This window comes from Phytobacter massiliensis JC163 (assembly GCF_000321045.1).
Lineage (GTDB): Bacteria > Pseudomonadota > Gammaproteobacteria > Enterobacterales > Enterobacteriaceae > Phytobacter_A > Phytobacter_A massiliensis.
In genome coordinates this window covers 57332-102238 of the sequence record NZ_HE578947.1, presented here as the reverse complement: position 1 = coordinate 102238, position 44907 = coordinate 57332, and the positions used below count along the sequence as shown (strand labels likewise).

Genomic DNA, 44907 nt, shown 5'->3' with positions numbered 1-44907 from the left:
CTCCCAGCAGGGAGAGGGAATAAAAAATAACCCTACCTTACCTCTGGAGACTGCTGTGATGAATGACCAACTTTGTCAGCAGATAGAAAATAGTGCGCACTACAGGGAGTTAGTTGAAAAACGGCAACGGTTTGCCTTTGTGTTATCCATCATCATGCTGATTATCTACGTCGGCTTTATTTTGCTTATCGCCTTCGCCCCCGGCTGGCTTGGCACCCCGCTCCATGCGGGCACCAGCGTGACGCGCGGCATTCCTATTGGTATTGGCGTGATTGTGATTTCGTTTGTGCTGACCGGCGTCTACGTCTGGCGGGCAAACGGCGAGTTCGATCGTCTCAACAACGCGGTTCTGCACGAGGTGAAAGCATCATGAAGCGAGTCCTGACGGCGCTTGCCGCCACCCTGCCCATCGCCGCGAATGCCGCTGACGCCATTACCGGCGCGGTAGAACGCCAGCCGACCAACTGGCAGGCGATTATTATGTTCCTGATTTTCGTCGCCCTGACGCTCTATATCACTTACTGGGCGTCGAAACGCGTGCGCTCCCGCAGTGACTATTACACCGCGGGCGGCAATATTACCGGCTTCCAGAACGGGCTGGCGATTGCCGGTGACTTTATGTCGGCGGCCTCCTTCTTAGGGATTTCGGCGCTGGTCTATACCTCCGGCTATGACGGGCTGATCTATTCGCTCGGCTTCCTCGTCGGCTGGCCAATCATTCTGTTCCTGATTGCTGAACGTCTGCGTAACCTTGGCCGTTTTACTTTCGCCGACGTCGCCTCGTACCGCCTGAAACAGGGGCCGATTCGTATCCTCTCCGCCTGCGGTTCGCTGGTGGTGGTGGCGCTCTACCTGATTGCCCAGATGGTGGGCGCGGGTAAACTCATCGAGTTGCTGTTCGGCCTGAACTACCATATTGCGGTGGTGCTGGTGGGCGTGCTGATGGTGCTCTACGTCCTGTTCGGCGGGATGCTCGCCACCACGTGGGTACAGATTATCAAAGCCGTGCTGCTGCTGTTCGGCGCCAGCTTTATGGCCTTTATGGTGATGAAGCACGTCGGGTTTAGCTTCAACAACCTGTTCACCGAAGCGATGGCGGTACACCCGAAAGGCAACGCCATTATGAGCCCGGGCGGGCTGGTGAAAGATCCGATCTCCGCCCTCTCGCTGGGGCTTGGGTTGATGTTCGGTACGGCAGGGCTGCCGCATATCCTGATGCGCTTCTTCACGGTCAGCGATGCCCGCGAAGCGCGTAAAAGCGTCTTCTACGCCACCGGTTTTATGGGCTACTTCTACATCCTGACCTTTATTATCGGTTTTGGCGCCATCATGCTGGTAGGCGCGAACCCGGCGTTTAAAGACGCGGCGGGCGCGCTTATTGGCGGCAACAACATGGCGGCGGTACACCTGGCGGATGCGGTGGGCGGCAACCTGTTCCTTGGCTTTATCTCTGCTGTCGCCTTCGCCACCATTCTGGCGGTGGTGGCGGGCCTGACGCTGGCGGGCGCGTCGGCGGTCTCTCATGACCTCTACGCTAACGTCTTCCGCAAAGGCGCGACCGAGCGCGATGAGCTGAGAGTATCGAAAATCACCGTGCTGGTGCTGGGGGTGGTGGCTATCCTGCTGGGTATCCTGTTTGAAAACCAGAACATCGCCTTTATGGTGGGGCTGGCCTTCTCCATTGCCGCCAGCTGTAACTTCCCCATTATTCTGCTGTCGATGTACTGGTCGAAGCTGACTACCCGCGGCGCAATGATTGGCGGCTGGCTGGGCCTGCTGACCGCCGTGGTGCTGATGATCCTCGGCCCGACTATCTGGGTTCAGATCCTCGGCCACGCCGCCCCGGTGTTCCCGTATGAATACCCGGCGCTGTTCTCTATCGCCGTGGCCTTTATCGGGATTTGGGTTTTCTCCGCTACCGATAACTCAGCGGAAGGCAACCGCGAGCGCGAGCTGTTCCGCGCGCAGTTTATCCGCTCGCAGACCGGTCTGGGTATTGAAGAAGGCCGCGCGCACTAAGCTCTTCTCCCCGGCCATTCTGGCCGGGGAGATATCTTTCTCGCGCTATTCAGCCGACGGTGAAAGAACTCACCAGACGCAATTTTCCCTCTATCAGCTTAAAGTTGAACAGCGAAGCGCCATCACACATTTCGGACAGGCCCGGTAACGTGTTGTTGGCAGAAGTCCCCTGATAAACGGTCAGCGTCTCTTCATTAAACTCACCGCTGGCCACCTCATCGCAGGTGCCCACCACGGCATGGCGCTGACCGTTTTCTTCATAAAAAAACGTGCCATCCTCATCGCCAGGAAAATAACGCCGCTGCTGTTCTTTTGCCGATAATGCGTTTATCCGCCGCTCTTTAATTTCCAGCGTATCCGGGTTGACCTCCACTTCACTGAGCAGACGCAGGTTGGCGATGATCTGGTGGCCATAGCGATCAAAGGCCTCTGCGGTCAGCTTGCTGTACGGTTGAGATTCCGTATCAGGCTCAAAGCCGTACGTGTCGCCATTGAGTGGGAAAAGAAACCAGGACTTTACCGCGGCGACATCATTGCTACGCAGCGCCTGCTGGAACTGTTGGAACTGTGCCAGCATGCTTTTCTTCAACTCGGGCGTTAACGCCATGGCGACGGGTTTAACTTCATCCACCAGCAGCAGAACAGGGGTATAATGGCGTCCTGCATGGGCGTACATTGTCTTGCCCGTAGCCACAATCATGTGTTTCTGGTTCGGGGAAAGTTGAGCGGCAGAAGCCTGTGATTTACCCACAAAAACGAGCTGCACTTCCGCCACGCTTTCATTCTCTTGCGTCAGATCACATTCAAGGGGTTCATCCAGCTGAATGAACTCATTGGTCACCGCCTCGTCGCCGTTTTCGATGCTCTCATAATTGGGTGGGCCGGGGTAAGTGTGCTCCGCTAGTGCACCCTGCAAAGTAATAACCTGCCCCTCATCGGGGCACCAGGCAAACACCATCCGGCTGCACAGGAGAATAAGAAGGACTAAATATTTCACGCTTTGTATCCTGACTTAGTGACCCACTGACGTAAAATATTAAGCTATTTCACCCTGTTCATCCGCCCCGGCAGGCGAATGACGTCCGGGCGCGACCAGCAGTATCAAAAGCAGCACCAGGCTAAGCGCGCCGAGCGCTGGCGAGAGGGTGTATGAATACGCAACTGAGAGCCCCCAGTGCGCCAGGGAAAATATCACCGGATAGCTGGTCAGCTCCCGATAACGTTTAATCATGACCAGCAGGCCGCAGTAATAATTGAGCACGGTGGTCAATACGAAGAAGAAGAACGCGGGAAGGCTGTACAAATTATTCAGGAAAACATAGATACCCGAAACCGACAACGCCAGCAAAATAACGACGTAAATACCCAGCCGCACCCGCCCCAGCGTGCCCGCTCTCCAGCCGACAAACATATCCATAAAAAAAGTACGCATCACGAATCCATTCACGATAATTATAAATAAAACAGTCCATTAGACATTGATTCTATCGGCGTTTTCTCCTCTGGCAAGCGGCATTCGCGCTGCTTCGCAAAACCAACCACAAAGCCGCCGCTGCGCATTGAAATGCAGTAAACTCATCGCAGGCATTGTTTGAAGGAATCGTCATGGATATCAAAACGCTGCGTTATTTTGTGGAAGTGGTGCGCCAGCAAAGCTTCACCCGCGCAGCGGAGCGGCTATTCGTCACGCAGCCCACTATTAGCAAGATGCTTAAAAACCTTGAGGATGAGCTTAACTGCACCCTGCTTATCCGTGATGGCCGCCGGTTATTGCTCACCGATACCGGGCGGGTGGTGTTCGAACGCGGCCTGGCTATTCTCGACGAATTTCGCCAGCTGGAAGCGGAGCTGGAGGATATCAACCACCTCAACAAAGGGCTTTTGCGGCTCGGTATCCCGCCGATGGTGGGAATGATGATGGCCGGCCCGGTCAGCCTGTTTCGCCAGCGCTACCCTGGGGTGGAGTTGAAGATTGCGGAATTTGGCGGACTTACTGCGCAACAGGCGGTAATAAACGGCGAACTGGATATGGCGATGACCGCCCTGCCCATTGAAGAAGAGAGCGGCCTGACGACGCTGCCGCTGTTCAGCCATTCGCTATGCGTCCTGGTGCCGCGCTCGGGCGATTGGCTCACGGTAGAGTCAATCACTCCGCAGCAGTTGGCGAGCCAGTCACTGCTGATTTATAACGAAGATTTCGCCTTAAGCCGCCAGCTGACTCAGCTTTTTAGCCAGCATGGCGTGAAGCCGCGCATCGCCGTACGCAGCGGGCAGTGGGATTTTCTGGCCGCCATGGTGCAGGCAGGCGTAGGGATTGCCATTCTACCCGAGCCGATTTGCCAGCGGCTGGATAAACAGACGCTGCGCTGGGTGCCGCTGGAGAGCGATTTACGCTGGCACCTGGGGATGATTTGGCGTGAAGGGGTGTATCTGTCCCGCGGCGCGCAGGCGTGGCTTACATGCTGCGAGGGGTTCTGGCTGGAGTGATTTCCCGGATGCGGCTACGAAACCCGTAGCCCGGGTAAGCGCATGCGCACCCGGGATTCCCGGATGCGGCTACGCCTTATCCGGGCTACCCTTTCTCTCCAAAGGGGCTGCGGGTTACTTATGCTCCAGCAGCAGCGCTTCCAGCAGATCGAGGTCGTGCAGCATCTTCTGCAGCGTCTCGTTACTGATCTCCCGGGTGGCGCGCAGGTGGTACAGCTCTGCACGCTCTGAACGCAGGGCGGCCAGGCGGAAGCGGCGTTCAAGGTTCTCTTCCTGCAGCGAACTTTCAGCATTGTTGCGCCCGTCAGCGCGACGGCGCAGGTTACCAATTACCCTGGAGCTCACCTCCGTCAGCAGCTGGTTATCGATGTTCTCTTCAGTATCCGCCGCCAGCCGCTCCTCCATTTTCTGGATGGCGACAATCGCCACATCGGCCGCCACCGCACGGGCTATACGCTCCTCTTTTTGCTGCTGAGCGTGGTCACGCACTTCGATTTTCTGCAGCAGCATTGGCAGAGTGATAACGCCGACAAACAGTGAGAAGAGGATAACGCCCGCCGCCAGGAACACCAGCTCATAGCGGGCCGGGAAGCCCGTACCGTCGGGCAGGAACAGCGGGATAGAGAGCACACCCGCGAGGGTAATCGCCCCGCGCACGCCGGCGAAAGAGGCGATCAGCAGCTCTCGCGTGCTCCAGGAGCCAAACTCCATCGGTTTCTTGCGCAAAAAGCGACGGCTGAATTTTTTCATCGTCCACAGCCAGCCGAAACGCACCAGCATCAGCGCGCCATAAATCAGCACGATATCGGTGAACAGCATCCAGGTATCGACGTTGGGATCGGCCTCCGCCGCCGCCAGCGAGGACTCCAGAATACCTGGAAGTTGCAGCCCCAACAGCAGGAAGACCATGCCGTTAAAGACAAACTCCAGCATCGCCCAGGTGCTGTTGGCGCGAAGGCGCATCGCCAGCGGCGCCCGGCGCATAACGCCGGAACGGGTGATGGTCATCCCCGCCGCGACCGCCGCCAGGATACCGGAAAAGCCAATATGTTCGGCAATCAGATAGGAAGCGAACGGCAGCAGAAACAGCAGCACGATTTGTGTTGCCGGCTCGTCACCGCCCCAGCGGCTCAGAAAACGCAGCGACCGGCCATACAGCCAGCTCACCACGAAACCGGCCAGGATGCCGCCGATTGCGACTTTAAGGAACTCCATCGTCGCGCCGCCGATGGTAAACACCATCGTGCCTATCGCCACCGATACGGCGAATTTCAGCGATACCAGACCGGAGGCGTCGTTCATCAGCGCCTCACCCTGCAGGATGCCCATAATTTTTTTCGGGATGCGCCCTTCTCCCACAATGCCGGAGAGCGCCACCGCATCGGTCGGCGAAAGCACCGCGGCCAGCGCGAACGCGGGCACCAGCGGGATACCCGGCACGATCCAGTAAATCAAAAAGCCGATACCGACGACGGTCACCACCACCAGCGCCAGCGCCAGGCCGAAGATTTCCCGTCCGTGCTCAAGGAATTCACGCGTCGGCGTTTTCCAGCCATCAGCGAAGAGCAGCGGCGGAATAAACAGTACCAGAAACAGCTCCGGGTCGAATTCGACATGCAGCCCGAACGTGGGAAATGCCAGCAGCGCGCCAATGGCAATCTGCATAAGAGGAAGGGGGAGCTGAAAGGGTAATACTCGGGTAATCACCCCTGATAACGAGACCACGAGGGTCATAATAAGAATGGTAAAAAAGATTTCCATGCGTTCCCTGTTTGCGATGTTTTATAGCGTCTTTCCTTGATAATAGAACATTCAGCTTAACGCAAAGGCAACGGTACGTGCTTAAAAAATGAAAACGGGCGGCCTCAGCCACCCATTTTCAGAACGTTCACCCTGGATCAGATAGCCCAGCCGCCCGCATAGAAGGCGACCAGCGCGGCAGCAATCACCACGGTGCCAATATTCAGCTTGCGCCACTCACCAGACACCACGCGGCCAATGACCAGCGAGGCGAAGCCGATCATAATGCCGGTAACGATGTTACAGGTCAGCACGATAAATACCGCCGTAATCAGCCCCGCCATGGCGTCTACGAAATCGGCAAAATCGATTTTCGCCACGTTGCTCAGCATCAGCAGGCCAACATACATCAGCGCCGGTGCGGTAGCGTAGGCCGGAACCAGGTAAGAGAGCGGAGAGAGGAACAGAATCAGCAGGAACAGCACGCCGACGGTAATCGCCGTCAGGCCGGTTTTACCGCCTGCCGCCGTGCCCGCCGCCGATTCGATGTAAACCGCCGCCGGAGCCGCCCCTACCAGGCCAGAGAAGACGCTGCTCAGGGAGTCGGTGGTCAGCGCTTTGCCGCCGTCGATAATCTGCCCGTCTTTATCCAACAGGTTAGCCTGCCCGGCAACCGCGCGGATGGTACCGGTCGCATCAAACACCGCCGTCATAACCAGCGCCAGCACGCTTGGCAGAACAAGCGGATTGAGCGCGCCCATAATGTCCAGGCTGCCGATCAGCGATTTACCGCTCTCGTCGCTCAGTGAAGGCATAGCGAAAATGCCGGAAAAGTGGACGTTCGGATCGAAAATGAGGCCAACAACCGAAATGCCGATAATGGTCAGCAGGATACCGCCCGGCACTTTCAATTTTTCCAGACCGATAATAACCGCCAGGCCAATCAGCGACATGATGACCGGGAAGCTGTCGAAGTTGCCCAGCGCTACCGGCAGGCCGTCCAGCGGGTTCTTAATCACCAGACCAACGCCGTTGGCGGCAATCAGCAGCAAAAACAGGCCGATACCAATGCCGGTGCCGTGCGCAACGCCCTGCGGCAGGTTGCGCAGGATCCAGCTACGAATACCGGTGGCGGAAATAATCGTAAACAGCACACCCATCAGGAACACCGCGCCCAGCGCGACCGGCACGCTGATTTGCTGCCCCAGCACCAGGCTGAAGGCGGTAAAGGCGGTCAAAGAAATAGCGCAGCCAATGGCCAGCGGCAGGTTAGCCCACAGCCCCATCGCAATAGAGCCGACGCCCGCAACCAGACAGGTGGCGACAAACACAGCGGCTGGCGGGAAGCCCGCTTTGCCCAGCATGCCCGGCACAACGATGACGGAGTAGACCATCGCCAGAAAAGTGGTTAAACCCGCAACGATTTCCTGACGAACAGTACTGCCGCGAGCAGAAATTTTAAATAAAGCGTCAAGCGAACCGCCGGTACGCGCAGATGGCGTAGACATAGAAAACATCCCCTGAGAGTTTTTATCGTTCGTTGGTATGGGCGGCGGACAGTCCACTGCCTGTTAAACGTCGTCTTCCTGAGCCGCGTTGTGACGAAGGGGTGTCACCAAAGCAAACGTTTAACTCCGCGCATACAAAACGGATGGTCAAAAAAAGGCAAACGATTATCCAGCGATCGGAGGCCGCTTTTCAACTGAACTTTACCGCTTTTCGCTAAATTTTACTTATGACGATGAAGAAATGACCGACAGGTGCGCAAACGTTATCGTCGCTGCGCAACTTTGCAACATTTCACGATCATTTTTCGCTGCCGGGGAGTTCGAACGGGCCGCCTTTTTCCACCGCACGCTGCCATGCCGGGCGCGCTTCAACCTGCGCTTTCCAGGCCTGCAGGTGAGGAAGATGATCAATGCCGCCTCTGGCCAGCAGCGCAAAGACCGGAAAACTCATCTGGATATCGGCCATAGTGAGCGTGTTCCCCGCAAACCACGGGCGCGCCGCCAGCTCTGCCTCCATAAAGCGCGCATGAGTAGCGAGCTGTTTGTTGAGCCAGGCTTTTTGGATGCCGCCGCCCAGCGCCTTGCCAATGGTACGAAAGCCGAACGGCACAGGCGGTTTGCCGAGGCTGGAAAAGACCAGCTTCATCAGCAAAAGCGGCATTAATGACCCTTCTGCATAGTGCAGCCAGAAACGGTACTGCTGGCGGGCCGCCTTCTCCTGCGGCTTGAATTGACCGTGCAGGTCATAAGTTTCCTGCAGGTATTCGAGAATCGCCCCGGACTCGGCGATGACCAGCCCGTTATCTTCCAGCACCGGCGATTTACCCAACGGGTGAACTTTCTTCAGGGATTCCGGCGCCATCATGGTTTTTTCCCGCTGATAGCGAACAATGTCATAAGGCTGTTCTAATTCCTCCAGCGCCCAAAGCACACGCTGCGATCGCGACTGGTTGAGGTGGTGTACTTTGAGCATGGCCGACTCCCGATAGTTTATTCATATTAACTATAGGAAAGCCTGCTGGTTGGATGAAAAATTTATTAAAAAGACGCGCCCTGAATTTGGTTATTTTTTAAGCAAAGACTAGAATAAAAGTGTCAGCACAATCCGGAACCTCCCACATGCAAAGGGGTGCTGATGTCGGGGGAAACCCTCCCATACGAGTGGGATAGAGAGAAAGACAAAGACCGGACGACTAAAGCGCCCCAGGTGGGCGCTTTTAGTTTTTTTGGCGGCGGTTTGACTAATCATCCTCCAGCAACCGTGCGCCGGTTCCCTGCTCGCCGAGGCGGTCGCCGGGGTTACGCAGCGGGCAATCGCTGCGCGACAGACAGCCGCAGCCGATGCAGCCATCCAGCTCGTCCCGTAGCGCCACCAGGGTATGGATACGGCGATCTAACTCTTCACGCCACTGGGAAGAGAGCTGCTTCCACTCCTTCGGGCTCAGCGTGTGCCCCTCCGGCAGGACGCCCAGGGCATCGCCAATGGTCGCCAGCGGGATACCGATACGCTGAGCAATTTTGATAATCGCCACATAACGCAGCACATCCCGTCGGTAACGGCGCTGATTGCCCGCGTTACGGGTGCTTTTTATCAGCCCTTTACTCTCGTAAAAATGCAGCGCGGAAACCGCCACCCCGCTACGCTTCGCCACCTCGCCGGGGGTAAGCAGCGTCTTTATACGCGGCGTTTTCTTTTCCATAAAACCTCTTTACCTCAAGTTAACTTGAGGAATTATACTCGCCAGCAGGTTAAAAAATGAATCGAAAAAGGCAGATCTATGTCCCATCAGCAAATCATTCACACCCTGACGGAATGGATTGATGAACATATCGACCAACCGTTGAATATTGATGCCGTTGCCCGGAAGTCAGGTTATTCGAAGTGGTATCTGCAGCGGATGTTCCGCACCGTGATGCACCAGACGCTCGGGGAGTACATTCGTCAACGTCGTTTATTGCTGGCGGCGGAAGCGCTGCGCACTACACAGCGTCCCATCTTTGATATTGCAATGGATCTGGGATATGTATCGCAGCAGACCTTTTCCCGGGTGTTTCGCCGTGAGTTTGACCGGACACCCAGCGACTATCGTCATCATGCGTGACGGTCGCCGGGAGGGTTACTTTAGCGCGGGCGGCTGCGAAACCCAGGCTTTGAAATCCTGAGACGGCAGCGCCTTCGCAAAGTGCCAGCCCTGACAATACTGTACGCCGCGCTTGAGCAGCCACGTTACCTGCTCTGCGGTCTCCACACCTTCCGCAATGATTTTCAGACGCAGGCTGTGGGCCATTTCAATGATATGTTCGGCGATAAGGTGGCTGGTGCTGTTGGTGGTCAGGGTGTCGATAAATGATTTATCAATCTTAAGAATGTCGACATTCAGAGAGTAAAGATTGTGCAGGTTAGAATAGCCGGTGCCAAAATCATCAATCGCCACTTCATACCCCGCCTGGCGAAACGCCTGAATAACCGGCGTGGTTTTTGGCACATCTATAAAGCCGCGTTCAGTAACTTCGATTTTAATTTGTTCAGCACGAACGGAATGCTGCCGGGTTTTATTGGTGATAAGCGCAATCAGCCGTGAGGAATGGAAATCAGCTGCTGATAAATTGATCGAAATATAAAGTTGGGGCCACGCCGCAAGAAACTCACCTAAATCTTCAAACAGTTCATCAACGACATAATCGGTAATTCTTTCAATCATTCCCTCTTTTTCCGCCAGGGGAATAAATTCTGCCGGGCTCATCACCTGACCATTAAAACCAGGCCAGCGTAATAACGCCTCGGCACCGACGCACTGTCCATTTTTTATATCAATTATCGGCTGGTAGTGGAGTTCTAACTGGTGTTTAGTGAGCGCGCGGTGTAGCAGACGGCGTGGAGAATTAAACTCCCGCCGCGTTCGTGACCATAGCAGAAGAATAATGATGCTGCTGATCATTCCCAGCGGCAGCGTGAGCGCCGCCTGGTGGTACAGATTCTGAAAATAGTTGTCGCTGGAAGTGGAAACAATAATGGCAACGGGCCGCTTGCCGGAGTGGGCTACCGTATAAAAGCGCTGACCCTGCTGGAAAGTAAGGTCGTTATTCTGAATAAGCTTTTCCAGCGCGTGGTGGTCTGCCTGTTGGCTGACGGAAAAAAAGCGCCCGGTCACCGTGTCATAGAGCCCGTACTCCAGCGAGGCATCGTCCGACATGACTTCGCTATAAGAGAGGGGATTGACTACCGCGACATAATTTCCCCGCTGCACATAGACCATTTTATACCCCGCGTAGAACGGCGTATCCCGGTAGTAATAAACCGCAATATCTGGATGAGGTTTATACTCCGCAGGCGAAATAGCATACGATTGCGCTGGGGCAAAAGAAGTGGAACAGAGAAAATGGTCGCCGTGAGCATAGATTAAATCAGCCACATACAAACTGCTGCGAATGATATTGAGCATATACTCGCGGTGCGCGGGTGAACAAACCTGTCCATGATATTTATCTGCCGCGCTACGCACGGTTTCAACCTGGCCAATTACCCGTTCTGTTTTATCTAATGCCAGTTGCGCAAATGAACGAAGGTGGGTGCTGGTTTCTTTTACTGCACGGACGTGAGCAAACCATAGCGACAGCATCACCGGCAGCAGCACTACCAGGACGATCCCGACGACCCTTAGCACCTTGCGATGCACGCTACGATTCATTTCCGCCTATATCCCTGCATTTAGTGTGCCTGTAATGTAAGGCAGGATGCTTTGATAAACAGGTGATTACGTTGCATGAATCACAAGACATTAGCAACTGACTTTTTTCATTAAAAACCTAATATTTGGTTATGACGATATTATCCGTCCGTAAGGCAAACTGAAAGTGTGCGTCGCGTTTATATTAAGGAAAATATTTATCCAGCTTTCCACAGGTGCTTTACGTTAACGCAACAGAGAATAATTGATTAACTCAAACTTCCGGCACGATACAAAAAGAAGAGGCCCGTTGCCTATTTTTTCATCTCGATGGTGGCGGCGTGAAAAGTTAGCGAATTAATGGCTGGTGAGCATAAAACGCACAGATGAAAGGCATAGCGCCGTGACCACGTCGTTGCTGTTGAGCCCATTAAGACGTAAGCAAAATTGAAGTATCGTCCGCCGGGCGTCCGGGCTGGTTCGGCCATAAAGGGCATGATTTTACCCTTTTCCCCTCTGGCGAATAAAAGAACAAATGTGATATAGTTCACACTTCTTCGAGACAAGAAACGCCGTTTCAGTTTCTTACTCTCCTTCGACGGACTATGCGCCTGCAATGTTCAGGTCTCCGGCATCAGCCCGTCCGCTTTAAGTAAATTCTTTTTGAGGATGGTTTCATGGCTACTTTAACCACCAGCGTTGTGCTTTTGCGCTGGCAGATATTGAGCGCTGTGTTGATGTTTATGGCCAGCACGCTGAACATTCGTTTTCGTAAAGCCGATTACATCGGGCTTGCGGTAATCAGTAGCGGCTGTGGTCTGGTCGCGGCCTGCTGGTTCGCCACCGGCCTGCTGGGTATTACCATGATGGATGTGTCGGCGGTGTGGCATAACGTATTGAATGTCATGACCGAGATGTCGCAAAAAGCGCCGCCGGACTGGCCGATGGTCATTACCTGATAAAAAAGCGCCCGTGGGGCGCTTTTTTATTGTTTGTAGTCACGCCTGTTTTCCCGGATGCGGCGCAAAAGCGCCTTATCCGGGCTACTTATTCAGCGCCACAAAAAAGCCCCGTCGGAACGGGGCCTGATGCGATTTTCCGCTGATACAAGGGCAGATCAGAACGGAATGTCGTCGTCGAAGTCCATTGGCGGTTCGTTAGACTGCGCCGGTGCGGACTGCTGCTGCTGCGGGCGAGACTGCGCGCCGCCGCTGAACTGGTTGCCGCCCTGCGGCTGCTGAGGCTGGCCCCAACCGCCCTGCTGCTGACCGCCGCCCATATTGCCGCCTGCCGGTGCGCCGCCGCCCTGGCGTCCGCCCAGCATCTGCATGGTGCCGCCAACGTTAACCACAACCTCAGTCGTGTATTTTTCCTGGCCGGACTGATCCGTCCATTTGCGGGTACGCAGCTGGCCTTCAATATAGACCTGAGAGCCCTTGCGCAGGTATTCGCCCGCCACTTCCGCCAGTTTGCCGAACAGCACAACGCGGTGCCATTCAGTCTGCTCTTTCATTTCGCCGGTCTGCTTATCGCGCCAGGATTCGGAAGTTGCCAGCGTAATGTTGGCTACTGCGCCACCACTCGGCATATAGCGTACTTCCGGGTCCTGCCCCAGATTACCGACGAGAATCACCTTGTTTACGCCTCTGCTGGCCATGATCGGGTCTCCTGAAAATCATTTCTTAATAGTGTAAACGCGCGATTGTACCATTACCATGCGCTATTTTAATAGCTGCGAGGCGGATTCCAGATCGCTTACGCGAACGACATATTGTTGCACATTCCAACGGAAGATGCATTCCAATACTGTATATTCAAACAGGTTAAATTGTGTCATAATTAGCCGTTTCTGCCGGTTGTCCTTCAAACAAACCAGGCATGCCGAGTCACTACCGGGAAAGGTGAATGGATAAGATCGAAGTTCGGGGCGCGCGCACCCACAATCTCAAAAATATCAATCTCGTCATCCCACGCGACAAACTGATTGTCGTAACCGGGCTGTCGGGTTCAGGCAAATCGTCACTGGCTTTCGACACCCTCTATGCCGAAGGGCAGCGTCGCTACGTTGAGTCACTCTCCGCTTACGCCCGTCAGTTTCTCTCCTTGATGGAAAAGCCGGATGTCGACCATATCGAAGGGCTTTCGCCTGCGATTTCCATTGAGCAGAAATCAACGTCGCACAACCCCCGCTCCACCGTCGGCACCATCACCGAAATCCATGACTACCTGCGCCTGCTGTACGCTCGCGTGGGCGAACCGCGCTGCCCGGATCACGACGTGCCGCTGGCGGCGCAGACCGTCAGCCAGATGGTAGACAACGTGCTGGCGCAGCCGGAAGGCAAACGCCTGATGCTGCTCGCGCCGGTCATTAAAGAGCGGAAAGGCGAGCACACTAAAACGCTGGAAAACCTGGCGGGCCAGGGCTATATCCGCGCGCGTATCGACGGTGAAGTCTGCGATCTTTCCGACCCGCCGAAGCTTGAACTGCAAAAGAAACACACCATCGAGGTGGTTATCGATCGCTTTAAGGTGCGGGAAGATATGGCCCAGCGTCTGGCGGAGTCGTTCGAAACCGCGCTGGAACTCTCCGGCGGGACGGCGGTGGTGGCCGATATGGACGATGCGAAAGCCGAAGAGCTGCTCTTCTCGGCTAACTTCGCCTGCCCGATTTGCGGCTACAGCATGCGTGAACTGGAACCGCGCCTGTTCTCGTTCAACAACCCGGCAGGCGCCTGCCCGACCTGCGACGGCCTCGGCGTACAGCAGTATTTCGACCCGGCTCGCGTTATTCAGAACGAAGAGCTTTCGCTGGCTGGCGGCGCGATCCGCGGCTGGGACCGTCGTAACTTCTACTATTTCCAGATGCTGCGCTCGCTGGCGGACCACTATAAGTTCGACGTCGAAGCGCCGTGGAACACCCTGAACGCCAACGTGCAGAAAGTGGTGCTGTTTGGTTCCGGCAAAGAGTCCATTGAATTTAAGTATATGAACGATCGCGGCGATACTTCGGTACGTCGTCATCCGTTCGAAGGCGTGTTGCATAATATGGAACGCCGCTATAAAGAGACGGAATCAAGCGCGGTGCGCGAGGAGCTGGCGAAGTTTATCAGCAACCGTCCCTGCGCCACCTGCGACGGCACCCGCCTTAAGCGCGAAGCGCGCCACGTCTTTGTGGAGAACACCGCCCTGCCGACCATCTCAGATATGAGCATCGGCCACGCGATGGATTTCTTCAACAATCTGAAGCTCTCCGGGCAGCGGGCGAAAATCGCTGAGAAAGTGCTGAAAGAGATTGGCGATCGCCTTAAATTCCTGGTGAACGTCGGCCTGAACTACCTGACCCTCTCCCGTTCGGCAGAGACCCTCTCCGGCGGCGAAGCCCAGCGTATCCGTCTGGCAAGCCAGATCGGCGCGGGGCTGGTGGGCGTGATGTACGTGCTGGATGAGCCCTCTATCGGCCTGCACCAGCGCGATAACGAGCGCCTGCTCGGCACGCTCATTCACCTGCGTAACCTTGGCAACACCGTGATTGTGGTCGAGCACGATGAAGACGCGATTCGCGCCGCCGACCACGTTATCGACATCGGCCCAGGCGCTGGCGTGCACGGCGGTCAGGTGGTCGCAGAAGGCCCGCTGGAAGCAATCATGGCGGTGCCGGAATCATTGACCGGCCAGTACATGAGCGGCGAGCGCAAAATTGACGTGCCGAAGCAGCGGGTGAAGGCCGATCCGGAAAAAGTGCTGAAGCTGACCGGCGCGCGCGGTAACAACCTGAAAGATGTCACCCTCACCCTGCCGGTGGGGCTGTTCACCTGTATTACCGGCGTTTCCGGCTCCGGGAAATCGACGCTGATTAACGATACGCTGTTCCCGATAGCCCAGCGCCAGCTCAACGGCGCGACCATTGCCGAACCGGCTCCCTACCGCGATGTGCAGGGGCTGGAGCATTTCGACAAGGTTATCGATATCGACCAGAGCCCGATTGGCCGCACGCCGCGTTCTAACCCGGCGACCTACACCGGCGTTTTCACCCCGGTGCGCGAACTGTTCGCAGGCGTTCCGGAGTCGCGTTCACGCGGCTATACCCCTGGCCGTTTCAGCTTTAACGTGCGCGGCGGGCGCTGCGAAGCCTGCCAGGGCGATGGCGTGATCAAAGTCGAGATGCACTTCCTGCCGGATATTTACGTGCCGTGCGACCAGTGCAAAGGCAAACGCTATAACCGCGAAACGCTGGAGATTAAGTACAAAGGCAAGACTATCCATGAAGTACTGGATATGACTATCGAAGAGGCACGCGAGTTCTTCGACGCCGTACCGGCGCTGGCGCGTAAGCTGCAAACCCTGATGGACGTGGGCCTGACCTATATCCGCCTGGGGCAGTCAGCCACCACCCTTTCCGGCGGCGAGGCCCAGCGCGTGAAGCTGGCCCGCGAGCTGTCGAAGCGCGGCACCGGCCAGACGCTCTACATCCTGGATGAGCCGACGACCGGCCTGCACTTTGCCGATATCCAGCAGTTGCTGGACGTTCTGCATCAGCTACGGGATCAGGGCAACACCATCGTGGTTATCGAGCACAACCTCGACGTCATTAAAACCGCGGACTGGATTGTTGACCTCGGCCCGGAAGGCGGCAGCGGCGGCGGCGAGATCCTCATCTCCGGCACGCCGGAAACCGTCGCCGAATGCGAAGCCTCGCACACGGCGCGCTTCCTTAAGCCTATGTTGAAATAGTCAGACTGAAAGCTGCTGTCGGGTCGCATCCGGCAGCAGCTCTACCGCCTGCTGATATGAGGCGTCTACCAGATAGTAAATCTGCGAGTCCGGCAGCGAACCGTCCAGGTAGACCGTGCTCCAGTGGGCCTTATTAAGATGTTTGCTTGGACGCACATCCTCATTCTGCTGACGCAGCAGCTCCGCCAGCTCCGGGCTGGTTTTCAGAGACGCCGCCGGCCGGCCTTCAACCTCTTTCACCATGGCGAACAGGACGTCCGACACCTTAATCTGGGTGGCTTTCCAGTCATTATGTACGCTCTGCTCCGCGCCCGGCTTCGCCATGCAATACTGCAATAGTTCCGAAATGGTCATCTTTATTCCCCTTGTAGCGTCGCGATAATTTTTCGCGCCCCGCCGTGGATACGGTGTTCCCCCAACCAGATCCCCTGCCATGTGCCAAGCTGCACGCGTCCGTTAGCCACGGGCAGCATCAGCGACACCCCAAGCAGGGAGGATTTAATATGCGACGGCATATCGTCCGGCCCTTCGTAGTCATGTTCGTAACGGGCACTGTCCGGCACCGTGCGGAGGAAATGCTGTTCCATATCGTGACGTACGGTAGGGTCGCAATTTTCATTGAGAGTGAGAGAAGCGGAAGTGTGCTGGAGCAGCAGATGCAGTAGTCCCGTTTTAACGCGAGGCAACGCCTGAATCTGCCCCAGCACCTCATCGGTGACTAAATGAAAACCACGCGGTTTCGCGCCCAGCGTTACGGTTTGTTGATGCCACATCTGCTGCTTCCTGTTAAAAGACGAATCTTTTTAAGTGTGCAGCAAGAGAGCAAAAGGTAAAACCCGCCGGGCGACATTTGCGCAAAAAAACAGCGATCTGACTCAGTATTCGGAATTAACAATGACCTCTTCGCCAAATGCCCCTGCCTGCGGTAGCGGCCGGTAGGTCGAGTTTGAGGCGCGAAGAATACGTATCGCCCTCGCCTGCGCGGCTTTGGCGGCGGTCATGTCGTTGTCTGAATCGCCGTAGAAAATTTTGATCTGCTTATCCACCAGCCATTGGGTTTTGTTGTTTTGTCCAGGCTGGTCACCCGCGAAGATCACCGGGTTCATATTGGCGGCCGGAATTAAGAAATCATCCTGCAGCGTTTTGCTGACCGTTTCCGTCGCGGTCTGGCTGCGTCCGGTGATGAAGAAGATACTGTCGCCGCGTTTAATATGCAGGGCGATCAGCGCGCGGGCGGCCTCTTTAGGAATACTGAACTCATCCCATCCGTTGTTCATTTTTTCCCAGAACGCCGGGTTTTTCAGATACTCGTCGCTGTCCGGCGAGAACATCTTTTTACCACGCCAGAAGCCGGGGCTGGAGAAAAGCACCGTATCATCAATATCAAACCCTACCGCCATTGGCGGGCGATCGACGAGGCTATTTTCAATTTGCGCCACCGAGACCCAGTGAACGGGAGCCTGTTCGGCGAGCTTTGCGGCATTGGTGCCGACGCCGTCCGGCGTAGGCGTGGAGGCGCTGGCGACAAAAGCGCAGCCAAGCGAGAGCGATAAGCAAAGTGCTAAGGTGAACTTACGCATAATTATCCCTGAATTTTAAGTTCGTTATCGGCAGGAGTCCGTACAGACGAGAGAAACGTTTCGACCTTACCCTGCACGTCGCGGTAAAGAAAGGGATTTTTCTTATGCCAGAGGGAAAACAGGCGGTTGATGGCGGTTAAAAACTGCTCTCCCCTGGCAGAGAGAGCAGTACTGGCGCTTAAATGACGGCAGCGAAAGCCTGCGCAACGCGGTGAACGTTGCGGCTGTTAAGCCCGGCGACGCACATCCGCCCGCTGGCGATAAGATAGACGCCGAACTCTTCGCGCAGACGATCTACCTGCGCGGCGCTAAAGCCGGTGTAGCTGAACATACCGCGTTGTTTGAGCAGATAATCGAAGTTCCGTCCCGGCACGGCCTCTTTCAGCACGTTTACCAGCTCCTGACGCATCGCCAGAATACGGGTGCGCATCTCTTCCACTTCCGCCAGCCACATCGCGCGCAGCTCCGCGTCGCCCAGCACCGCGGCCACTATCTGGGCACCGAAGTTCGGCGGGCTGGAGTAGTTACGGCGCACCGTAGCTTTCAGCTGCCCCAGCACGCGGGAAGCGGCGTCGGCATCTTCGCAGACTACGGACAAACCGCCCACGCGCTCGCCATACAGCGAGAAAATCTTCGAGAAGGAGTTGCTGACCAGCGCGGGCAGACCGGCGTCGGCAATCGCACGGATAGCGTAAGCATCCGCTTCCATGCCTGCGCCAAAGCCCTGATAGGCGATATCAAGGAACGGGATCAGGTTGCGCTCTTTCAGTACCACAACCACCTCATCCCACTGCGCGTTGGTTAAATCGGAGCCGGTGGGGTTATGGCAGCACGGATGCAGTAAAACAATGCTCTTTTCCGGCAGGGCGCTGAGTTTTTCCAGCAGGGCCGTAAAGCGCACGCCGTTGGTTTCGTTATCGAACCACGGATAGGTATCAACCGGGAAACCCGCCCCTTCAAAAATGGCAACATGGTTTTCCCAGGTCGGATCGCTGACCCAGACGCCGGATTCAGGGAAATAGCGCTTGAGGAAATCCGCCCCCACTTTCAGCGCGCCTGAGCCGCCAAGGGTCTGGATGGTTGCCACGCGCTGTTGCTGTAAAACCGGATGCTGCGCGCCAAACAGCAGCGGCGCAATGGTGTGACGGTAGCTGTTAAGCCCTTCCATCGGCAGATAGAGGGAGGCGGCGTGCGGCTGGGCGTTCAGACGGGCTTGCGCTTCGGTAACGGCTTTCAGCTGCGGGATAATCCCGTCTTCGTTGTAATACAGGCCGATGCTGAGATTTACTTTGTCGCTACGCGGATCTTCTTTAAACCGCTCCATCAGGGAAAGAATGGGATCGCCAGCGTAGGCGTCAACTTTTTGAAACACGAGGTGGTTCTCCGGGTTTACGAGGCATGAATTAACACAATAAACCGGATACGAGGGAAGATCGAGAGGGAGTTGATACCCAAAGCTATCCCCGGCGCGCCTGCCGGGGATTGAGGGCTATTTGTAGGTAATTGTGGTACGCGATGTCAGCCGCGTTATCAGTTCATACGCGCTGACGCCGGTTATCTCTGCGATACGCTCAACGGGCAGACCTTCCCCCCAGAACACCACCGCATCGCCGGGCCTGTCCTGCGCCTGCGGCCCCAGATCGACGCAAATCATATCCATCGCTACGCGACCGACAATCGGCACTTCGCGGCCATTCACTAGCACAGGCGTACCTGAAGGGGCCGCGCGCGGGTAGCCGTCGCCATAGCCCATTGCCACTACGCCAAGCCGGGTGTCCCGCTCGCTTACCCAGGTGCCGCCGTAACCTACCGGCTCACCCGCTTTGTGCTCGCGCACGGCGATCAGGCCGGAGGTTAACGTCATCGCAGGCAGGAAGCCAAAATCTTCCCCCCAGGGATGCTTGTCCAGCGGCGAAACGCCGTAAAGAATAATGCCCGGCCGCACCCAGTCAAAATGCGACTGCGGCCACAGCAGCGTACCGCCGGAGGCGGCAATAGAGCGCAGACCGGGTTTGCCTTCGCAAAAGGTAGTGAAGATATCAAGCTGGCGCTCTGTCGCCCCGCATTCCGGCTCGTCGGCACGGGCGAAATGGCTGACGATATTGACCGGCTGACGCACGTTTTTGCAGCGGGTCAGCCGCTGGTAAAAGGCCTCCGCCTCCTCGGGATGGACGCCCAGCCGGTGCATACCGGTATCCAGCTTCATCCAGACGGTCACCGGTTCAGGCAGGTCGGCGGCTTCAAGCGCGGCAAGCTGTTCCCCGCAGTGCACCGCCGTGTGCAGTTGGTTTTTTGCTACCGCGACCAGTTCATCCGGGGAAAAAAACCTTCCAGCAGCAGGATCGGCTGGGTAATGCCCCCTTCGCGCAGGCGGAGGGCTTCGTCAAGCCGGGCGACGCCAAAAGCGTCGGCATCGGGGAGCGTTCGCGCGGTCTCCAGGAGGCCGTGTCCATAGGCGTTCGCTTTCACCACCGCAACCAGTTTGCTGGCGGGAGCCAGTTCACGAAGGCGTTGCAGGTTGTGTCGCAGAGCGCGGCGGTTAATGACAACTGTTGCCGCTTGCATTTGAATTCCTTGTAAAAAGAGTGACGGTGGTTTATTCGTCGTCGTACTGCGGCCCCGCATAATTATCAAAACGTGACCACTGCCCGTTAAAGGTCAGGCGCACCGTACCGATAGGGCCGTTACGCTGTTTACCGATAATAATTTCCGCAATGCCTTTCAGATCGCTGTTTTCGTGATACACCTCATCACGGTAGATAAACATGATTAAGTCGGCGTCCTGCTCGATGGAGCCGGATTCACGCAGGTCCGAGTTGACCGGGCGTTTATCGGCGCGCTGTTCCAGCGAGCGGTTTAGCTGCGACAGCGCCACCACCGGCACCTGTAACTCTTTCGCCAGCGCTTTCAGCGAGCGGGAGATCTCGGCGATTTCCAGCGTTCGGTTTTCGGAAAGAGAAGGCACGCGCATCAGCTGCAGGTAGTCGATCATGATCAGGCTCAGACCCCCATGCTCACGGAAGATTCGCCGCGCGCGGGAGCGCACTTCGGTTGGCGTCAGGCCGGATGAGTCATCGATGTACATGTTGCGTTTTTCCAGCAGGATGCCCATCGTGCCGGAAATGCGTGACCAGTCGTCGTCATCAAGCTGGCCGGTACGGATACGCGTCTGATCCACGCGGGATAACGAGGCCAGCATACGCATCATGATCTGCTCGGCGGGCATCTCAAGGCTGAATATCAGTACCGGTTTTTCCTGCAACATCGCTGCGTTTTCGCAGAGGTTCATCGCAAATGTCGTTTTACCCATCGACGGACGGGCCGCAACGATGATCAGGTCCGAGCGCTGCAGGCCCGCAGTCTTTTTATTCAGATCCTGGTAACCGGTATCGACGCCGGTCACCCCGTCATGGGGCTGCTGGAACAGCGTCTCAATACGGGCAACCGTGGCCTCAAGGATCTGATCGATGCTCTTCGGGCCTTCGTCTTTGTTGGCGCGGTTTTCGGCAATCTGGAAAACGCGAGATTCCGCCAGGTCGAGCAGATCCTCGCTGGAGCGCCCCTGCGGGTCAAAACCGGCGTCGGCTATCTCATTGGCGACGGAGATCATCTCGCGCACCACCGCGCGTTCACGCACGATATCCGCGTAGGCGTTGATGTTCGCCGCACTCGGCGTGTTTTTGGACAGTTCCGCCAGATAGGCGAAGCCGCCGACAATATCCAGCTGCCCCTGCTGCTCCAGCGATTCCGCCAGCGTAATCAGGTCGATGGGTTTACTCATCTCCTGCAGGCGGTGCATTTCGGTGAAGATATGACGATGCGGGCGGGTATAGAAATCGTCCGCGACCACGCGCTCCGCCACGTCGTCCCAGCGTTCGTTGTCCAGCATTAAACCGCCCAACACCGACTGTTCCGCTTCAATGGAATGGGGCGGCACTTTCATCCCCTCGACCTGTCTGTCGCGGGGTTCAGTCTGTTTGTTGAAGGGTTTATTTCCTGCCATAGTGAATGGAGTTACCAACGTAATGAATGGTTCGAAAGATTATCATTCGGGAGGAAGCATGGCGACAAGAATTGAATTTCACAAGCATGGTGGCCCAGAAGAGTTACACGCCGTTGAGTTCAACCCCGCAGACCCGGCGGAGAACGACGTTCAGGTAGAAAACAAAGCTATCGGCATTAACTATATCGATACCTACATCCGTAGCGGCCTCTATCCGCCGCCGTCCCTGCCGAGCGGTCTGGGCACCGAGGGCGCGGGCGTGGTAAGCAAGGTCGGCAGCGGCGTTACGCATATTAAAGCTGGCGACCGCGTAGTCTATGCCCAGTCCGGGCTGGGCGCTTACAGTTCGGTGCATAATGTGCCCGCCGATAAAGTCGCGCTGCTTCCGGACGCTATCTCTTATGAGCAGGCCGCAGCGTCGTTTTTAAAGGGGTTAACCGTCTTTTACCTGCTGCGTAAAACCTACGAAATTAAACCGGACGAGCCGTTTCTGTTTCATGCCGCGGCGGGCGGCGTGGGGCTGATTGCCTGCCAGTGGGCGAAGGCGCTGGGGGCGAAGCTTATTGGTACGGTCGGTTCAGCCCAGAAGGCGCAGCGGGCGCTGGATGCGGGCGCCTGGCAGGTTATCAACTATCAGGAAGAGAGCGTGGTTGAGCGGGTGAAAGAGATTACCGGCGGCAAAAAAGTGCGGGTGGTCTACGATTCGGTGGGGAAAGATACCTGGGAAAGCTCCCTGGACTGCCTGCAGCGTCGCGGCCTGATGGTCAGCTTCGGCAACTCTTCCGGCCCGGTCACCGGGGTTAACCTTGGTATTTTGAATCAGAAGGGTTCTCTGTTCGCCACCCGCCCTTCTCTCAATGGCTATGTCACCAACCGAGAAGAACTGGAGGAAGCCAGCAACGAACTCTTCTCGCTGATCGCCAGCGGCGTGATTAAGGTGGATGTTCCCGATGAGCAAAAATTCGCGCTGAGCGATGCGCGCCGGGCGCATGAAATGCTGGAGAGCCGTAGCACGCAAGGTTCGAGCTTGTTAATACCGTAAAAGACACTGCGGTAGAAAGAATTAGGGCTTCCCGAAGGAAGCCCATTCTTTTTATAGTTCGGCTGTATGTAGGGCACAGCGCGATGAATTTGTTAACGGCGCGATAGTGACAGATTTAATAAGTAAATCCTATTCGCTTCTAACGAAAGCGCCTGGAAAAGTGTTCAGGTTGTGATCGGACCCGCAATACTTTAGTAACGCCAGCGTTTATTGCGCTGATATTGAGGGACTTTTGGTGTTTTTACCGCCCTGACAACCCAGACCACCGCAACGGCCAACAGCAGCCACGGCAGCAGTTTGAGCATCATGGCAAACAGCCCGCCGAGAAACATCACCGCCGTGGCAATAATCAGCGCGGCAATGATCCCCAACAGCGAAACGCCGGTCACCAGCAGCATGACAAAAAAGCCAATAATAAAAAGTAGTTCCAGCATGACGCGCTCCTGAAAAAATAATGTCTACACGGTTATTTCAAGAAACGTGCCAGAATTGCTGTATTGATTTATAAACAAAAAACCCCGCACGGTATGGCGGGGCCTGGTCATTTTGACGAAATAGTAGTGAAAATTAACGGTTTGCTACCAGACTTAGCGCATGTTCCAGTACGGCAACATCGGCACCCGGCTTGTGGGCATTCTCACTCAGATAACGTCGCCACTGGCGCGCGCCGGGGATGCCCTGGAACAGGCCCAGCATATGGCGCGTGATATGGCCCAGCCAGGTGCCCTGCTGCAACTCGCGCTCAATATAAGGGTACATCGCGCGCACCACCGCTACCGGGTCGGCGTCGGTAACGTCCGCGCCGAAAATTTCCCGATCAACCCGCGCCAGAATGCCTGGGTTCTGGTAGGCCTCGCGCCCCACCATCACGCCATCCATATGCGCTAAATGCCCTTTAGCCGCCTCAAGAGAGGTAATACCGCCGTTGATCGCCATCGTCAGATGGGGGAAATCACGCTTGAGCTGGTAAACGCGTGGGTAATCCAGCGGCGGAATTTCGCGGTTTTCTTTCGGACTCAGGCCGGAGAGCCAGGCCTTGCGAGCGTGAATAATGAACATTTCACACTCGCCGTTACCGGAAACGGTATTGATAAAGTCGCAGAGAAATTCGTAGCTGTCCTGATCGTCAATGCCGATGCGGGTTTTCACCGTCACCGGAATGGAGACCACATCGCGCATCGCTTTAACGCAGTCGGCCACCAGCTGCGCATTGCCCATCAGGCAGGCGCCAAACATGCCGTTCTGCACGCGATCGGACGGGCAGCCAACGTTAAGGTTGATTTCATCATAGCCGCGCGCCTGCGCCAGCTTCGCACACTGGGCAAGCTGAGCCGGGTCGCTACCGCCAAGCTGCAAGGCCACCGGATGCTCTTCTTCGCTATAGGCCAGATAGTCGCCTTTACCATGAATAATCGCCCCGGTGGTAACCATCTCGGTATACAGCAGCGTGTGCCGGGAAAGCAGGCGCAGGAAATAGCGGCAGTGGCGATCTGTCCAGTCGAGCATCGGCGCGATGGAGAAGCGGTGAGCGGGATAAGCGGCGGTCTGAGATTCTGGCGACATGGCGATTAAACAGGCTGTGATAAAAAGGGGCGCTACTATAGCACAGAGAAAAACCGGAGGCGCAATACCTCCGGTTTAACGTCAATCAGAACGTCAGGCTCAGCTGCGCGCCTGCGCCCCACGACTCTTTCTCGCCTACCAGGCCTGTCAGATCGATATGCACGCGGTTGAATGGCGCAAAGCCGACGCCGCCGGTGAAGACGTTACTTTCATCCCCTTTGACATCCGCGCGATAACCGGCGCGCACCGCCAGCCAGCTAAGCGGCGTCACTTCCGCACCGACACCAACGAACTGTGAGTTCTTCTCGCTCTTAAAGCCTTTGGTTTCGGTTAAATCGCCATCGGCGCTCAGGGTCACCAGATCGTTGTGCCAGGCAACCCCGGCGGTAACGATCGGGCTGATTTGATAGGTGTCTTTATAGTTTTTCACCTCACCGGTACGGCGGTTTTCGATACGCACATCTTTGGTATCGATGTTATTGGAAATCAGGTTTTGCCCGGTTAAGCCTACCGTGAAGTTTTCCGTCAGATCGGCCGCCAGGCCAACGTCGATGTTGAAAGAGGTGTCATCGTTACGGTAACGGTCCTTCTTCCAGTCATCTTTATCGTAATCATTGATTGTTGTGGTGTAGTTATAGAGCCAGGTTTTTTGGAGTTTCGGGGTTACGCCTACCGATAAGGGAATGCCGCCCGCGTCGAACTGATGGGCAATGGCAATACCGTAATCCGAGACGATCGCCGCGCGGCCAGAAGCCGTGGAGTTGAGATTGTCCGTAATACGATCGGTGCCGAACAGGGCAGCGTCGATGGCCCTGGCCGTGGCGCGGGCGAAATCAGCCGGATCGTTGGGGTCGTCCATTTCGCGCAGGTAGGTGATATCCCCCTGGTCGATAGAGGTAGAGACAACCGCATGCGCATAGCCTTTGGCGACAAACGCCACCGGGAGCACATCGTTAGGAACGCTGACCGCCACGCCAGCGCCTGCGTTGGCGCTCGCGCGTTTACCGCGTAAAAACTCCAGAGAATCAGCAAGATCCCCCGCAGCGCCCTGGAACTGGTTGACCGTACCAATGGGATTGGCGATAACGTCGCCAAAGGTCAGGTTATCAACAACATCATCGTAATAGTCAATTTTGTCACTGATATCGTCAATCTCATTGCGCAGATCGTCTTTATCGGTAATCTGCGCGCTTACGCTCGGTAAAATCACCGTAATATCGTCTTCCGGCTTGGATTTTGCCAACAATGCCGGGTTAATTAATGCCCCACTGCCGTAGTTCGCCGAGGCGACACCCGTGCCACCCATTGCGTCGTTACGTGCTTCTGCCCAGGTATTTGCTGCTCCCGCCTGATTTGCCACAAAAAAGGAGACAGCGATTGCGACCACCGAAAGTTTAAGATTGTATTTCACAGTATGTGTCTCGTAGTCAGATGAGTTTTTATGCCCCTGCTTTTTCCCACGCGCAGGGATGTTCTATTGCTGCGAATAAACTTGTGAAAATGACTGGTTTCTTCTCAACGTAAAAGAGTGTTGCAGAAGTTGTCGTTATAAGAATGACCATAAATATTTATAGAAGACACATGCGGATTGTGAAAGTAAGGAATAGCGCCGCGATCTCGGCGTTTAGGGCAGAACATGGTAAAGTGGTGGTTTATGTCGCCATATCATGAGAGGACGCCCATGGATAAGACCACTTCGCAAGAAATGCTGGCACAGGCTGAAAAGCTGTGCGCGCAGCGTAACGTGCGCCTGACTCCGCAGCGCCTTGAAGTGTTGCGCCTAATGAGCCTGCAACAGGGGGCAATCAGCGCCTATGATCTGCTGGACCTGCTACGCGAGACCGAGCCGCAGGCCAAACCGCCGACCGTTTATCGCGCGCTGGATTTCCTGCTGGAACAGGGGTTTGTGCATAAAGTTGAATCCGCAAACAGCTACGTGCTGTGCCATCTGTTCGATCAGCCAACCCACACCTCGGCGATGTTTATCTGCGACCGTTGCGGGGTAGTGAAAGAAGAGCAGGCTGAGGGCGTGGAAGACATCATGCATGCGCTGGCGGCTAAACGCGGCTTTGCTCTGCGTCACAATGTGATTGAAGCACACGGGCTATGCGCTGACTGTGTCGAAGTGGAAGCGTGCCGTCATCCGGGAGAATGTCATCATGACCACTCCATCCAGCTCAAGAAAAAGGCGCGTTAGGTTTTAAGAAGGGAAATAAGTGGTACATCCTTGTACCGTTCGGGCAGGGTAGCCTCAGAGGGGGTTTACACAATGAGGGGTGTGTAAACTACCAGCGGTAGTCGTTACGGCTTTCCCAGTCAACGACCTCTTTCTCCGCCTGATCTTTCTGGTAACCGTAACGCTCCTGGATTTTACCCACCAGCTGGTCACGCTTACCTTCGATGATGGTCATATCATCATCGGTCAATTTGCCCCATTGCTCTTTCACTTTACCTTTGAACTGTTTCCAGTTTCCGCCTGCTTCGTCTTTATTCATCGTCGGATCCTCTTCGTTAGGTCGTGAATCGATCACGTAGGTTCATGTTCCATTGATACGTTCCAAATATCCTGAACGTGATTATTATTATAGGTAAGGATAATGAGGGTGCGGATTTATTCGGAATATTTAACCATCCAGACGGCAGCTGGAAGAACAGAAGCGATAATAGAGGGAGCGAGGAAAAGCAAAAGAACACAAACCGTGACGGCAAGATAGCGCCACGGTTTAGAAGGGAATTATAGCCATTCCCCGTTGCGGATCACGCCAACCGCCAGCCCTTCAATGGTGAAGTTCTGCTCGCGCAGGTTGACCACGATGGGACTGAACTCGCTGTTTTCCGGCAGCAAATGGACGGTGTTGCCCTGTTTTTTCAGGCGCTTAACCGTGACTTCGTCGTCAATACGGGCCACCACGACCTGACCGTTGCGCACGTCCTGCGTTTTATGCACTGCCAGAAGATCGCCATCCATGATACCAATATCCTTCATAGACATACCGCTTACGCGCAGCAGGAAGTCGGCGTTGGGTTTGAAGAGCGAAGGATCGACCTGGTAATGGCCTTCGATATGCTGCTGCGCCAGCAGGGGTTCGCCTGCAGCGACGCGGCCAACCAGCGGCAGCCCGGTATCGTCTTCTTCTTCAACCAGCAGACGAATACCCCGCGACGCGCCGGAGACGATCTCAATGACGCCTTTGCGCGCCAGCGCTTTCAGGTGTTCCTCGGCCGCATTCGGGGAACGGAACCCCAATTGCTGCGCGATCTCCGCACGCGTTGGCGGCATGCCCGTCTGGTTGATGCGATCGCGAATGAGATCGAACACCTCTTGCTGCCTGGCCGTTAAAGCTTTCATTCCGCCCCCTGGGTGTATATACAGTTATGCTGTGAGTATATACAGCAAAAGGCGATTATGGAATCAAAATTAAGCAAAAAACGGCGGTCTGGGGCAAAACTGGAAGCGTTATCGAAAATGGCCCCACAGCAGGGAAACCCATGTGAAGAGCGCCAACAGGATCGACATCAGCACCGCCGCTGACCCCATGTCCTTCGCGCGGCCGGAAAGCTCATGAAATTCAGGGCCGATGCGGTCTACCACCGCCTCGATGGCGCTGTTGAGTATTTCAACGATCATCACCAGTACTACCGAGCCAATCAGCAGCACGCGGGTAATGGCGTCAACATTGAGAAAAGCAGCGATAATAATGGCCAGAATCACCACAATCGCCTCCTGGCGAAAGGCGGCTTCGTTAAGCCAGGCGGCGCGGACCCCCTTCCAGGAGTAGCCTGCCGCTTTAATGATTCGGGTGAGTCCGGTGGTATTGTTGGCCATGAAAGAACCTTTTTATGTAATGAACAGCAATGTCTATGTAAGCTTACCGAGGTACAAAAGAAATTGTGCGCGCTTTCTGATATTCTTGCGCCGCAACGGCATTATTAACCAGAGGCTTTACATCGTTTATGTCCGGCTGGCCACGAATTTACTACAAATTACTTAATTTACCATTAAGCGTACTGGTAAAAAGCAAATCGATCCCGGCGGAACCTGCTCAGGAGCTGGGGCTCGATACGTCACGCCCTATTATGTATGTTTTGCCTTACAACTCGAAGGCAGACTTACTCACCCTGCGCGAGCAGTGCCTGGCGCATGATTTGCCCGACCCGCTGGAACCGCTGGAAATTGATGGCGTGGAACTCCCGCGCTACATCTTTATTCACGGCGGCCCGCGCGTCTTTACCTGGTACACGCCAAAAGAAGAGTCCATTAAGCTCTTTCATGACTATCTGGACCTGCACCGCAGCCACCCGGACCTGGATGTGCAGATGGTGCCGGTGTCAGTCATGTTTGGCCGCTCTCCAGGCCGCGAAAAAGGCGAGGTGAACCCGCCGCTGCGGATGCTCAACGGGGTGCAGAAATTCTTCGCTATCTCCTGGCTGGGCCGCGACAGCTTTGTGCGCTTCTCGCCATCTGTCTCCCTGCGCCGAATGGCGAACGAGCACGGCACCGACAAAACCATCGCCCAGAAGCTGGCGCGCGTCGCGCGTATGCACTTTGCCCGCCAGCGCCTGGCCGCCGTTGGCCCGCGCCTGCCTGCCCGTCAGGATCTGTTTAATAAATTGCTGGCGTCGAAAGCCATCGCCAAAGCGGTGGAAGACGAAGCGCGTAGCAAAAAAATATCCCATGAAAAGGCGCAGCAAAACGCCATTGCGCTAATGGAAGAGATTGCCGCGAACTTCTCTTACGAGATGATTCGCCTGTCCGACCGCATTCTGGGCTTTACCTGGAACCGCCTCTATCAGGGGATCAACGTCCATAACGCCGAGCGCGTGCGGCAACTGGCCCATGATGGCCATGAAATTGTCTATGTGCCCTGCCACCGCAGCCATATGGACTACCTGCTGCTCTCGTATGTGCTCTACCATCAGGGGCTGGTGCCGCCACATATCGCCGCAGGCATCAACCTGAACTTCTGGCCGGCAGGGCCGGTTTTCCGCCGTCTGGGGGCGTTCTTCATTCGTCGCTCTTTCAAAGGCAACAAGCTCTATTCCACCGTTTTCCGCGAATATCTGGGCGAGCTGTTCCAGCGCGGCTATTCGGTTGAATATTTTGTTGAGGGCGGTCGTTCCCGTACCGGACGTTTGCTGGACCCGAAAACCGGGACGCTGTCGATGACCATCCAGGCGATGCTGCGCGGCGGCACGCGCCCTATCACCCTGGTGCCGATTTATATCGGTTACGAGCATGTGATGGAGGTCGGCACCTACGCCAAAGAGCTGCGCGGAGCCACCAAAGAGAAAGAGGGCTTTGCCCAGATGGTGCGCGGCCTGAGCAAACTGCGCAATCTCGGCCAGGGGTATGTCAACTTCGGCGAGCCAGTCCCGCTGATGAACTACCTTAACCACCATGTGCCCGAGTGGCGTGAATCTATCGATCCTATCGAAGCGGTGCGCCCGGCCTGGCTGACGCCGACGGTGAACGCTATCGCCGCTGATGTGATGGTGCGTATTAATAACGCCGGGGCGGCCAACGCCATGAACCTCTGCTGTACCGCGCTGCTAGCATCGCGCCAGCGGTCATTGACCCGTGAGCAGCTTACCGAGCAGCTGGACTGCTACCTTAATCTGCTGCGCAATGTGCCTTATGCCGCAGATGCGACGGTGCCCTCTCTGACCGCAAGCCAGCTTATCGATCACGCTCTGCAGATGAATAAGTTCGAGGTCGAGAAAGACACCATCGGCGACATCATCATCCTGCCGCGCGAGCAGGCGGTACTGATGACCTACTATCGCAATAACATCGCCCATATGCTGATGCTGCCGTCACTGATGGCGGCCATTATCACTCAGCATCGCCATATTTCTCAGGAAGAGATGCTGCGTCATGTCGAGCTGCTCTACCCGATGCTGAAAGCGGAGCTGTTCCTGCGTTGGGAGAAGGCCGAACTGGCGGAGGTGCTGGAGGCGCTGACCCAGGAGATGCTGCGTCAGGGGCTTATTACCGTAAAAGACGGCAAGCTTTGCATTAACCCTGGACGTTCCCGCACTCTGCAGCTGCTGGCTGCGGGCGCGCGCGAGACCCTTCAGCGTTATGCGATTACCTTCTGGCTGCTGAGCGCCAACCCGGCAATGAACCGTAGCACGCTGGAAAAAGAGAGCCGCACGCTGGCACAGCGCCTGTCTGTTCTGCATGGTATTAACGCGCCGGAGTTTTTCGACAAGGCGGTATTCAGTACGCTGGTGCTGACGCTGCGCGATGAAGGGTATATCAGCGATACCGGAGATGCCGAACCCGCCCAGACGCTGGCGGTGTATCAGCTGCTGGCGGAGTTGATTACCTCAGATGTGCGTTTGACGATTGAGAGCGCCACGCAGGGCGAATAAAGGTTGCATCCGGGAACAGCGCCGCCTGTTCCCCTCACCCTGACCCTCTCCCCACAGGGGAGAGGGGATTAATCAGAATAAGGCCTTACGCCATATAGCTTGTCGCAAGGCCGATAAACAGCACCAAACCGACATAGTTATTGTTCATAAACGCTTTAAAACAGGCGTCGCGGTCGCGGTTCACGATCAGCTTCTGCTGATAAACAAACAGCGCGCCTGCCACCAGCACCGACCAGTAGAATGACCAGCCCAGGCCGTTAAGCCAGCCAATCGTCACCATCAGCGCCAGCACCGCCACCTGCATAATGCCGATAATCAACTTATCGTTTTTACCAAACAGAATGGCCGTCGACTTGATGCCGATTTTCAGATCATCGTCCCGGTCCACCATCGCATACTGGGTGTCATAGGCCACCGCCCAGAAGATATTGGCAAGGAACATGAGCCAGCAGCTCAGCGGGACGGTCTCGCTGACCGCGGCAAAGGCCATCGGGATAGACCAGCCGAAAGCTGCCCCCAGCACCACCTGCGGCAGGTGGGTGTAGCGCTTCATAAACGGATATACCCAGGCCAGCGCCAGCCCCGCCACCGAGAGCAGAATCGTCATCATATTAAGGGTCAGCACCAGCGCAAACGCCAGCAGCACCAGCACCACGAACAGGCCGCGCGCCTCGTTTTCCGTTACCGCGCCGCTGGGCAGCGGGCGGTTAGCCGTTCGCTTCACGTGGCCGTCGAATTTGCGGTCGGCGTAATCATTGACCACGCACCCTGCCGCACGCATCAGCCAGACGCCGGCAATAAACACCAGCAAAATCCACAGCGGCGGCACGCCCGGCGTTGCGACCCACAGCGCCCACAGCGTCGGCCAGAGCAGTAGCAAAGCGCCAATTGGCTTATCCGTGCGCATTAGTCGGTGAAAGGCCAGCAGCTTATTCTGCGTGAGACTCCACTCCATTTTTTTATCCTCTTAGTACAGCGGCGATGCAGGCAAAAACAGTTCGGTCAGCAACAGGGGCTTCCCGCCCAGACGCAGCCGTGAACGGCGTCCCCACAGCGAATCGTGACGACCGACCTCAATGAAATCACGCGTCAGGGTGGATGATGTAAAGAGATAGCGCCCAAGCGGCGTGGTGCCAATCCGCTGTAGCGCAAGTTCCGGCCCGGACAGGGTGGACTCTGGCACTACCGTGCGAGCGGCAAGCCAGGGCTCGCCGTCGGCGCAGAGCAAAATTTCCCGCAGCCAGTAGCGATCGTCTTCCGGCAGAAGGCGACGTTCATCATCGGTTAATTCGTCAGTGATAAAGGCTTCGCGCAGCAGAATAACGCTTACCTGTTTCCCCTGCTGCTCAAAACGTTTGGTCATGGAATCTTCCAGCAGCAGCCAGTCGAGCAGCTGTGGTTCAAGCGCGGGTAGTGCGTCAAAATAGCGCAGCGCACGCAGTTGCGTAAGCGCGGGGTGTGACATGCCTTACTCTCCAGTACAGAACGTTACATCATTGTATCGTAGAACAGGCGGGGCCGTGCGGGGAAACTTCCTGTAGTTTTCATCAGCGCAACAGATATGCAACAGCGCTGTTGCGCCGAAAAAAGGGTGCGTCAGGCGACGCACCAGGTGTTGCAAACATCAGCATTGCGGGGAGACGGTTACCCCTTGCCTTTTACACTGCTGATAAATGTCGTTCGGGCGGATGTAGACCCGAGGCGTTCAGCTTCATTCAAGAGTTTCAGCGCCTTATCGATATCGCCCTTCGCTACCGCCTGTTTAATGGCCTGGTTGAAGTAGCTTTCGGTATCGTTAAGCATCGGCTCGCTTTTCGCGGCCGGAGCGGGAGCCGGTGTTGGGGCTGCCACAGGCGCAGGGGCGGCAGCTGGCGCGCTGTAGGCGGTGGCTGCCGCCGCGGTGTTGCCCACCGTTACCGGGCCTGGGCCTGAGGAACCAAACAGCGGGCCAACCAGTACGCTGGAGCCGCTGCTGGTTTTCACTTTCAGTTTTACTACGCCATCCGTTACGTGGCGGGCGATAGGATCGGGAATATCCGGCACGGCGTTACCCGCCCCTTTCGCATAGGATTTGGCCGGGTCCGTCAGCTTTGTGGTCTGGCGCAGATCGTTTTCGGTGGTGAAGACCAGCAGATAGATTTTTTGCTGGCCCAGCGCCGGGGTCAAACGCATCACCCCTTCCAGACGATCGGCGCTCATGACCCCCGGCTCCTGATAGCTAAAGTAGCTGCTGGGGAAGAAGGCGGCTGGCGACATATTCTGGTCGAGCACCAGCACGTTCGGTGCGAAGACGCTGGTCTGTTTGCTCACTTCGCTGGTCAGGGTAAGTGTCAGTTCGCCGATATTTGCCGGTACGCTATACGCGGCGACCGGGCCGCTGATGCCCGCCACATTCAGGCGCTGGCCTGCGGTGGCAAGCGTGGTGGTTTGCGTTTTGCTCTGATCCACCGGGGTCCAGCTTAGCTGCTGGAGCGCAGAGGCCGGAATGGCCGGAGCGGCGGTGGTATTTTGCGGAACGATATTAACATCCGCGAGGCTAACCCCAGGCGCTGCCGCGAATAATCCGGCGGTCAGGCACAGGGCGACGAGACTTTTTTTCATTTTCATTATTATCACCTTCTTCACGTGAGCCAGCGCTCGCCAGGCAATAGCGCGCCGTCTCGAAGTGAGGGGCTTGCGCCCCTCTTGTTATCGTTACGTCAGGTTAATGCGCGATTACCACCAGATTTCCATCTGTGCGCCGAAGGTCCACTCATCGTTATCGCCACGACTGAAGGTTTTGGCGCTGGTGTCGCGGTAGGCAATACCAGAGGTGTAACCGGCACCTGAATCGTTGTTGGCATAACCCCATTTCTCATCCCATTTCGCATAGGTCGCGAACACGCGGATAGCCGGACGGGACCAGATGCTGTCGCCCGCCTGCCACTGTTGCGCAAGGGTGATTTTGTACTGGTTGTTGGTTTCGTCGGTGCGCTGGGATTTCACGTTGTCATAGCCCACTTCCAGCAGGGTGCTCATGATCGGCGTCCATTTGAACATCGGACGAACGCCCACGGTCCACCATTTGGTGCCGTTGTTGTTGTCACGATCGATGTTCTGGTACATGCCGACGTACATCAGATCCCAGCTGTCGCCCAGCGAGATCGCGCCGTGATCCAGCACACGCCACAGCGATCCGTCGTTATCGACGCTGCCGCCCTGCGGGATCCCTTTACCGTTTGAAGTCATCGAGTCGGTGCCGTACTGCAGCACAAACTTGTTAAAGCCTTTCAGCATGCTCTGGGTGTGTTCAGCGGTGAACATCCAGCCATCTTTAGAGGCGCCCGGCGCCAGGTCGTAGTCATCCGGCAGGTTGGTGTGACCGTAATCCACGCCCAGTTCCAGCGTGCCGCCTGGGTTGATCTCCATCTGCGCTAAACGCACGTCGAAGACATCGTTCGGCACCAGGTTGTCATAAACGCGGTTGCCAAACGCATCGCGGTCGGCGAAGGTGCCGGAACCACCGGACTCAGACGAGCGGGTCGCCGCTAAAGAGAGTTTACCGAAGCCCAGATCGATGTTTTCAATACCTGCGCCAGGACCGGAAATATCCCAGTAGTAGAAGTCGATCATGTGGACGTCATGACGCTGATAGAAGCGTTTACCGGCCCAGATGGTGGAGCCTGGCAGCGCGTCGATCAGGTTTTTACCCTGCACGTTAGCTTCGCGGAACGCCGGGCTGGTGGATTCCCAGTCGTTCTGTTGTGAAACGGAGTAGGCGACGTTGGTATCGAAATAGAAGCTCTTATCGCCCTCTTTCCATACTTCCTGGCCCAGTTTCAGTTCTGCATAGGTTTCGCATTCGTTACCAAGACGATACTTACTTTGGGCGCCGGTGGCCTGGAAGCACTGCTGCTCGCCGCCGCTGCCGGTCCAGCCGATACCCGAACGGGCGTAGCCTTTAAAATCGACAGCGCCCGCGTGGGCAGAAAGAATGCCCGCGGTAATGGCGACTGCCAGTGGAAGTTTGCGCAGAGTAGTCATCGTTCTATCTCCTGAGATCATTGCTTTTCTTTGAACGCTTCGCCTGTTACGCCCGTTATTGACGGCGCAGGGTGCGCGTTTTTCTAATGGGAAGCCTTAAACGCCCGGCTCTTTATGCAGCCGACGACAGGCGGTGCCATCTTCACGAAACAGATGGCAGCGCTCCGGCGGCAGACCGATAGCGAATGTGGCCCCCTCTTCTACCAACACCACATCATTCTGGCGGTAGACCAGGTTTTGACGGATGGCGGGGATCTGGATATGAATTTGCGTTTCGTGACCAAGTTGTTCGACCACCTGAACTTCCCCTTCCAGGGTGACGTCGGCGATATCGCTGGGCAGCAGGTGCTCCGGGCGAATGCCCAGCGACATATTGCTGCCCACCTGCACGTTGGCGCTGTCGACTGGCAGCCAGACCTGCTGGCGATTGGGCAGTTCAACCTGTACCTGTTCAATGGCGGTGGCGGTCACTTTTACCGGCAGGAAGTTCATTTTCGGCGAGCCGATAAACCCGGCGACAAAGCGATCTGAAGGGTAGTGGTACAGCTCAAGCGGCTTGCCCACCTGCGCCACGCGCCCGGCGTCGAGCACCACTATCTTGTCGGCGAGGGTCATCGCTTCCACCTGGTCGTGGGTGACGTAGATCATCGTGCGGTTCAGGCGCTTGTGCAGGCGGGAGATCTCAATACGCATCTGTACGCGCAGCGCGGCATCAAGGTTAGAGAGCGGCTCATCGAGCAGAAAGACGCGCGGCTCCGCCACCAGCGTACGGCCAATCGCCACGCGCTGACGCTGGCCGCCGGAGAGCGCCTTCGGCTTACGCTCCAGCAGATGGGCCAGCTGCAACACCTCGGCTACCTGCGTCACGCGCTGGTTAATCACCTCTTTTTTCGCCCCGGCCAGCTTTAAGCCGAAGGACATGTTCTCCGCCACCGAAAGGTGGGGGTAGAGCGCATAGGACTGAAACACCATGCCGACGCCGCGTTCCGCAGGCGGTACATCATTCATACGGGTGTCGCCAATCAGCAGATCGCCGCTGGTAATTGTTTCCAGACCCGCGATCATTCGCAGCAGCGTCGACTTCCCACAGCCTGACGGGCCAACAAACACCACGAACTCTCCATCATGGATGTCGAGGTTGATATCTTTAGATACCACCACGTCGCCCCAGGCTTTCGTTACATTCCGCAGCTGTACGCTCGCCATGCCCTTCTCCCTTCGTTACAACCTGTCACTAAAAGAAACAATCAAGATGGGCTGACTATGGGCCATTACGGAAAGGGACGAATCCTCCGCCCCCTCGCTTTTTAATGGGGGAGGAGATGGGAGGATGAGGCGGACGCCTCTGCCCCCCACGCCGTTGGACTTACGAGAAAATCGTGATGCAGGCAGCAAAAATGGGCGCTTTTTTATGTGCGCTGACACACATAAAGAAACTTTCTGTAACAGGGATCACACAAATCCCCCCTGGGGCGTAGGTTTAAGGAGGATGAGAAGCGCTTGCCAACAAAGGAGACTACATCCCGTCAAACCACCAAACTTATCCACGAGCACATCACCTAAAGGACGGGATATATGAAATTGAAAACAGGCGCACGCATCCTCGCATTGTCCGCACTGACAACGATGATGTTCTCCGCTTCTGCCCTCGCAAAGATTGAAGAAGGAAAGCTGGTTATCTGGATCAACGGCGACAAAGGCTATAACGGCCTGGCCGAAGTGGGTAAAAAATTCGAAAAAGACACCGGTATCAAAGTCACCGTTGAACACCCGGACAAGCTGGAAGAGAAGTTCCCGCAGGTTGCCGCGACCGGCGACGGCCCGGACATCATCTTCTGGGCCCATGACCGTTTCGGCGGCTACGCGCAGTCTGGCCTGCTGGCGGAAGTGACGCCGGATAAAGCTTTCCAGGACAAACTGTTCCCCTTCACCTGGGACGCGGTGCGTTATAACGGCAAGCTGATTGCCTACCCGGTAGCGGTAGAGTCCCTGTCGCTGATTTACAACAAAGACCTCGTACCGAACCCGCCGAAAACCTGGGAAGAGATCCCGGCGCTGGATAAAGAGCTGAAAGCGAAAGGTAAGAGCGCCCTGATGTTCAACCTGCAGGAGCCGTACTTCACATGGCCACTGATTGCCGCCGACGGCGGTTACGCCTTCAAGTTCGAAAACGGCAAATACGACGTGAAGGATGTTGGCGTCGACAGCGCCGGGGCGAAAGCGGGCCTGAGCTTCCTGGTCAAGCTGGTTAAAGATAAACACATGAATGCCGACACCGATTACTCCATCGCGGAAGGGGCATTCAATAAAGGCGAAACCGCGCTGACCATCAACGGTCCGTGGGCGTGGACCAACATCGATAAGAGCAAGGTCAACTACGGCGTTGCGCCGCTGCCGACCTTCAACGGTAAACCGTCTAAACCGTTCGTGGGCGTGCTGAGCGCAGGTATTAACGCCGCCAGCCCGAACAAAGAGCTGGCGAAAGAGTTCCTTGAGAACTACCTGCTGACCGACCAGGGCCTGGATGAAGTCAACAAAGACAAGCCGCTTGGCGCAGTCGCGCTGAAATCTTTCCAGGAGCAGTTAGCGAAAGACCCACGCATCGCCGCCACGATGGATAACGCCCAAAAAGGCGAAATCATGCCGAACATCCCGCAGATGGCCGCCTTCTGGTACGCCACCCGCACGGCGGTGATCAACGCAGTAAGCGGACGTCAGACGGTGGATGCCGCGCTGAAAGACGCGCAGGGCCGCATTACCAAGTAATACCTGTAGTCCCTTATTTCTCAGGAAGTAAGGATTGTTAAATACGTTGTTTACACGAAATCATTCGTGCTGCATCGAGGCGGCAAGGATGCAAATCCCCAGGAGCTTACAAAAGTAAGTGACTGGGGTGCGTATCCGCTGCCAACAAAGAGGCAGCGCGAAGGATGAAGTGTAAAGAGGAAAATCCCCATGGATGTCGTAAAAAAGAAACACTGGTGGCAGAACCGGCAGTTCACATGGTCAATCATTGGCCTGCTTGCCTTACTGGTGGGATATCTTGTCGTTTTAATGTATGCCCAGGGGGAATACCTTTTCGCCATCACGACGCTGATTTTAAGCTCGATTGGCCTGTACATTTTCGCCAACCGGAAAGCCTACGCCTGGCGCTATGTTTACCCTGGCCTTGCGGGCATGGGGCTGTTTGTCCTGTTCCCCCTCATTTGCACTATTGCTATCGCCTTCACGAACTACAGCAGCACCCACCAGCTTACTCAGGAACGCGCGCAGCAGGTTCTGCTGGATCGCTCGTTCCAGGCGGGCAAAACCTATAACTTCGCCCTCTACCCGGCGGGGAGTGAATGGCGTCTGGCCCTGACCGACGGCGAAAGCGGCAAAAATTACCTGTCGGAGCTGTTTAAGCTCGGCGGCGAACAGAAAATCGCGCTGAAAGAGAGCGACGCCCTGCCGGAAGGCGAGCGCGGCAATCTGCGCGTTATTACGCAAAACCGCACCGCCCTGAACCAGCTGACGGCGGAATTACCGGACGGCAGCAATGTCATCATGAGTTCGCTGCGCCAGTTCTCCGGCACCACCCCGCTCTACACGCTTGCCGATGACGGCACGCTGACCAACAATCAGAGCGGCGTGAAATACAAGCCGAATAACAGCCAGGGTTTTTATCAGGTGGTCAATGCGGATGGCAGCTGGGGAGAAGAGCAGCTCAGCCCTGGCTATACCGTGACCATCGGTTGGGATAACTTCACCCGCGTCTTCCAGGACGACGGCATTCAAAAGCCCTTTATCGCGATTTTCGTCTGGACGGTGGTTTTCTCGGTGCTGACCGTACTGCTCACCGTAGCGGTGGGCATGGTGCTGGCCTGCCTGGTGCAGTGGGAATCGCTGAAAGGCAAAGCCATCTACCGGGTGCTGTTGATTCTGCCCTACGCCGTGCCGTCGTTTATCTCCATTCTGATCTTCAAAGGGCTGTTCAACCAGAGCTTTGGCGAAATCAACATGATGCTGAGCGCGCTGTTTGGCATCAAACCGGCCTGGTTCAGCGACCCGACCACCGCCCGCTCGATGATTATTATCGTCAACACCTGGCTGGGCTATCCGTACATGATGATCCTCTGCATGGGGCTGCTGAAAGCCATCCCGGACGATCTGTATGAGGCCTCGGCAATGGACGGCGCAGGGCCGTTCCAGAACTTCTTTAAAATTACGCTGCCGCTGCTGATTAAGCCGTTAACGCCGCTGATGATCGCCAGCTTCGCCTTTAACTTTAATAACTTCGTGCTGATTCAGCTTCTGACCAACGGCGGCCCGGACCGTATCGGCACCACCACGCCTGCCGGGTATACCGACCTGCTGGTGAGCTACACCTACCGCATCGCCTTTGAGGGCGGCGGCGGTCAGGACTTCGGCCTCGCTGCCGCTATCGCTACGCTTATCTTCCTGCTGGTGGGCGCGCTTGCGATAGTGAATCTGAAAGCCACGCGCATGAAATTTGACTAAGGAGGGCGATAAAAATGGCTATGGTCCAGGCAAAATCGCAAAAGCTCAGGCTGTTCATCACACACGTATTACTGCTGGTGTTTATCGCCGCTATTATGTTCCCGCTGCTGATGGTTATCGCTATCTCCCTGCGTGAAGGCAACTTCGCAACGGGCAGCCTGATCCCGGAGACCATCTCCTGGGAGCACTGGAAACTGGCGCTGGGCTTTAGCGTCGAACACGCTGATGGCCGCGTAACGCCGCCGCCCTTCCCGGTGCTGCTGTGGCTGTGGAACTCGATTAAAATCGCCGGGATCACGGCCATTGGCGTCGTGGCGCTCTCCACCACCTGCGCCTATGCCTTTGCCCGTATGCGTTTTCCCGGCAAAGCGACGCTGCTGAAAGGGATGCTGATTTTCCAGATGTTCCCGGCGGTGCTGTCGCTGGTGGCGCTGTACGCGTTGTTCGACCGTCTCGGCCAGTACATTCCGTTTATCGGCCTGAACACCCACGGCGGGGTGATTTTCGCCTACCTCGGCGGGATTGCGCTGCACGTCTGGACGATTAAAGGCTATTTCGAAACCATCGATAACTCGCTGGAAGAGGCCGCCGCGCTGGATGGCGCCACGCCGTGGCAGGCGTTTCGCCTGGTGCTGCTGCCGCTGTCGGTGCCGATTCTGGCGGTGGTATTTATCCTGTCGTTTATCGCCGCCATCACCGAAGTGCCGGTGGCCTCTCTGCTGCTGCGTGATGTCAACAGCTACACACTGGCAGTAGGGATGCAGCAATATCTCAACCCGCAAAACTACCTGTGGGGGGATTTTGCGGCGGCGGCGGTGCTCTCTGCCATTCCCATTACCGTTGTCTTCCTGCTTGCCCAGCGCTGGCTGGTTAATGGCCTGACGGCGGGCGGGGTAAAAGGGTAAGTTTTTCGTTAGATGCCACTGTAGTCCTCATTGGAATATTGACCCGACTTGTGACTGTTATTACGTGTTTTGGCGCTCCGTGGAGCGCCTTTTTTTATTCGCGTTTCAGCCGCTTCGAGTTGCACAGCCACAGCGTTATCACCAGCAGCAGGATCGCGCCGGAGTAAATCAGCACGTCCATCGGCGATTTATGATCGACGATAATCAGCCGCACAATGGCGGTTATGCCGATATAGATAAAATAGCGAAGGGGGAAGTGAAAGCCGGACTGAAAGTATTTCACAATCAGGGCGATAAACTCGAAATAGAGGAAGTAGACCACCAGCCCCTCCACCAGCGCATATTTGCTGGTTTGCTCTGGGGCGAATAGCACATCGGCCAGATGGAGCGTCTCTTTGCCGAGAAACACCACCAGGATCAGACCAAGGCTCAGCAGGCCAAGGTTGAGCACGGTTTGCAGAACCGTTGAGATGAACTCAACGCGCGGGCGAGTCAGGGATGTCATACAGCACCTCATTCTCAGTGGCGAGCCTTCTGTATAACGCAAAAATGTGATCCAGATCTAGTTTATTTGCTTATATTTTGTACCGCTGCGTGATGAGATAGCGAGCGATAAAAGACAATAAGGGACATTTTTCCGTGTTAACCATACATAAGGCGCAGCCAGAGGATGCCGGGCTGCTTCATCAGATGGGTTATACCAGCTACCGTCACCACTTTGCGCATCTGTGGCATGAAAAGCAGGAGATGGAGGCATTCCTTGAACAGGAGTACGCCCTGCCCGTGCTGGACCAGAGCTTACGGGACGCTGCCTGCTGCTGGCTTATTGCCGCTACCGACAAGCCTGTCGGTTTCGCCAAATTCAGCTTTCGCCAGCCGGTTACGCCGCAGGGGCCTGCCGGGACGCTGCTGCATAAGCTCTATTTTCTCCCGGGCATGACCGGTAAAAGCTACGGCGAACGGCTGTTTGAAGAGGTAGTTTGCCACGCTCGCGCCAGGGGCGAGGCATTTCTGTGGCTTGAGGTGTTAGCCGCCAACCCGCAGGCACGGCGGTTTTATGAACGCCAGGGTTTGCGTCATCTCCACGACACCGTGTTCGGGAGCGCATCGCAACAAAGCACGCTGCATATTCTCGGCAGAGAGATATAAACGCTGCGCGGGCTATTCCCGGATGCGGCATTGCCTTATCCGGGCTACGGTTCAGGTAGATACTGTTAACGTCCGCAATCCTTTTAGCCACAGCTGACTCGCCTTTCAGGCATCACCGCCACAGCGACATCGTTGTAACCTGATGGCACTGGGCATGCAGCGAGGGGTTGTGTCCCCGCTGAAATCGGTGAGACGGAGACCCGATGACAAGGTCAGGCCGCCAGGGATGGCGGACTGAGGTTTGTCGAGACAGGACGTCGAGTCAAACCGGCCGCAGGCAGCGGGGCGGGAGGCGAACGCAGTGCGAAGCACCGATTTCCTGACGGGGGAGCGGGGATTGCTAAGGGGAACGCGGTGTTCCCCTTAGCCCGTTCACGTGCCAGGGAGGCGACATATCGCCATGAACATGAGGTGAACGGAACAAACCTCCTGAGCCGCATGTTCCCCTCACCCTAACCCTCTCCCCACAGGGGAGAGGGGATTGATTCGTAACCGGGGTAAGGCGAAAGCCGCGCCCGGGAGTCTGCGATCAGCGGAAGTTCATGCTCTTGTCGCTGGTCAAACTATAGAGATCGAACTTACGCCCCAACTGCTGGCCGCCGTCGCGGGTGAGCGGCGTCCAGCCAATCGCCGCGCGGCTGCGAGTCGCCCCGGAAGAGAAGAGATCCAGCGGAATCGAAACGTAAACCCCTTTGGTGAAATCCCCTTCCCCGTACTCATCCGGCGACACGTTGGTCAGGGTGGCATAAGCCCCCACCACCACGCCGCTGTCGAAGTGTTTGGCCACTTCCAGCGTGCCGCCTTTATCGCCTGCCAGATACTGACCGACGCTCGCCTTGATCAGGACATCCTGCGCAAACGAAGGCGTCCAGTAGGCGGTGAGGTGGCCCGTCTTAACGCTGTAGTCGGTGAATTTCATCAGATCCTGCGCGCTGCGCCAGTCACGCTGCTTCACGTAGTTCGCGTCAATACCAAACGCCCAGTTACTGTCTACCGGACGGTACAGCACCTCCGCCCCGGCACCGCCGAACATGGTTTCCAGATAGCCGCCGTAGACCTGGCCGTAGAAACTGTTCCCCAGGTACTGGAAGTAGTTGGCCTGCAGGTTATTTACATAGACATCGTTCTGCACGTAGTCGCGCACATGGGTGCGCACGCGCGGCAGCGCTGAATCTTTCGGCGGGTTGGTGTAGTTGAATTTATCGTAGTTATTGTCGATGTTGGCGAACAGGCTGCCGGTGGTCAGCAGATGGTCGGTCAGCCACCAGTCGGCGGTGGCCATCACGCCCAGCTGATACATGTAGAAACCTTCCGGCCCGCCAATCGACTGGTTGAGCACCGGATCGAGATGGAAATCGAAGCGCGATTTCTCAATATACCAGCCCTGCTCGGTGCTCTGGGGCACGATCGGCTCGACGCGTTTTTGCACCAGATCTGTTTCATGGCCCAGCGGCTCGCCTTCCAGATGGCGCTGCAGGCTGGCGACATCGGTTTCGGTGGTCACCTGCGGCATATTCAGGCGGTTTTCCGTTACGCGGATGGTGCGAATACCTTCCGGCAGGTCGTTCATGATAATGCGGTTGGCGCGCTCTACACCCTCGCGGGCGTCGCGGTATTTCACCTGCTCGCCGGTCACGTACAGCGTGTCGCCCTTCACCTGAATCTGCGGGTCGGCCAGCCCGGCGTTGTATTTCAGCAGCGTAAGCTGGTTTGCCACCACCGAATGCTGGAGGATGGCGTCCTGCGGCTGCGGCTGATACTGCGGCCGGGCGTTATCGTTATAGCGCGGGCGCAGGTCGTTGAAGTTATTACGCAGGGTAAAGCCAAACATCCACGTGTTGCCGCGCTCGTAGCTCAGGTTGACATCGGCCCAGTCCGTAACCCGGTAGATCGCGCCAACGTTGAACTTGCTCTTTTGCGGCAGTTTGCCGGCAAAATCCTGCTGATAGTTGTTGCCTTCATACTCCAGCTTCAGCCGCAACGGCTGCCAGGGCGTCTGATACTCGACGCCGCCGAACAGCGAGGCCGGGCCGTGGAACATGCCGCTGGCGTCCACCGAGCCGGCCTGGTTGTAGCTGTTATCGCGATAGCAGAATTTTTCGTCGTAGGAGCAAAGCGGGTTTTTGACGTTGCCGGCGGTGCCCAGATAGCCCCAGCCCAGCCCGAGCGAGAAGTCGAACGGCCCCCAGGCTTTGTTGGCCACGACATATTCGCCGTCAAACAGCCCTGTCCCGCCGATATCCCGCGCGCCAACCGCCACCTGCGGCAGCCAGTAGCTCTCTTCCCACAGGCGTAATTTCAGATCGAACGCTTTGTCTTTATAAGACTGATCGCCGGAGAAGGCCTCGACGCTGCTGTATTTGCGGGTGCGAACGTCGGTGTAGCGCAGCGTTGTCTCCAGCCACGGGAAAAGCTGCACCGAGCCGGAGTAGTAGCGGTACTGGTCGTTATCGCGATAGTTGAGGCTGATTTCCCCTTCCCGCGCCATACGCGCGGTGGGGGTTTGCAGAAGCCCTACGCCGCCAAAGTCGGACTGGGACGGGCCAATGGGTGCCGGATACGTTTCGGCCTGGCAGGCGGCACTCACGCCCAGCGCCAGTACGCTGATGACAAACGATTTTTTCATTATTATTCCGGTATCCGATGCGTCAGAGAATCAATAATGTCGGCGTTGAGCGTCTCGTTGCGCGCGCCCCACAGATCGGGGGCGAAGCCGACAAAAATCACGCTGCCGGGCATGGGTTCGACATGACGACGGTTCCAGTACGCCACCGGCACTTTTTGCGTATCGCCATTGGGGTAAATCACCCAGGCGTAGCTCTTGTCGCCGCCGCTCAGCACGCTCATCTCGTCCAGGTAACTCACCACGTCACGCCCCGGCGTAAAGGCTTTTTTGCCCGGCTGACTGACCAGCCCCACCACGGTAATGGTCGTGGGCTGCGGCCCTGTCCACAGGCTGTACTCCCCCTCCAGAGGCGGGTTAGCGCCCGATGCCACGCGAACATAATCCGGGTCGAGATTGACCTTCTGCCGCCCCGTGACGCGGATCTCTTGCAACTGACGGCGTAGCGCACTCACCGCCGCCGCGCTGTCGCCGCTCTCTTCGCCAGCCAGCACGTCAAGCTGCGCCAGCAGCGATTGCTGACGCTGTTCCTGCGCCGCCGTGGCCTGACGTTCGCTGATGACCGCCCCCGGCCACCAGCTCTGGGCCAGCCGCGGCTGCCCGACCACATCAATCAGATGCGCCGCGTTAGTCAGCGTTTTGGCTTTACTGTCGCCGGAAACGTAGACGTTTACCGTGCCGGCGGCATGGGCCTGGGATAATGCCAGACTAATGGAAAAAGCGACGCCACAGAGAGTTCTCATGATTTCGCCGCCTTGATCAGAGTCGTTTTAACCGGGAACCAGTTCGTCCCCAGGTACTGTTCAGACTGGCGAATCAGCCCGTCCTCATCCACCCAGTAACGGTTTCGCCAGCTCGCCTGGTCAGTGGAAACCTCTTCTTCAAGAACGCGCACGCGGGTGACGTCGCTCCCCACGGTGATGGAATCGGTGCCGTTCCAGCGAAATACCGAACGTGCCGTGGCATAGCGCACCTGGTTATGCTCCGTCCA

Annotated in this window: 41 protein-coding genes and 1 pseudogene (1 of these 42 running past the window's edge); 13 read left to right on the top strand and 29 right to left on the bottom strand. The window is 56.5% G+C overall.

The genetic code is table 11. The features are described 5' to 3' along the window. Nucleotides 1-58: 58 nt before the first annotated feature. Both ENTHG_RS14610 and actP read left to right on the top strand, forming a co-directional pair. On the top strand, nt 59-373 hold the full coding sequence (locus ENTHG_RS14610; protein ID WP_044181074.1) for a DUF485 domain-containing protein: 315 nt from the start codon (nt 59-61) through the stop codon (nt 371-373). Further along, complete coding sequence (gene actP, locus ENTHG_RS14605; protein ID WP_044181070.1) at nt 370-2019, top strand: cation/acetate symporter ActP; 1650 nt, start codon at nt 370-372, stop codon at nt 2017-2019. Before ENTHG_RS14610 ends, actP begins: the two co-directional genes overlap by 4 nt. Before the next feature lie 49 nt (nt 2020-2068). Here the strand turns inward: actP and ENTHG_RS23755 are convergent, their stop codons facing one another. Further along, the gene (locus ENTHG_RS23755; RefSeq protein WP_052332717.1) at nt 2069-3016 is read right to left on the bottom strand and encodes a DUF4431 domain-containing protein; all 948 of its coding nucleotides are present in this window, start codon (nt 3014-3016) and stop codon (nt 2069-2071) included. Between the two features lie 39 nt (nt 3017-3055). Beyond that, nucleotides 3056-3451 carry a hypothetical protein gene (locus ENTHG_RS14595; RefSeq protein ID WP_044181066.1) on the bottom strand — a complete coding sequence of 132 codons (396 nt, stop codon included), beginning with the start codon at nt 3449-3451 and terminating at the stop codon, nt 3056-3058. A 173-nt stretch (nt 3452-3624) separates the two neighbouring features. Here ENTHG_RS14595 and ENTHG_RS14590 point away from each other — a divergent pair, with 173 nt between their 5' ends. Next, the gene (locus tag ENTHG_RS14590) at nt 3625-4506 is read left to right on the top strand and encodes a LysR family transcriptional regulator (protein WP_044181063.1); all 882 of its coding nucleotides are present in this window, start codon (nt 3625-3627) and stop codon (nt 4504-4506) included. Between the two features lie 114 nt (nt 4507-4620). Here the strand turns inward: ENTHG_RS14590 and ENTHG_RS14585 are convergent, their stop codons facing one another. The 4 genes from ENTHG_RS14585 to soxR form a co-directional block, all read right to left on the bottom strand. Beyond that, complete coding sequence (locus tag ENTHG_RS14585) at nt 4621-6267, bottom strand: Na+/H+ antiporter (protein WP_044181061.1); 1647 nt, start codon at nt 6265-6267, stop codon at nt 4621-4623. A 137-nt stretch (nt 6268-6404) separates the two neighbouring features. Continuing rightward, on the bottom strand, nt 6405-7754 hold the full coding sequence (gene ghxP / locus ENTHG_RS14580) for a guanine/hypoxanthine transporter GhxP (RefSeq protein WP_044181058.1): 1350 nt from the start codon (nt 7752-7754) through the stop codon (nt 6405-6407). 298 nt (nt 7755-8052) lie between these two features. Then, nucleotides 8053-8727, bottom strand: a complete 675-nt coding sequence (locus ENTHG_RS14575; RefSeq protein WP_044181056.1) for a glutathione S-transferase family protein — start codon at nt 8725-8727, stop codon at nt 8053-8055. 268 nt (nt 8728-8995) lie between these two features. Next, on the bottom strand, nt 8996-9454 hold the full coding sequence (gene soxR / locus ENTHG_RS14570; protein ID WP_044181053.1) for a redox-sensitive transcriptional activator SoxR: 459 nt from the start codon (nt 9452-9454) through the stop codon (nt 8996-8998). A 78-nt stretch (nt 9455-9532) separates the two neighbouring features. On the opposite strand from soxR, the gene soxS reads away from it, so the two are divergent. Then, entirely contained in the window at nt 9533-9856 is a 324-nt protein-coding gene (gene soxS, locus ENTHG_RS14565) for a superoxide response transcriptional regulator SoxS (protein WP_044181050.1), read from the top strand. 15 nt (nt 9857-9871) lie between these two features. Here soxS and ENTHG_RS14560 read toward each other — a convergent pair whose 3' ends face one another. Next, nucleotides 9872-11443 (bottom strand): EAL domain-containing protein, encoded by a 1572-nt coding sequence (locus ENTHG_RS14560; protein WP_044181047.1) that lies wholly within the window; start codon nt 11441-11443, stop codon nt 9872-9874. A gap of 656 nt (nt 11444-12099) precedes the next feature. Here ENTHG_RS14560 and ENTHG_RS14555 point away from each other — a divergent pair. Beyond that, nucleotides 12100-12381, top strand: a complete 282-nt coding sequence (locus tag ENTHG_RS14555; RefSeq protein ID WP_044181045.1) for a YjcB family protein — start codon at nt 12100-12102, stop codon at nt 12379-12381. A 158-nt stretch (nt 12382-12539) separates the two neighbouring features. Here ENTHG_RS14555 and ssb1 read toward each other — a convergent pair whose 3' ends face one another. Beyond that, the gene (ssb1, locus tag ENTHG_RS14550) at nt 12540-13079 is read right to left on the bottom strand and encodes a single-stranded DNA-binding protein SSB1 (RefSeq protein ID WP_044181041.1); all 540 of its coding nucleotides are present in this window, start codon (nt 13077-13079) and stop codon (nt 12540-12542) included. A gap of 248 nt (nt 13080-13327) precedes the next feature. On the opposite strand from ssb1, the gene uvrA reads away from it, so the two are divergent. After that, the gene (gene uvrA, locus ENTHG_RS14545; protein ID WP_044181039.1) at nt 13328-16153 is read left to right on the top strand and encodes an excinuclease ABC subunit UvrA; all 2826 of its coding nucleotides are present in this window, start codon (nt 13328-13330) and stop codon (nt 16151-16153) included. On the opposite strand, the gene ENTHG_RS14540 is transcribed toward uvrA, so the two are convergent. From ENTHG_RS14540 to dnaB, 6 genes and pseudogenes are all read right to left on the bottom strand, one after another. After that, complete coding sequence (locus ENTHG_RS14540) at nt 16154-16507, bottom strand: MmcQ/YjbR family DNA-binding protein (protein WP_044181036.1); 354 nt, start codon at nt 16505-16507, stop codon at nt 16154-16156. It lies immediately after the preceding gene. 2 nt (nt 16508-16509) lie between these two features. Continuing rightward, nucleotides 16510-16926: a secondary thiamine-phosphate synthase enzyme YjbQ gene (locus tag ENTHG_RS14535; protein ID WP_044181035.1), complete on the bottom strand. Its 417-nt coding sequence runs from the start codon at nt 16924-16926 to the stop codon at nt 16510-16512. Nucleotides 16927-17028: 102 nt separating this feature from the next. After that, entirely contained in the window at nt 17029-17733 is a 705-nt protein-coding gene (aphA, locus tag ENTHG_RS14530) for an acid phosphatase AphA (RefSeq protein WP_044181032.1), read from the bottom strand. Nucleotides 17734-17911: 178 nt separating this feature from the next. Next, nucleotides 17912-19105, bottom strand: coding sequence for an aromatic amino acid transaminase (gene tyrB / locus ENTHG_RS14525; protein ID WP_044181031.1), 1194 nt, complete (start codon nt 19103-19105; stop codon nt 17912-17914). 117 nt (nt 19106-19222) lie between these two features. Then, nucleotides 19223-20298, bottom strand: a pseudogene (gene alr, locus ENTHG_RS14520) (alanine racemase). 31 nt (nt 20299-20329) lie between these two features. After that, complete coding sequence (gene dnaB, locus ENTHG_RS14515) at nt 20330-21736, bottom strand: replicative DNA helicase (RefSeq protein WP_044181027.1); 1407 nt, start codon at nt 21734-21736, stop codon at nt 20330-20332. Between the two features lie 58 nt (nt 21737-21794). Here dnaB and ENTHG_RS14510 point away from each other — a divergent pair, with 58 nt between their 5' ends. Continuing rightward, nucleotides 21795-22778 carry a quinone oxidoreductase gene (locus ENTHG_RS14510; RefSeq protein WP_044181024.1) on the top strand — a complete coding sequence of 328 codons (984 nt, stop codon included), beginning with the start codon at nt 21795-21797 and terminating at the stop codon, nt 22776-22778. Nucleotides 22779-22969: 191 nt separating this feature from the next. Here the strand turns inward: ENTHG_RS14510 and pspG are convergent, their stop codons facing one another. From pspG to ENTHG_RS14495, 3 genes are all read right to left on the bottom strand, one after another. Next, nucleotides 22970-23212 carry an envelope stress response protein PspG gene (gene pspG / locus ENTHG_RS14505; RefSeq protein ID WP_044181022.1) on the bottom strand — a complete coding sequence of 81 codons (243 nt, stop codon included), beginning with the start codon at nt 23210-23212 and terminating at the stop codon, nt 22970-22972. Between the two features lie 133 nt (nt 23213-23345). Beyond that, nucleotides 23346-24341 carry a tRNA dihydrouridine(20/20a) synthase DusA gene (dusA, locus tag ENTHG_RS14500; protein WP_044181019.1) on the bottom strand — a complete coding sequence of 332 codons (996 nt, stop codon included), beginning with the start codon at nt 24339-24341 and terminating at the stop codon, nt 23346-23348. A gap of 85 nt (nt 24342-24426) precedes the next feature. Further along, on the bottom strand, nt 24427-25752 hold the full coding sequence (locus ENTHG_RS14495) for a conjugal transfer protein TraF (protein WP_044181016.1): 1326 nt from the start codon (nt 25750-25752) through the stop codon (nt 24427-24429). A 270-nt stretch (nt 25753-26022) separates the two neighbouring features. Here ENTHG_RS14495 and zur point away from each other — a divergent pair, with 270 nt between their 5' ends. After that, entirely contained in the window at nt 26023-26538 is a 516-nt protein-coding gene (zur, locus tag ENTHG_RS14490; protein ID WP_044181012.1) for a zinc uptake transcriptional repressor Zur, read from the top strand. A gap of 88 nt (nt 26539-26626) precedes the next feature. Here the strand turns inward: zur and ENTHG_RS14485 are convergent, their stop codons facing one another. The 3 genes from ENTHG_RS14485 to ENTHG_RS14475 form a co-directional block, all read right to left on the bottom strand. After that, nucleotides 26627-26836, bottom strand: coding sequence for a CsbD family protein (locus ENTHG_RS14485; protein ID WP_044181009.1), 210 nt, complete (start codon nt 26834-26836; stop codon nt 26627-26629). A gap of 239 nt (nt 26837-27075) precedes the next feature. Further along, the gene (lexA, locus tag ENTHG_RS14480; RefSeq protein WP_044181006.1) at nt 27076-27690 is read right to left on the bottom strand and encodes a transcriptional repressor LexA; all 615 of its coding nucleotides are present in this window, start codon (nt 27688-27690) and stop codon (nt 27076-27078) included. A gap of 108 nt (nt 27691-27798) precedes the next feature. Then, nucleotides 27799-28167 carry a diacylglycerol kinase gene (locus ENTHG_RS14475; protein WP_044181002.1) on the bottom strand — a complete coding sequence of 123 codons (369 nt, stop codon included), beginning with the start codon at nt 28165-28167 and terminating at the stop codon, nt 27799-27801. 128 nt (nt 28168-28295) lie between these two features. Here ENTHG_RS14475 and plsB point away from each other — a divergent pair, with 128 nt between their 5' ends. After that, on the top strand, nt 28296-30716 hold the full coding sequence (gene plsB, locus ENTHG_RS14470) for a glycerol-3-phosphate 1-O-acyltransferase PlsB (RefSeq protein ID WP_044180999.1): 2421 nt from the start codon (nt 28296-28298) through the stop codon (nt 30714-30716). Nucleotides 30717-30801: 85 nt separating this feature from the next. On the opposite strand, the gene ubiA is transcribed toward plsB, so the two are convergent. The 5 genes from ubiA to malK all read right to left on the bottom strand — a co-directional run bounded on the left by ubiA (nt 30802) and on the right by malK (nt 35945). Beyond that, nucleotides 30802-31671, bottom strand: a complete 870-nt coding sequence (gene ubiA, locus ENTHG_RS14465) for a 4-hydroxybenzoate octaprenyltransferase (protein ID WP_044180996.1) — start codon at nt 31669-31671, stop codon at nt 30802-30804. Nucleotides 31672-31683: 12 nt separating this feature from the next. Then, nucleotides 31684-32181, bottom strand: a complete 498-nt coding sequence (gene ubiC / locus ENTHG_RS14460) for a chorismate lyase (RefSeq protein WP_044180994.1) — start codon at nt 32179-32181, stop codon at nt 31684-31686. A 179-nt stretch (nt 32182-32360) separates the two neighbouring features. Further along, the gene (gene malM / locus ENTHG_RS14455; protein ID WP_044180992.1) at nt 32361-33323 is read right to left on the bottom strand and encodes a maltose operon protein MalM; all 963 of its coding nucleotides are present in this window, start codon (nt 33321-33323) and stop codon (nt 32361-32363) included. Between the two features lie 108 nt (nt 33324-33431). Continuing rightward, the gene (locus ENTHG_RS14450; protein ID WP_237567491.1) at nt 33432-34739 is read right to left on the bottom strand and encodes a maltoporin; all 1308 of its coding nucleotides are present in this window, start codon (nt 34737-34739) and stop codon (nt 33432-33434) included. A 96-nt stretch (nt 34740-34835) separates the two neighbouring features. Continuing rightward, nucleotides 34836-35945 carry a maltose/maltodextrin ABC transporter ATP-binding protein MalK gene (gene malK, locus ENTHG_RS14445; RefSeq protein WP_044180985.1) on the bottom strand — a complete coding sequence of 370 codons (1110 nt, stop codon included), beginning with the start codon at nt 35943-35945 and terminating at the stop codon, nt 34836-34838. Between the two features lie 369 nt (nt 35946-36314). Here malK and malE point away from each other — a divergent pair, with 369 nt between their 5' ends. The 3 genes from malE (at nt 36315) to malG (ending at nt 40144) form a co-directional block, all read left to right on the top strand. Beyond that, nucleotides 36315-37505 carry a maltose/maltodextrin ABC transporter substrate-binding protein MalE gene (gene malE / locus ENTHG_RS14440; RefSeq protein ID WP_044180982.1) on the top strand — a complete coding sequence of 397 codons (1191 nt, stop codon included), beginning with the start codon at nt 36315-36317 and terminating at the stop codon, nt 37503-37505. A 189-nt stretch (nt 37506-37694) separates the two neighbouring features. Continuing rightward, nucleotides 37695-39239 (top strand): maltose ABC transporter permease MalF, encoded by a 1545-nt coding sequence (gene malF, locus ENTHG_RS14435; protein ID WP_044180979.1) that lies wholly within the window; start codon nt 37695-37697, stop codon nt 39237-39239. 14 nt (nt 39240-39253) lie between these two features. Continuing rightward, the gene (gene malG / locus ENTHG_RS14430) at nt 39254-40144 is read left to right on the top strand and encodes a maltose ABC transporter permease MalG (protein WP_044180977.1); all 891 of its coding nucleotides are present in this window, start codon (nt 39254-39256) and stop codon (nt 40142-40144) included. A gap of 94 nt (nt 40145-40238) precedes the next feature. Here the strand turns inward: malG and psiE are convergent, their stop codons facing one another. Then, a complete protein-coding gene (gene psiE, locus ENTHG_RS14425) occupies nt 40239-40649 on the bottom strand; it encodes a phosphate-starvation-inducible protein PsiE (RefSeq protein ID WP_044180974.1) in 411 nt (136 codons plus the stop codon). 134 nt (nt 40650-40783) lie between these two features. On the opposite strand from psiE, the gene ENTHG_RS14420 reads away from it, so the two are divergent. Next, nucleotides 40784-41293: a GNAT family N-acetyltransferase gene (locus ENTHG_RS14420; protein ID WP_044180971.1), complete on the top strand. Its 510-nt coding sequence runs from the start codon at nt 40784-40786 to the stop codon at nt 41291-41293. Between the two features lie 529 nt (nt 41294-41822). Here the strand turns inward: ENTHG_RS14420 and ENTHG_RS14415 are convergent. The 3 genes in view from ENTHG_RS14415 to ENTHG_RS14405 are tightly spaced (at most 2 nt apart) and all read right to left on the bottom strand, a layout consistent with a single transcriptional unit that may run on beyond the window. Beyond that, entirely contained in the window at nt 41823-43919 is a 2097-nt protein-coding gene (locus tag ENTHG_RS14415) for a YjbH domain-containing protein (RefSeq protein WP_044180969.1), read from the bottom strand. Between the two features lie 2 nt (nt 43920-43921). After that, nucleotides 43922-44659 carry a capsule biosynthesis GfcC D2 domain-containing protein gene (locus ENTHG_RS14410; protein ID WP_044180967.1) on the bottom strand — a complete coding sequence of 246 codons (738 nt, stop codon included), beginning with the start codon at nt 44657-44659 and terminating at the stop codon, nt 43922-43924. Next, nucleotides 44656-44907, bottom strand: partial view of a YjbF family lipoprotein gene (locus tag ENTHG_RS14405; RefSeq protein ID WP_044180964.1) — the 3' portion only. 387 nt of this gene lie beyond the right edge of the window; 252 of the gene's 639 nt are visible here — the last part of the coding sequence; its start codon lies beyond the right edge, outside the window — the gene reads right to left on this strand; its stop codon occupies nt 44656-44658. The genes ENTHG_RS14410 and ENTHG_RS14405 overlap by 4 nt, the downstream gene beginning before the upstream one ends.

Bases quoted from the DNA above. Each gene is read 5' to 3' on its own strand.
- ENTHG_RS14585 (WP_044181061.1), bottom strand. From the start codon at position 6,267: ATGGAAATCTTTTTTACCATTCTTATTATGACCCTCGTGGTCTCGTTA.
- ubiC (WP_044180994.1), bottom strand. From the start codon at position 32,181: ATGTCACACCCCGCGCTTACGCAACTGCGTGCGCTGCGCTATTTTGAC.
- malE (WP_044180982.1), top strand. From the start codon at position 36,315: ATGAAATTGAAAACAGGCGCACGCATCCTCGCATTGTCCGCACTGACA.
- ENTHG_RS14575 (WP_044181056.1), bottom strand. From the start codon at position 8,727: ATGCTCAAAGTACACCACCTCAACCAGTCGCGATCGCAGCGTGTGCTT.
- ENTHG_RS14415 (WP_044180969.1), bottom strand. From the start codon at position 43,919: ATGAAAAAATCGTTTGTCATCAGCGTACTGGCGCTGGGCGTGAGTGCC.
- ENTHG_RS14475 (WP_044181002.1), bottom strand. From the start codon at position 28,167: ATGGCCAACAATACCACCGGACTCACCCGAATCATTAAAGCGGCAGGC.
- malG (WP_044180977.1), top strand. From the start codon at position 39,254: ATGGCTATGGTCCAGGCAAAATCGCAAAAGCTCAGGCTGTTCATCACA.
- plsB (WP_044180999.1), top strand. From the start codon at position 28,296: ATGTCCGGCTGGCCACGAATTTACTACAAATTACTTAATTTACCATTA.
- actP (WP_044181070.1), top strand. From the start codon at position 370: ATGAAGCGAGTCCTGACGGCGCTTGCCGCCACCCTGCCCATCGCCGCG.
- soxS (WP_044181050.1), top strand. From the start codon at position 9,533: ATGTCCCATCAGCAAATCATTCACACCCTGACGGAATGGATTGATGAA.
- ENTHG_RS14595 (WP_044181066.1), bottom strand. From the start codon at position 3,451: ATGCGTACTTTTTTTATGGATATGTTTGTCGGCTGGAGAGCGGGCACG.
- uvrA (WP_044181039.1), top strand. From the start codon at position 13,328: ATGGATAAGATCGAAGTTCGGGGCGCGCGCACCCACAATCTCAAAAAT.
- ghxP (WP_044181058.1), bottom strand. From the start codon at position 7,754: ATGTCTACGCCATCTGCGCGTACCGGCGGTTCGCTTGACGCTTTATTT.
- ENTHG_RS14450 (WP_237567491.1), bottom strand. From the start codon at position 34,739: ATGACTACTCTGCGCAAACTTCCACTGGCAGTCGCCATTACCGCGGGC.
- ENTHG_RS14590 (WP_044181063.1), top strand. From the start codon at position 3,625: ATGGATATCAAAACGCTGCGTTATTTTGTGGAAGTGGTGCGCCAGCAA.
- ssb1 (WP_044181041.1), bottom strand. From the start codon at position 13,079: ATGGCCAGCAGAGGCGTAAACAAGGTGATTCTCGTCGGTAATCTGGGG.
- malK (WP_044180985.1), bottom strand. From the start codon at position 35,945: ATGGCGAGCGTACAGCTGCGGAATGTAACGAAAGCCTGGGGCGACGTG.
- ENTHG_RS14555 (WP_044181045.1), top strand. From the start codon at position 12,100: ATGGCTACTTTAACCACCAGCGTTGTGCTTTTGCGCTGGCAGATATTG.
- ubiA (WP_044180996.1), bottom strand. From the start codon at position 31,671: ATGGAGTGGAGTCTCACGCAGAATAAGCTGCTGGCCTTTCACCGACTA.
- psiE (WP_044180974.1), bottom strand. From the start codon at position 40,649: ATGACATCCCTGACTCGCCCGCGCGTTGAGTTCATCTCAACGGTTCTG.
- zur (WP_044181012.1), top strand. From the start codon at position 26,023: ATGGATAAGACCACTTCGCAAGAAATGCTGGCACAGGCTGAAAAGCTG.
- ENTHG_RS14535 (WP_044181035.1), bottom strand. From the start codon at position 16,926: ATGTGGCATCAACAAACCGTAACGCTGGGCGCGAAACCGCGTGGTTTT.
- malM (WP_044180992.1), bottom strand. From the start codon at position 33,323: ATGAAAATGAAAAAAAGTCTCGTCGCCCTGTGCCTGACCGCCGGATTA.
- aphA (WP_044181032.1), bottom strand. From the start codon at position 17,733: ATGCGTAAGTTCACCTTAGCACTTTGCTTATCGCTCTCGCTTGGCTGC.
- ENTHG_RS14410 (WP_044180967.1), bottom strand. From the start codon at position 44,659: ATGAGAACTCTCTGTGGCGTCGCTTTTTCCATTAGTCTGGCATTATCC.
- ENTHG_RS14610 (WP_044181074.1), top strand. From the start codon at position 59: ATGAATGACCAACTTTGTCAGCAGATAGAAAATAGTGCGCACTACAGG.
- soxR (WP_044181053.1), bottom strand. From the start codon at position 9,454: ATGGAAAAGAAAACGCCGCGTATAAAGACGCTGCTTACCCCCGGCGAG.
- dusA (WP_044181019.1), bottom strand. From the start codon at position 24,341: ATGTCGCCAGAATCTCAGACCGCCGCTTATCCCGCTCACCGCTTCTCC.
- pspG (WP_044181022.1), bottom strand. From the start codon at position 23,212: ATGCTGGAACTACTTTTTATTATTGGCTTTTTTGTCATGCTGCTGGTG.
- dnaB (WP_044181027.1), bottom strand. From the start codon at position 21,736: ATGGCAGGAAATAAACCCTTCAACAAACAGACTGAACCCCGCGACAGA.
- ENTHG_RS14540 (WP_044181036.1), bottom strand. From the start codon at position 16,507: ATGACCATTTCGGAACTATTGCAGTATTGCATGGCGAAGCCGGGCGCG.
- ENTHG_RS14510 (WP_044181024.1), top strand. From the start codon at position 21,795: ATGGCGACAAGAATTGAATTTCACAAGCATGGTGGCCCAGAAGAGTTA.
- ENTHG_RS14560 (WP_044181047.1), bottom strand. From the start codon at position 11,443: ATGAATCGTAGCGTGCATCGCAAGGTGCTAAGGGTCGTCGGGATCGTC.
- lexA (WP_044181006.1), bottom strand. From the start codon at position 27,690: ATGAAAGCTTTAACGGCCAGGCAGCAAGAGGTGTTCGATCTCATTCGC.
- ENTHG_RS14485 (WP_044181009.1), bottom strand. From the start codon at position 26,836: ATGAATAAAGACGAAGCAGGCGGAAACTGGAAACAGTTCAAAGGTAAA.
- malF (WP_044180979.1), top strand. From the start codon at position 37,695: ATGGATGTCGTAAAAAAGAAACACTGGTGGCAGAACCGGCAGTTCACA.